58 protein-coding genes are annotated in these 55,811 nt (G+C 73.9%); 30 read left to right on the plus strand and 28 right to left on the minus strand.

What is annotated here, in order from left to right; translation table 11 throughout:
- Positions 1-33 precede the first annotated feature (33 nt).
- Positions 34-912: a lysophospholipid acyltransferase family protein gene (locus OG767_RS26995; protein WP_405091045.1), complete on the minus strand. Its 879-nt coding sequence runs from the start codon at positions 910-912 to the stop codon at positions 34-36.
- Complete coding sequence (locus OG767_RS27000) at positions 909-1,688, minus strand: GNAT family N-acetyltransferase (protein WP_405091046.1); 780 nt, start codon at positions 1,686-1,688, stop codon at positions 909-911. Before OG767_RS27000 ends, OG767_RS26995 begins: the two co-directional genes overlap by 4 nt.
- 160 nt (positions 1,689-1,848) lie before the next feature.
- Between OG767_RS27000 and OG767_RS27005 the strand changes: the two genes are divergently transcribed.
- From OG767_RS27005 to OG767_RS27030, 6 genes are all read left to right on the plus strand, one after another.
- On the plus strand, positions 1,849-2,505 hold the full coding sequence (locus tag OG767_RS27005; protein ID WP_405094323.1) for a hypothetical protein: 657 nt from the start codon (positions 1,849-1,851) through the stop codon (positions 2,503-2,505).
- A gap of 136 nt (positions 2,506-2,641) precedes the next feature.
- Positions 2,642-3,586, plus strand: a complete 945-nt coding sequence (locus OG767_RS27010; RefSeq protein ID WP_405091047.1) for an ABC transporter ATP-binding protein — start codon at positions 2,642-2,644, stop codon at positions 3,584-3,586.
- Positions 3,583-4,410, plus strand: coding sequence for an ABC transporter permease (locus tag OG767_RS27015; RefSeq protein ID WP_405091048.1), 828 nt, complete (start codon positions 3,583-3,585; stop codon positions 4,408-4,410). The genes OG767_RS27010 and OG767_RS27015 overlap by 4 nt, the downstream gene beginning before the upstream one ends.
- Before the next feature lie 258 nt (positions 4,411-4,668).
- A complete protein-coding gene (locus OG767_RS27020; RefSeq protein ID WP_405091049.1) occupies positions 4,669-8,421 on the plus strand; it encodes a multifunctional oxoglutarate decarboxylase/oxoglutarate dehydrogenase thiamine pyrophosphate-binding subunit/dihydrolipoyllysine-residue succinyltransferase subunit in 3,753 nt (1,250 codons plus the stop codon).
- 66 nt (positions 8,422-8,487) lie between these two features.
- Complete coding sequence (locus OG767_RS27025; protein ID WP_089009804.1) at positions 8,488-8,667, plus strand: DUF6104 family protein; 180 nt, start codon at positions 8,488-8,490, stop codon at positions 8,665-8,667.
- A gap of 47 nt (positions 8,668-8,714) precedes the next feature.
- Positions 8,715-9,419: a DUF998 domain-containing protein gene (locus OG767_RS27030; protein WP_405091050.1), complete on the plus strand. Its 705-nt coding sequence runs from the start codon at positions 8,715-8,717 to the stop codon at positions 9,417-9,419.
- A 7-nt stretch (positions 9,420-9,426) separates the two neighbouring features.
- On the opposite strand, the gene OG767_RS27035 is transcribed toward OG767_RS27030, so the two are convergent.
- A complete protein-coding gene (locus OG767_RS27035) occupies positions 9,427-10,101 on the minus strand; it encodes a polysaccharide deacetylase family protein (RefSeq protein WP_405091051.1) in 675 nt (224 codons plus the stop codon).
- Positions 10,102-10,236: 135 nt separating this feature from the next.
- Between OG767_RS27035 and pta the strand changes: the two genes are divergently transcribed.
- Both pta and OG767_RS27045 read left to right on the plus strand, forming a co-directional pair.
- The gene (pta, locus tag OG767_RS27040) at positions 10,237-12,306 is read left to right on the plus strand and encodes a phosphate acetyltransferase (RefSeq protein WP_405091052.1); all 2,070 of its coding nucleotides are present in this window, start codon (positions 10,237-10,239) and stop codon (positions 12,304-12,306) included.
- Positions 12,303-13,415, plus strand: coding sequence for an acetate/propionate family kinase (locus tag OG767_RS27045; RefSeq protein WP_405091053.1), 1,113 nt, complete (start codon positions 12,303-12,305; stop codon positions 13,413-13,415). Before pta ends, OG767_RS27045 begins: the two co-directional genes overlap by 4 nt.
- Before the next feature lie 190 nt (positions 13,416-13,605).
- On the opposite strand, the gene OG767_RS27050 is transcribed toward OG767_RS27045, so the two are convergent.
- A complete protein-coding gene (locus OG767_RS27050) occupies positions 13,606-13,779 on the minus strand; it encodes a hypothetical protein (protein ID WP_357302680.1) in 174 nt (57 codons plus the stop codon).
- A 181-nt stretch (positions 13,780-13,960) separates the two neighbouring features.
- Between OG767_RS27050 and OG767_RS27055 the strand changes: the two genes are divergently transcribed.
- The 3 genes from OG767_RS27055 to OG767_RS27065 all read left to right on the plus strand — a co-directional run bounded on the left by OG767_RS27055 (position 13,961) and on the right by OG767_RS27065 (position 17,060).
- Complete coding sequence (locus OG767_RS27055) at positions 13,961-15,283, plus strand: chlorophyllase/cutinase-like alpha/beta fold protein (RefSeq protein WP_405091054.1); 1,323 nt, start codon at positions 13,961-13,963, stop codon at positions 15,281-15,283.
- A 154-nt stretch (positions 15,284-15,437) separates the two neighbouring features.
- On the plus strand, positions 15,438-15,971 hold the full coding sequence (locus OG767_RS27060) for a nucleotidyltransferase domain-containing protein (RefSeq protein ID WP_405091055.1): 534 nt from the start codon (positions 15,438-15,440) through the stop codon (positions 15,969-15,971).
- A gap of 123 nt (positions 15,972-16,094) precedes the next feature.
- Positions 16,095-17,060, plus strand: coding sequence for an alpha/beta hydrolase family protein (locus OG767_RS27065; RefSeq protein ID WP_405091056.1), 966 nt, complete (start codon positions 16,095-16,097; stop codon positions 17,058-17,060).
- Between the two features lie 59 nt (positions 17,061-17,119).
- Here the strand turns inward: OG767_RS27065 and OG767_RS27070 are convergent, their stop codons facing one another.
- The 3 genes from OG767_RS27070 to OG767_RS27080 form a co-directional block, all read right to left on the minus strand.
- On the minus strand, positions 17,120-18,082 hold the full coding sequence (locus OG767_RS27070) for a zinc-binding dehydrogenase (RefSeq protein WP_405091057.1): 963 nt from the start codon (positions 18,080-18,082) through the stop codon (positions 17,120-17,122).
- Between the two features lie 76 nt (positions 18,083-18,158).
- Positions 18,159-19,334, minus strand: coding sequence for an NADP-dependent malic enzyme (locus OG767_RS27075; RefSeq protein WP_405091058.1), 1,176 nt, complete (start codon positions 19,332-19,334; stop codon positions 18,159-18,161).
- Positions 19,335-19,485: 151 nt separating this feature from the next.
- On the minus strand, positions 19,486-19,821 hold the full coding sequence (locus tag OG767_RS27080; protein ID WP_107160970.1) for a S24 family peptidase: 336 nt from the start codon (positions 19,819-19,821) through the stop codon (positions 19,486-19,488).
- 53 nt (positions 19,822-19,874) lie between these two features.
- On the opposite strand from OG767_RS27080, the gene sodN reads away from it, so the two are divergent.
- The 3 genes from sodN to OG767_RS27095 are packed head-to-tail and all read left to right on the plus strand — an operon-like array spanning position 19,875 to position 21,240.
- Positions 19,875-20,279 carry a superoxide dismutase, Ni gene (sodN, locus tag OG767_RS27085; RefSeq protein ID WP_107160972.1) on the plus strand — a complete coding sequence of 135 codons (405 nt, stop codon included), beginning with the start codon at positions 19,875-19,877 and terminating at the stop codon, positions 20,277-20,279.
- Positions 20,276-20,836 carry a GNAT family N-acetyltransferase gene (locus OG767_RS27090; RefSeq protein WP_405091059.1) on the plus strand — a complete coding sequence of 187 codons (561 nt, stop codon included), beginning with the start codon at positions 20,276-20,278 and terminating at the stop codon, positions 20,834-20,836. Before sodN ends, OG767_RS27090 begins: the two co-directional genes overlap by 4 nt.
- Positions 20,833-21,240 (plus strand): ATP-binding protein, encoded by a 408-nt coding sequence (locus OG767_RS27095; protein WP_107160976.1) that lies wholly within the window; start codon positions 20,833-20,835, stop codon positions 21,238-21,240. The genes OG767_RS27090 and OG767_RS27095 overlap by 4 nt, the downstream gene beginning before the upstream one ends.
- Here the strand turns inward: OG767_RS27095 and OG767_RS27100 are convergent.
- Positions 21,234-21,641: a hypothetical protein gene (locus OG767_RS27100; protein ID WP_405091060.1), complete on the minus strand. Its 408-nt coding sequence runs from the start codon at positions 21,639-21,641 to the stop codon at positions 21,234-21,236. The two genes, OG767_RS27095 and OG767_RS27100, sit on opposite strands and share 7 nt — an antisense overlap.
- Before the next feature lie 43 nt (positions 21,642-21,684).
- Between OG767_RS27100 and OG767_RS27105 the strand changes: the two genes are divergently transcribed.
- Together OG767_RS27105 and OG767_RS27110 are read left to right on the plus strand one after the other, a co-directional pair.
- On the plus strand, positions 21,685-22,635 hold the full coding sequence (locus tag OG767_RS27105) for a diacylglycerol/lipid kinase family protein (RefSeq protein WP_405091061.1): 951 nt from the start codon (positions 21,685-21,687) through the stop codon (positions 22,633-22,635).
- Between the two features lie 442 nt (positions 22,636-23,077).
- Positions 23,078-23,335, plus strand: coding sequence for a WhiB family transcriptional regulator (locus OG767_RS27110; RefSeq protein WP_013288358.1), 258 nt, complete (start codon positions 23,078-23,080; stop codon positions 23,333-23,335).
- 124 nt (positions 23,336-23,459) lie between these two features.
- Here OG767_RS27110 and OG767_RS27115 read toward each other — a convergent pair whose 3' ends face one another.
- Genes OG767_RS27115 through OG767_RS27130 form a run of 4 tightly spaced genes read right to left on the minus strand, consistent with a single transcriptional unit; the run spans position 23,460 to position 26,798 of the window.
- On the minus strand, positions 23,460-24,197 hold the full coding sequence (locus OG767_RS27115; RefSeq protein WP_405091062.1) for a sirohydrochlorin chelatase: 738 nt from the start codon (positions 24,195-24,197) through the stop codon (positions 23,460-23,462).
- Positions 24,179-24,937 (minus strand): phosphoadenylyl-sulfate reductase, encoded by a 759-nt coding sequence (locus OG767_RS27120; RefSeq protein ID WP_281937753.1) that lies wholly within the window; start codon positions 24,935-24,937, stop codon positions 24,179-24,181. Before OG767_RS27120 ends, OG767_RS27115 begins: the two co-directional genes overlap by 19 nt.
- Positions 24,934-25,092, minus strand: a complete 159-nt coding sequence (locus tag OG767_RS27125; protein WP_174530537.1) for an IS1 family transposase — start codon at positions 25,090-25,092, stop codon at positions 24,934-24,936. Before OG767_RS27125 ends, OG767_RS27120 begins: the two co-directional genes overlap by 4 nt.
- The gene (locus OG767_RS27130; protein ID WP_405091063.1) at positions 25,089-26,798 is read right to left on the minus strand and encodes a nitrite/sulfite reductase; all 1,710 of its coding nucleotides are present in this window, start codon (positions 26,796-26,798) and stop codon (positions 25,089-25,091) included. Before OG767_RS27130 ends, OG767_RS27125 begins: the two co-directional genes overlap by 4 nt.
- A gap of 542 nt (positions 26,799-27,340) precedes the next feature.
- Here OG767_RS27130 and OG767_RS27135 point away from each other — a divergent pair.
- Positions 27,341-29,086, plus strand: a complete 1,746-nt coding sequence (locus OG767_RS27135; RefSeq protein ID WP_405091064.1) for a glycosyltransferase family 39 protein — start codon at positions 27,341-27,343, stop codon at positions 29,084-29,086.
- 16 nt (positions 29,087-29,102) lie between these two features.
- Here the strand turns inward: OG767_RS27135 and OG767_RS27140 are convergent, their stop codons facing one another.
- Together OG767_RS27140 and OG767_RS27145 are read right to left on the minus strand one after the other, a co-directional pair.
- Complete coding sequence (locus tag OG767_RS27140) at positions 29,103-30,665, minus strand: histidine kinase N-terminal domain-containing protein (RefSeq protein ID WP_405091065.1); 1,563 nt, start codon at positions 30,663-30,665, stop codon at positions 29,103-29,105.
- Positions 30,666-30,689: 24 nt separating this feature from the next.
- Complete coding sequence (locus OG767_RS27145; protein ID WP_405094324.1) at positions 30,690-31,718, minus strand: SIS domain-containing protein; 1,029 nt, start codon at positions 31,716-31,718, stop codon at positions 30,690-30,692.
- Positions 31,719-31,901: 183 nt separating this feature from the next.
- Here OG767_RS27145 and OG767_RS27150 point away from each other — a divergent pair, with 183 nt between their 5' ends.
- Positions 31,902-33,515 carry a tetratricopeptide repeat protein gene (locus tag OG767_RS27150; protein WP_405091066.1) on the plus strand — a complete coding sequence of 538 codons (1,614 nt, stop codon included), beginning with the start codon at positions 31,902-31,904 and terminating at the stop codon, positions 33,513-33,515.
- Between the two features lie 44 nt (positions 33,516-33,559).
- Here the strand turns inward: OG767_RS27150 and OG767_RS27155 are convergent, their stop codons facing one another.
- Positions 33,560-35,149, minus strand: coding sequence for an MDR family MFS transporter (locus tag OG767_RS27155; protein WP_405091067.1), 1,590 nt, complete (start codon positions 35,147-35,149; stop codon positions 33,560-33,562).
- Between the two features lie 119 nt (positions 35,150-35,268).
- Between OG767_RS27155 and OG767_RS27160 the strand changes: the two genes are divergently transcribed.
- Entirely contained in the window at positions 35,269-35,838 is a 570-nt protein-coding gene (locus tag OG767_RS27160; protein ID WP_405091068.1) for a TetR/AcrR family transcriptional regulator, read from the plus strand.
- A 16-nt stretch (positions 35,839-35,854) separates the two neighbouring features.
- On the opposite strand, the gene OG767_RS27165 is transcribed toward OG767_RS27160, so the two are convergent.
- The gene (locus tag OG767_RS27165) at positions 35,855-36,394 is read right to left on the minus strand and encodes a GNAT family N-acetyltransferase (RefSeq protein ID WP_405091069.1); all 540 of its coding nucleotides are present in this window, start codon (positions 36,392-36,394) and stop codon (positions 35,855-35,857) included.
- The gene (locus OG767_RS27170; protein WP_091068708.1) at positions 36,391-36,606 is read right to left on the minus strand and encodes a biotin/lipoyl-binding carrier protein; all 216 of its coding nucleotides are present in this window, start codon (positions 36,604-36,606) and stop codon (positions 36,391-36,393) included. The genes OG767_RS27165 and OG767_RS27170 overlap by 4 nt, the downstream gene beginning before the upstream one ends.
- A 227-nt stretch (positions 36,607-36,833) precedes the next feature.
- Between OG767_RS27170 and OG767_RS27175 the strand changes: the two genes are divergently transcribed.
- Entirely contained in the window at positions 36,834-36,908 is a 75-nt protein-coding gene (locus OG767_RS27175) for a 50S ribosomal protein bL37 (RefSeq protein ID WP_369752275.1), read from the plus strand.
- A gap of 113 nt (positions 36,909-37,021) precedes the next feature.
- Here OG767_RS27175 and rsrA read toward each other — a convergent pair whose 3' ends face one another.
- The 5 genes from rsrA to OG767_RS27200 all read right to left on the minus strand — a co-directional run bounded on the left by rsrA (position 37,022) and on the right by OG767_RS27200 (position 40,554).
- Entirely contained in the window at positions 37,022-37,309 is a 288-nt protein-coding gene (rsrA, locus tag OG767_RS27180) for a mycothiol system anti-sigma-R factor (RefSeq protein ID WP_107161067.1), read from the minus strand.
- A 2-nt stretch (positions 37,310-37,311) separates the two neighbouring features.
- Positions 37,312-38,118 (minus strand): sigma-70 family RNA polymerase sigma factor, encoded by an 807-nt coding sequence (locus OG767_RS27185; RefSeq protein WP_405091070.1) that lies wholly within the window; start codon positions 38,116-38,118, stop codon positions 37,312-37,314.
- Positions 38,119-38,448: 330 nt separating this feature from the next.
- Positions 38,449-39,063, minus strand: coding sequence for an alpha/beta family hydrolase (locus tag OG767_RS27190; RefSeq protein WP_405091071.1), 615 nt, complete (start codon positions 39,061-39,063; stop codon positions 38,449-38,451).
- A gap of 179 nt (positions 39,064-39,242) precedes the next feature.
- The gene (locus OG767_RS27195; protein WP_107161005.1) at positions 39,243-39,635 is read right to left on the minus strand and encodes a WhiB family transcriptional regulator; all 393 of its coding nucleotides are present in this window, start codon (positions 39,633-39,635) and stop codon (positions 39,243-39,245) included.
- A 211-nt stretch (positions 39,636-39,846) separates the two neighbouring features.
- The gene (locus OG767_RS27200) at positions 39,847-40,554 is read right to left on the minus strand and encodes an SOS response-associated peptidase (RefSeq protein WP_405091072.1); all 708 of its coding nucleotides are present in this window, start codon (positions 40,552-40,554) and stop codon (positions 39,847-39,849) included.
- A gap of 103 nt (positions 40,555-40,657) precedes the next feature.
- Here OG767_RS27200 and aroA point away from each other — a divergent pair, with 103 nt between their 5' ends.
- The 4 genes from aroA (at position 40,658) to OG767_RS27220 (ending at position 44,944) form a co-directional block, all read left to right on the plus strand.
- Positions 40,658-41,959, plus strand: a complete 1,302-nt coding sequence (aroA, locus tag OG767_RS27205; RefSeq protein WP_405091073.1) for a 3-phosphoshikimate 1-carboxyvinyltransferase — start codon at positions 40,658-40,660, stop codon at positions 41,957-41,959.
- A 204-nt stretch (positions 41,960-42,163) separates the two neighbouring features.
- On the plus strand, positions 42,164-43,051 hold the full coding sequence (gene rsgA, locus OG767_RS27210) for a ribosome small subunit-dependent GTPase A (protein WP_405094325.1): 888 nt from the start codon (positions 42,164-42,166) through the stop codon (positions 43,049-43,051).
- A gap of 60 nt (positions 43,052-43,111) precedes the next feature.
- Positions 43,112-43,930, plus strand: coding sequence for a histidinol-phosphatase (hisN, locus tag OG767_RS27215; RefSeq protein ID WP_405091074.1), 819 nt, complete (start codon positions 43,112-43,114; stop codon positions 43,928-43,930).
- 60 nt (positions 43,931-43,990) lie between these two features.
- A complete protein-coding gene (locus OG767_RS27220) occupies positions 43,991-44,944 on the plus strand; it encodes a hypothetical protein (protein WP_405094326.1) in 954 nt (317 codons plus the stop codon).
- On the opposite strand, the gene OG767_RS27225 is transcribed toward OG767_RS27220, so the two are convergent.
- Complete coding sequence (locus OG767_RS27225) at positions 44,845-46,095, minus strand: glycosyltransferase (RefSeq protein ID WP_107161016.1); 1,251 nt, start codon at positions 46,093-46,095, stop codon at positions 44,845-44,847. The two genes, OG767_RS27220 and OG767_RS27225, sit on opposite strands and share 100 nt — an antisense overlap.
- Positions 46,096-46,287: 192 nt before the next feature.
- Here OG767_RS27225 and OG767_RS27230 point away from each other — a divergent pair, with 192 nt between their 5' ends.
- The 3 genes from OG767_RS27230 (at position 46,288) to OG767_RS27240 (ending at position 48,670) form a co-directional block, all read left to right on the plus strand.
- A complete protein-coding gene (locus tag OG767_RS27230) occupies positions 46,288-47,289 on the plus strand; it encodes an SDR family oxidoreductase (protein WP_405091075.1) in 1,002 nt (333 codons plus the stop codon).
- Positions 47,286-48,017 (plus strand): ATP-binding protein, encoded by a 732-nt coding sequence (locus tag OG767_RS27235; protein ID WP_405091076.1) that lies wholly within the window; start codon positions 47,286-47,288, stop codon positions 48,015-48,017. The genes OG767_RS27230 and OG767_RS27235 overlap by 4 nt, the downstream gene beginning before the upstream one ends.
- An 80-nt stretch (positions 48,018-48,097) precedes the next feature.
- Entirely contained in the window at positions 48,098-48,670 is a 573-nt protein-coding gene (locus tag OG767_RS27240; RefSeq protein ID WP_281937787.1) for a DUF5709 domain-containing protein, read from the plus strand.
- A gap of 1 nt (position 48,671) precedes the next feature.
- Here OG767_RS27240 and OG767_RS27245 read toward each other — a convergent pair whose 3' ends face one another.
- Positions 48,672-49,319 carry a response regulator transcription factor gene (locus OG767_RS27245; protein ID WP_107161025.1) on the minus strand — a complete coding sequence of 216 codons (648 nt, stop codon included), beginning with the start codon at positions 49,317-49,319 and terminating at the stop codon, positions 48,672-48,674.
- Positions 49,316-50,440, minus strand: a complete 1,125-nt coding sequence (gene macS, locus OG767_RS27250; RefSeq protein ID WP_405091077.1) for a MacS family sensor histidine kinase — start codon at positions 50,438-50,440, stop codon at positions 49,316-49,318. The genes OG767_RS27245 and macS overlap by 4 nt, the downstream gene beginning before the upstream one ends.
- Positions 50,441-50,555: 115 nt before the next feature.
- Between macS and OG767_RS27255 the strand changes: the two genes are divergently transcribed.
- Positions 50,556-51,023 carry an ATP-binding protein gene (locus OG767_RS27255; RefSeq protein ID WP_405091078.1) on the plus strand — a complete coding sequence of 156 codons (468 nt, stop codon included), beginning with the start codon at positions 50,556-50,558 and terminating at the stop codon, positions 51,021-51,023.
- 63 nt (positions 51,024-51,086) lie between these two features.
- Here the strand turns inward: OG767_RS27255 and OG767_RS27260 are convergent, their stop codons facing one another.
- On the minus strand, positions 51,087-52,025 hold the full coding sequence (locus tag OG767_RS27260) for a ribose-phosphate diphosphokinase (protein ID WP_405091079.1): 939 nt from the start codon (positions 52,023-52,025) through the stop codon (positions 51,087-51,089).
- 65 nt (positions 52,026-52,090) lie between these two features.
- Here OG767_RS27260 and glpK point away from each other — a divergent pair, with 65 nt between their 5' ends.
- On the plus strand, positions 52,091-53,575 hold the full coding sequence (glpK, locus tag OG767_RS27265; RefSeq protein WP_405091080.1) for a glycerol kinase GlpK: 1,485 nt from the start codon (positions 52,091-52,093) through the stop codon (positions 53,573-53,575).
- A complete protein-coding gene (locus tag OG767_RS27270; protein ID WP_405091081.1) occupies positions 53,576-54,085 on the plus strand; it encodes a GNAT family N-acetyltransferase in 510 nt (169 codons plus the stop codon).
- A 106-nt stretch (positions 54,086-54,191) separates the two neighbouring features.
- Here OG767_RS27270 and OG767_RS27275 read toward each other — a convergent pair whose 3' ends face one another.
- Entirely contained in the window at positions 54,192-54,929 is a 738-nt protein-coding gene (locus OG767_RS27275) for a VOC family protein (protein ID WP_405091082.1), read from the minus strand.
- Between the two features lie 23 nt (positions 54,930-54,952).
- Positions 54,953-55,786: a phosphoribosylaminoimidazolesuccinocarboxamide synthase gene (locus OG767_RS27280; RefSeq protein WP_405091083.1), complete on the minus strand. Its 834-nt coding sequence runs from the start codon at positions 55,784-55,786 to the stop codon at positions 54,953-54,955.
- Positions 55,787-55,811 lie beyond the last annotated feature (25 nt).

Raw genomic sequence — 55,811 nt, forward strand, 5'->3', positions numbered from 1 at the left:
CCCGCCCCCAGTCCGCCTGGCGGTGCGGGACGTTCAGGCGGCCAGATCGACCAGGGCCGGGACCGGGGACACCAACGGGACCGGGGAGCGTCGGGGCGGGGCCGGGTGGATCGCGGCCTCGGCGGCGCGGGCCAGCAGCCGCCGGTCCGCCCCGTCGGCCGGGTGCAGCGCGGCGGCCACGGTCACCGACACGTTCAGGTCCCGGGCCGCCAGCACCCGCCGCAGCGACGCCCAGAGCGTCTCCGCGCCGAGGAAGGCGGGCAGCGTGCTCGCGTCACCGGCGTGCCGGTAGCCGATGCCCAGTGGCACCACCGGCGCCCCGGCCACCACCGCGGCCTCGAACATCGCCGGCCGGAAACCGCGCGTCGGGCGGCAGCCGGACCCCGCGCCGCACCAGGTGGTGCCCTCCGGGAACACCACCACCGGATGCCCGGCGCGCAGCGCGTCGGCCACCCCGGCGACGGTGACCGGCAACGCGCGCGGCCGGGACCGGTCCACGAAGATCGTGCCGGCCGCCGCGGCCAGCGCGCCCAGCACCGGCCAGCGTCGCACCTCCCGCTTGGCCAGCATCCGGGCCGGCGACACCGCGAGCACGGCGAGGATGTCCAACCAGGAGACGTGGTTGGCGACCAGCAGGGCGCGGCGGCGCGGCGGCCGGCCCCGGACCACCAGCCGCACCCCGAGGGCGCGCAGCGTCGTCCGGGCCCAGGCGCGCAGCGCGGCCCGCCGGTCGGCCGCCGGCAGCAGCGGCAGCAGCGCGGCGAGGCCGGCCCCGACCACGAGCATGCCGAGTACGCCGAACAGCCGGCCGACCCGCCGCGGCGCGGAGACGTCCGGGGCGGTGGCGTGGGGCAGGCACCGCGGTCCGCAGCCGGACGTGGGGCGCCACAGGTCCTCGCCGAGCGGGGTCACGACGCCACCTCGCCGAGGAAGTGCCGCAGGTGACGCGGGTTCATCCGGTCCAGCGAGAAGAGCACGTAGAAGTCGGCGCAGCCGAAGTCCGGGTCGTACGCCGGCTCGCCGCCGACCCACGCGCCGAGCCGCAGGTAGCCGCGGAGCAGCGGCGGGACCAGCGCCCGGCGCTCGGCCGGGGTGAGCGCCGCCGGTGCGGGTGCGGCCGGCGACTCGGCGAACCAGGGCCGGCGCGGGGTCACCCGCAGCGGCGGCGGGGCGAGGTGCCGCTCGGTGACCTGCGCCCACACCTCGGCGGCGGCGGTCCCACCGTCGGCGACCGGCACCGAGGCGCAGCCGCCCAGCCAGCGGGAGCCGCGCAGGTGCAGGTAGCGGCAGATGCCGGCCCACATCAGGTTGATCACGGCGCCGGTGCGGTGGTCGGGATGCACGCAGGAGCGGCCCGCCTCGACCAGGTCGTCGCGCAGCGGGGCCAGTGGGGTCAGGTCGAACTCGCCGTCGGCGTACCGGCGGTCGGTGCGGCCGGGCGGCAGCAGGCGGTAGGTGCCGACCACCTCGCCGGTGTCCTCGCGCAGCACCACCAGGTGGTCGCAGTGGGCGTCGAACCCGTCGGTGTCGAGCCCGGCCGCGTCGGGCGGCAGGGTGGCGCCGAGTTCGCCGGCGAACACCTCGTGGCGCAGCCGTTGCGCGGCTGCGACCACTGTCGGGTCGTCGGCGATCAGCAGGGTGTAACCGCTGGTCGTGATGGGTGCGCCAGCGGCGTGCAGAACAGCCATGGGTCCTGTGTAGGGGCCGCGGGTTGCCGGACCCGGGGGGACGGATGTCGATCCGGTGAACGCCGGTCGGCGGCGGCGTGCGGACCCGGGCCGGCGGGTGTGCGAGGCTGCCGGGCGACCACCGGCGACGACGCCGGCGGACCATCATCCGGAGGTGCACGTGCTGGTCGAGGCCCGCTTCCACGGCCCGGACGGTTCCGGCAACGGCGGCTGGAGCGCCGGGATCTTCGCCGCGCTGATCGACGACCGGGGGCCGGTGCAGGTCACCCTGCGCCGGCCGCCGCCGCTGGACACGCCGCTGACCGCCGCCGACGGCGGCATCCACGACCCGGCGGGCCGGCTGGTCGCCGAGGTACGCCGGGTCGAGCCGGTGGACGCGGTGGTGCCGCCGGTGGACCCGGCCACCGCCGAGGCCGCCGCGCGGGCGTACCCCGGTCTGGTGGACCACCCGTTTCCCCGCTGCTACGTCTGCGGCCCGGACCACCCGGACGGCCTGCGGATCTTTCCCGGCCGGCTGCCGGACGGGCGGACCGCCGCGCCGTTCCGCGCACCGGCCGACGTGGTGCCCGCGACGGTCTGGGCGGCGCTTGACTGCCCGGGCGGCTGGGCGGTGCTCTCCGCCGGCCGCCCGTACGTGCTGGGCCGGATCGCCGCGCAGGTCACCGCGCTGCCCCGGCCCGGCGACGCGTGCGTGGTGACCGGGCTCGCGGTCGGCGGCGAGGGGCGGAAGGCCGAGGTGCACTCCAGCCTGTACGGTCCGGACGGCGCGCTGCTCGGCCGGGCGCGTGCCACCTGGATCGCGCTCCCGGCCGGCTGATCTCCTCCCTGAGGAGGACGGCGCGTACACATCCCGCCTGATTGACCCGGTTGCACCGGGTTGGAAGGCTGAGCGGGGCGCCTCCGCAACGGCGTCCCACCGGCGTGCGTCCAGCGCGCCGGGGCAGGAGAGGAGAATGATGTCCGACGGGCAGCCACGCCCCAGTGCCGCGACCGGCCAGATCATCGTGTCCGGCTTGACCAAGCAATACAAGAACGTCCGCGCGGTCGACAATCTGTCGTTCACGGTCGAGCCGGGTCGGGTCACCGGCTTCCTCGGCCCGAACGGCGCCGGTAAGACGACCACGCTGCGCATGTTGCTCAACCTGGTCACGCCGACCGCCGGCACGGCCACCATCGGCGGCCACCGGTACGCCGACCTGACCGACCCGCTGCGTACGGTCGGCGCGGTGCTGGAGGCGTCCAGCGCGCACAAGGGCCGCACCGGCATCAACCACCTGCGGGTGATCTGCGCGGCGGCCGGCCTGCCGAAGTCGCGGGCGGACGAGGCGTTGGCCCTGGTCGGGCTCTCTCCGGCGGCGAAGCGCAAGTTCAAGGGCTACTCGCTGGGCATGAAGCAGCGGCTCGGGATCGCCGCCGCGATGCTCGGCAACCCGCAGGTGCTGATCCTGGACGAGCCGGCCAACGGCCTGGACCCGGAGGGCATCCGCTGGATGCGGGGCTTCCTCAAGGGCCTGGCCGCCGAGGGCCGGACGGTGCTGGTCTCCAGCCACCTGCTCTCCGAGATGCAGCTCCTCGCCGACGACGTGGTGATCATCGCGGCCGGCAAGCTGGTCCGGCAGGGCCCGGTCGAGCAGGTGATGGGCTCGATGACGCACGGCGCTGCCCGGGTGCGGGTGCGCACCCCGCAGGCGGACGAGCTGACCGCCGCGCTGCGCGAGCAGTCCGCCACGGTCGAGGCCGACCCGCACGGCGCGCTGCTGGTCAGCGGCGTGGACGCGCCGACCGTGGGCCGGATCGCGCTGGCCGCGAAGGTGGAGCTGCACGAGCTGACCACCGAACGTCCCGACCTCGAAGGGGTCTTCCTGGAGCTGACGGCCGGAAAGGCGGAGATCCGATGACGCTGGTCCGATCCGAACTGCTCAAGATCCGTACCACCAGCACCTGGTGGATCTTCGGGCTGATCACCCTCCCGCTGTGGGGGCTCGCGCTGTTCTTCAACTATCTCCAGACCGACGCCTTGACCAGCGGAAACTTTGGCGAGACCGCCGGTGAGCAGGCCGACCAGCTCCAGGCCGCCGGGGCGGCGGACAACCTGGCCGCCAACCTCTACACGAACGGCCAGTTCTTCGGGCTGCTCATCGTGATGCTGCTCGGCATCGTGGTGGTGACCAGCGAGTTCTTCCACCAGACGGTGACCACCACGTTCCTCACCGCGCCGCACCGCACTGCGGTGATGCTGGCGAAGCTGGCCGCCGCCGGCGTGCTGGCACTGCTGTTCTGGGTCGTCACCACGGCGCTCAACCTGATCTTCGCGCCGTTGATCCTGAACGCGGTGGACGTCGACTCGCAGCTCGGCAGCGGCGTGGTCTGGCGCGCGATCGCGCTCAACGGGCTGGCCTACCTGCTCTGGTCCGTGCTCGGCGTCGGGCTCGGCGTGCTGATCCGCAGCCAGATCGGCGCGACAGTGACCGGCATCCTGCTCTACCTGGGCGGCACCATCGGCGCGGCGATCGCGATCGGTCTGCTGGCGGAACGGTTCGGCGACTGGATCAGCAAGCTCCAGCTTCTGGTGCCGTCGCTGGCGTCCAGCCTGATGGTGGGCGGCGACACGGACATCCCGGGCAACCCGCCGCAGTGGGCGGGCGCGGCGGTGCTGATCGGGTACGCGGTGGTGACCGGCGTGATCGGCGTGCTGACCATCCGGCGGCGCGACATCTCCTGACCCGTCGTTCGGATTCGGCCTCGGCCGGTGACCCCGTGTCACCGGCCGGGGCCGTCGTCGTCTAGCAGGAGTCGGGACGACACGCAGCGTTTGCCGAACTTCTGGCATCTTCTGTGAAACGGGCCACCAGCCGGAGGCGAGAATGCCGGTGGCAATCGCACGGCGTAGCCTGGGATCCGTCCCCTGTGCGCCGGAGTGCCGGGCACGGGGCCCCACCGCGTGACATTCACAACCGCGTGAAAGAGGCGATTAGCGGCCGTGTCGACCCAGCAGACATCGCAGGAGAACCCACTGGCGGGTTTCGGCCCGAACGAGTGGATCGTCGAGGAGATGTACCAGCGCTACCTCGCCGACCCGTCGAGCGTCGACTCGGCCTGGCACGACTTCTTCGCCGACTACCGGCCGGCGCCGGGCGCGGCGACCCCGCGCCCGGACGGCCAGGCCAAGCCCGCGGCCAAGCCGGCCGCCCGGCCGGAGCCCGCCGAGCAGCAGGAGGCCGTCGCCACGGTCACCGAGCAGCCGGCCCCCGCCAAGGCCGCGCCCGCCAAGCCGGCCGAGAAGCCCGCCGCCAAGCCGGCGGCGAAGACGCCCGAGCCGGCCCCGGCGAAGAAGGCCGCCCCGGCGAAGCCGGCCGCCGCCAAGGCGCCGGCCGCGAGCACCGCCGGCACCACCCCGTTGCGGGGCGTCGCCGCCAAGATCGTCCAGAACATGGACGCGTCGCTCGCCGTCCCGACCGCCACCAGCGTGCGCGCGGTCCCGGCGAAGCTGGTCGTCGACAACCGCATCGTGATCAACAACCACCTGGCCCGTGGCCGCGGTGGCAAGGTCAGCTTCACCCACCTCATCGGGTACGCGATGGTCCGGGCGCTGATCGAGCACCCGGAGATGAACAACTCCTTCGTCGAGGTCGACGGCAAGCCGGCGATGCTCCGGCCGGAGCACGTCAACCTGGGCATCGCCATCGACCTGGCCAAGCCGGACGGCTCCCGCAACCTGGTGGTGCCGTCCATCAAGGGCTGCGAGCAGATGGACTTCCGGCAGTTCTGGCAGGCGTACGAGGACGTGGTCCGGCGCGCCCGCCGCAACGAGCTGACCATGGAGGACTACTCCGGCACCACCATCTCGCTGACCAACCCGGGCGGCATCGGCACGGTGCACTCGATCCCGCGCCTGATGCAGGGGCAGAGCGCCATCATCGGCGTCGGCGCGATGGAGTACCCGGCCCCGTACCAGGGCATGAGCGAGGCCACCCTGGCCGACCTGGCGGTCAGCAAGGTCATCACGCTGACCAGCACGTACGACCACCGGATCATCCAGGGCGCGCAGTCCGGCGAGTTCCTCAAGGTGATGCACGAGCTGCTGCTCGGCGAGCGCGGCTTCTACGACGAGATCTTCACCTCGCTGCGCATCCCGTACGAGCCGGTGCGCTGGATGCGCGACGTGGCCGTCGACAGCGAAGGCCAGATCAACAAGACCGCGCGGGTGCACGAGCTGATCCACGCGTACCGGGTGCGCGGTCACCTGATGGCCGACACCGACCCGCTCGAGTTCAAGATCCGCAAGCACCCGGACCTGGACGTGCTCCAGCACGGGCTCACGCTGTGGGACCTGGACCGCGTCTTCCCGGTCAACGGCTTCGCCGGCAAGCAGCGGATGAAGCTGCGGTCGATCCTCGGCGTGCTGCGGGACTCCTACTGCCGCCGGGTCGGCATCGAGTACATGCACATCCAGGACCCGGAGGAGCGGCGCTGGATCCAGGAGCGGGTCGAGCGCAAGTACGAGAAGCCCAGCTCCGACGAGCAGAAACACGTGCTCAACCGGCTCAACGCGGCCGAGGCGTTCGAGACGTTCCTCCAGACGAAGTACGTCGGCCAGAAGCGCTTCTCGCTGGAGGGCGGCGAGTCGCTGATCCCGCTGCTCGGTGAGGTGCTGGAGTCCTCCGCCGAGGCCGGGCTGGACGAGGTCGTCATCGGCATGGCCCACCGCGGCCGGCTCAACGTGCTGGCCAACATCGTCGGCAAGCCGTACGAGAAGATCTTCTCCGAGTTCGAGGGGCACCTCGACCCGCGGTCCACGCAGGGCTCCGGCGACGTGAAGTACCACCTCGGCCAGAACGGCAAGTTCACCACCCCGGACGGCGACCACGCGGTCAAGGTGTCGGTGGTGGCGAACCCGTCGCACCTGGAGGCCGTCGACCCGGTGCTGGAGGGCATCGTCCGGGCCAAGCAGGACCGGATCGACCTCAAGCTGGAGGGGTACACCGTGCTGCCGCTGGCGGTGCACGGTGACGCCGCCTTCGCCGGCCAGGGCGTGGTCGCCGAGACGCTCAACCTGTCCCAGCTGCGCGGCTACCGCACCGGCGGCACCGTGCACGTGGTGGTCAACAACCAGGTCGGCTTCACCACCGCCCCGGAGTACAGCCGGTCCAGCCTCTACAGCACCGACGTGGCCCGGATGATCCAGGCGCCGATCTTCCACGTCAACGGCGACGACCCCGAGGCCGTGGTCCGGGTCGCCCGGCTGGCCTTCGAGTACCGGCAGGCGTTCAACAAGGACGTCGTGATCGACCTGGTCTGCTACCGCCGGCGCGGGCACAACGAGGGCGACGACCCGTCAATGTCCAACCCGCAGATGTACAAGATCATTGACTCGAAGCGGTCGGTCCGGAAGCTCTACACCGAGGAGCTGATCGGGCGCGGTGACATCACCGTGGAGGACGCCGAGGAGCTGCTGCGGGACTACCAGGCGCAGCTCGAACGCGTCTTCAAGGCCACCCGGGACGCGGCCACCACGCCGCGCCAGCTCAGCCGCCCGAAGCGGGAGGAGGAGCCGGAGCCGCAGGTCGACACCGCGACCGACGCCTCCGTGGTCAAGGCGATCGGCGAGGCGCACGTCAACCTGCCGGAGGGCTTCACCCCGCACAAGCGCATCCAGCAGCTCCTGGAGCGGCGCCGGAAGATGTCCGTCGAGGGCAACATCGACTGGGGCTTCGGCGAGATCATCGCGTTCGGCGCGCTGCTGCACGACGGCGTCACCGTCCGGCTCGCGGGGCAGGACTCGCGTCGCGGCACGTTCGTCCAGCGGCACGCCTCGGTGGTCGACGCCCGCACCGGCGACGACTACCTGCCGCTGAAGACGTTCACCGCCGACGGCGAGCGGTCCCGCTTCTTCGTGCACGACTCGCTGCTCTCCGAGTACGCCGCGATGGGCTTCGAGTACGGCTACTCGGTGGAGAACGTCAACGCGCTGGTGGCCTGGGAGGCCCAGTTCGGTGACTTCGTCAACGGCGCCCAGTCGGTGATCGACGAGTTCATCTCCTCCGGCGAGGTGAAGTGGGGCCAGCGCTCCGCGGTCACCCTGCTGCTGCCGCACGGCCACGAGGGCCAGGGGCCGGACCACACCTCCGGCCGCCCGGAGCGCTTCCTCCAGCTCTGCGCCGAGGACAACATGCGGGTGGCCATCCCGACCACCCCGGCGAGCTACTTCCACCTGCTGCGCCGGCAGGCGCTGTCGCCCAAGCGCAAGCCGCTTGTGGTGTTCACGCCGAAGTCGCTGCTGCGGCACAAGCTCTGCGTGTCGCCGGTGGAGGACTTCACCACCGGCACGTTCCAGCCCGTGCTGGCCGACACCGCCGCCCCGGCGCCGGAGCAGGTCAAGCGCGTGCTGCTCTGCTCGGGCAAGGTCTACTACGACCTGTTCCAGGCCCGGCAGGAGCGCGGCGTCACCGACACCGTGATCCTCCGGATGGAGCAGCTCTACCCGCTGCCGGTCGAGGAGGTCCGGGCCGCGCTGGCGCAGTACCCGAACGCGGAGGACTTCGCCTGGGTCCAGGAGGAGCCGGCCAACCAGGGCGCCTGGTCGTTCGTGGCGCTCAACCTGCTGGAGCACCTGCCCGAGGTCCGGCTGCGCCGCATCTCCCGGCCGTCCGCCGCCGCCCCGGCGGTCGGCTCGGCGAAGATGCACGAGGTCGAGCAGAACGCGCTGATCGAGGCGGCCCTGCCCCGCCCGTGACACCCCACCGCACGCGGCCCGTCCCTCCACCGGGGCGGGCCGCTGCCGTACGACGAGAGGACGACCGTGTACTTCACCGACCGTGGCATCGAGGAGCTGGTCGAGCGTCGGGGCGACGAGCAGGTCAGCCTGGAGTGGCTGGGCGAGCGCCTGCGCGACTTCGTCGACCTGAACCCGGAGTTCGAGACGCCGATCGAGCGGTTCGCCACCTGGCTGGCCCGCCTGGACGACGAGGATGACGAGTGACTGTTCGCATTTGACTAGTTCCGCTGCGTGACGTCCACTGTTGAGGTATGGACCCCGGGAACCGCAAGCCACCGCAGGACGCGGTGACCGTACGCCACCTGCGCCTCGGCATCGGATCGGTGGGCCTCGCGCTGCCGGTCGTGTTGGTGGTCGGCCACGTCGCCGTCACCCGACGCCTCACCCTGCTGGACTCGCTCAGCGGGTACTACCACTCCGAGATGCGGGACGTCTTCGTCGGCGCGATGTGCGCCGTCGGCGTCTTCCTGATCAGCTACCGGTACCGCCGGCCGGAGGACCTACTGGGCACCGGGGCCGGCGTACTGGCGATCGTGGTGGCCCTCTTCCCCACCGCGACGGGCGTGCCGGCCGCCACTGTCGACGGCGTCGACCGGACGGCCGGCGTGGTGCACCAGGTAGCCGCCGCCGGGCTCTTCGCCCTGCTCGCGGTCTTCTGCCTGGTCCTCTTCGTCCGCCCGGACCGGGCCGGGGTGCCGCCCCGGCGTGCGGCGCAGGTCTTCTACCGGGCCTGCGGCGGGCTCATCCTGCTCGCCATCGCGCTCGCGCTGGCCAGCACGCGCCTCCCGGCCGACGTCCGGCACACGCTCAAGCCGGTGCTGTGGTGCGAGACGCTCGCCGTCTTCGCCTTCGGCGCGGCCTGGGTGGCGAAGAGCGACGCGCTGCTGCTCGCCGCCGAGCCGGCCGGCGGGCCCGACGTCCCCGAGCCCGAGCCCCGGACGACCACGCCGGCGTGACCGACGGTCAGGCGGCGGTCCGTCGCGCCGTCGCGTCGAGATTTCCGGTACGCCGCAGCTTCTGCCAGCCCAGCCGGCCACCGGTCAACGCGGTGACCACGGACTGGATCAGCACCAGGTACATCAACTGCCGGTAGACGAACTGCTGCAACGGCAGCACCCACAGCACGCCGAGCTTCTCCCGGTCCAGCCGGAACGCCACCACCGCGGTCACGAACTGCACCGCGAGCATCGCCAGCCAGGCCGCCACGGTCTCGGTCCGGTCCAGGAAGACCAAACCGTTGGCCAGCATCGCGTCGACGGCGGGCTTCTCCCAGTCCCGGCTGTCGACGTCGTTCACCACGGTCAGGTAGCCCAGTTCGCCGGCCTGCCGCAGCATCGGCCAGTCGCGGTCGGTGTAGGCGTCCGCGCTCGACGAGTACGGGAAACGCAGCAGCGAGGTCCGGACGCCTGTGGTGCTGGCGATGGCGAGCTGGGCCTGCGCGTACTCCAGCTCGCGCCGCCAGCCGGGCAGGACGGCCAGGTCGGGATGGGTGAACGTGTGCACGCCCAGTTCGTGCCCCTCGGCCACCATCCGGCGAGCCAGCGCGGGGTTCCGGACGACCTGCGTGCCGATGACGAAGAAGGTGGCCTTCACCTGGTACTTGTCCAGGACGCGCAGCACCTCCGGCGTCCACCCCACGCGATCTTGCAGTTGCCGCCCCGGCAAAAGCCGCTTTCCGGTCGCACGAGGGGCCGCAACCGCAAGATCGGCGGGAGGAGAAGACGGGGGACAAGGACCCGGGCGGGGGGATGGGCGATCTTGTAGCGTGAGGTCGTGGCGCGCAGCGTGTACCTGACCGGCGTGGGGTCCGGCGGAGGAAAGTCGACGGTGGCGCTCGGCCTGGCCGAGCTGCTGTCCCGGCAGGTCGAGCGGATCGGCGCGTTCCGGCCGCTGGTCGCCGGCGGTGACACCCCGGACCCGATCCTGGCCCTGCTCACCGAGCGCTACCGGGTGGAACTGCCCGTCGACAAGCTGCACGGCGCGACGTACGCCGAAGCCACCGCGCTGGTCACGAACGGCCGGCGGGAGGAGCTGATCGCGGCGATCGTGGCCCGCTACCGGGAGGTGGAGCGGCGCTGCCCCGCCGTCGTGGTGGTCGGCAGCGACTTCGCCGACGGGGACGGCGCCGGCCCCCGTGAGCTGGCCTTCAACGCCCGCCTGGCGATCGAGTTCGGCAGCGTCGTGGTGCCCGTGGTGGACGGGTTCGACCAGCCGCCCGAGGCCATCGCGGCGGCGATGCGCGGCGCGTACCACGATCTGGCCGACCTCGGCGCGACAGTGGTGGCGGTGGTCGCCAACCGGGTACCCGGCCCGATGACGCTGCCCGAGCTGCCGGTCCCCGCGTACGCGATCCCGGAGGTGCCGACCGTGTCCGCGCCGACGGTGGCCGAGGTGGCGACCGCGCTCGACGCCACCCGGCTCGCCGGCGACCGGGCCGCGCTGGACCGCGACGTGCTCGACTACGTGGTCGGCGCGGCGCACGTGCCGACGCTGCTGGACCACCTCACCGACGGCGCGCTGGTGATCACCCCGGGCGACCGGGCCGACCTGCTGGTCGCCGCCGGCGCCGCCCACGTGGCCGGGCAGGTGTCGCTGGCCGGGCTGGTGCTCACGCTCGGCGAGCAGCCCGACCCGCGCGCCATGCGGCTGGTCGAGCGGATGAACACCGGGCTGGCGGTGCTGTCGGTGACCAGCGACAGCTACGACACGGTCGAGGCGTCCAGCCGGATCGAGGGCCGCCCCAGCACCGCCAACCCGCGCAAGGTCGAGGCGGCCCTGGGCGCGTTCGAGCGCTGCGTGGACACCGACGACCTGGCCGCCCGGCTCCGGGTCACCCGCTCCGCGCGGGTCACCCCGCTGATGTTCGAGAACGACCTCATCGACCGGGCGCGGGCCCGACGCCGCCGGCTGGTGCTGCCCGAGGGCGCCGAGGAGCGCATCCTGCGCGCGGCGGAGGTGCTGCTGCGCCGCGGCGTCGCCGAGCTGACGCTGCTCGGGCGGCCGGACGAGATCGCCCGGCGAACCCGCGAGCTGGGCGTCGACGTCGGCGACGCGCAGCTCGTCGACCCGGCGACCAGCGAGTGGCGCGACGAGTTCGCCGCCGCGTACGCGAAGCTGCGCGCCCACCGGGGCATGACGCCGGAGCTGGCGCACGACATCGTGGCGCAGCCCAACTACTTCGGCACCATGATGGTGCAGGCCGGCCGCGCCGACGGGATGGTCTCCGGCGCCACCCACACCACGGCCGCCACCATCCGGCCGGCCTTCGAGATCATCCGGACCGTGCCCGGCGTCTCGGTCGCGTCGAGCGTCTTCTTCATGCTGCTCGCCGACCGGGTGCTGGTCTACGGCGACTGCGCGGTCAACCCCGACCCGGACGCCGCCCAGCTCGCCGACATCGCCCTCTCCTCGGCCGACACCGCGGCCCGGTTCGGCATCGAGCCGCGGGTGGCGATGCTGTCGTACTCCACCGGCAGCTCCGGCGCCGGCGCCGACGTGGAGAAGGTCGCGGCGGCCACCGAACTGGTCCGGAAACGCCGGCCGGAACTGCTGGTCGAGGGGCCGATCCAGTACGACGCGGCGATCGACCCGCAGGTGGCCGCCACCAAGCTGCCGGACAGCCCGGTGGCGGGCCGGGCCACCGTGTTCATCTTCCCGGACCTGAACACCGGCAACAACACGTACAAGGCGGTGCAGCGCTCGGCCGGCGCGGTGGCGGTCGGCCCGGTCATGCAGGGCCTACGCCGACCGGTCAACGACCTGTCCCGGGGCGCGACCGTGCCGGACATCGTCAACACGGTGGCGATCACCGCCATCCAGGCCGCCACGGAGGCGTCGCAATGAGCCGCATCCTGGTCCTCAACAGCGGATCCTCATCGGTCAAGTACCGGCTGTACGACGGCGACGAAGTGCTCGACAAGGGCACCGTGGAGCGGGTCGGCGAGCCGGGCGGCGGGCCGGCCGACCACGAGAGCGCGGTCCGGGAGATCATCGAGCGGCTCGACCTCGACGGGCTGGCCGGCGTCGGGCACCGGGTGGTGCACGGCGGACGGCGGTTCAGCGCCCCGGTGCTGATCGACGACGCGGTCGTCGCCGGGATCGAGGACCTCGTCCCGCTGGCCCCGCTGCACAACCCGGCCAACCTGGCCGGCATCCGGGTCGCCCGGGAGGCGCTGCCGGACACCCCGCAGGTGGCCGTCTTCGACACCGCGTTCCACCACACGCTCCCCGAGGCCGCCGCCACGTACGCGATCGACCGGGCCACCGCCGAGCGGTACGACGTGCGCCGCTACGGTTTCCACGGCACCTCGCACGCGTACGTGTCGCGGCGGACCGCCGAACTGCTCGACCGGCCGTACGCCGAGCTGAACACCATCACGCTGCACCTGGGCAACGGGGCGAGCGCGTGCGCGGTGCGGGGCGGTCGCAGCGTGGCCACCTCGATGGGCATGTCCCCGCTGGAGGGCCTGGTGATGGGCACCCGCAGCGGCGACCTCGACCCGACAGTCATCTTCCACCTGCGCCGCGAGGCGGGGATGGGCGTGGACGAGATCGACGACCTGCTCAACCACCGCAGCGGCCTGCTCGGGCTGACCGGTGTCAACGACATGCGGGAGGTGCTGGCCCGCCGGGACGCCGACGACCCGGCCGCGGCGCTGGCGTTCGACGTCTACTGCCGGCGGATCACCGGCTACGTGGGCGCGTACTACGCGCTGCTCGGGCGCGTCGACGCGATCGCTTTCACCGCCGGGGTCGGCGAGCACGCCGCCGGAGTGCGGGCCGCGTCGCTGGCCGGCCTGGAGCGGCTCGGCATCGCCGTCGACCCGGCCCGCAACGACGGCACCGGTGACCGGCTGATCTCGCCGACCGGTGCCGAGGTCGCGGTGCTCGTGGTCGGCACCGACGAGGAGCGGGAGATCGCCCGGGAGACCCGCGAGGTGCTCGCCGCCTGATCACGGTCGACGCCACCGCGCCGAGGTGCCGACATCCCGGCGCGTCCGACGCCACGCAGACATCCCGGCGCGTCCGACGCCATGCCGACATCCCGGCACGTCAGACGTCACGCACAGGCATCCTGGCGTGGACAGCGTCACGGCGTGCCGGCGTGGACCAGCGCCACGGCGTGCCGGCCGTGGGGCCGGGTCAGCCCAGGGCGACCCAGGCGACCAGGGCGACGACCACCACGGCGGCGACGGCGAGGCCGGCGATCAACGGCAACCGGGACGGCGCGGGCGCCGCCGCAGCCGGCTCGGGCGTGTCCACGAAGGCGCGGAACTGCGCGGTGTTACCGCTGGGGTCGGTGTAGTTCTCAGCCATGCGGGTGACCCTAGCGAAGCCCACCGCCCGCCAGTGTCCCGCCGGGCCGGAGTCGGCCTGCCCGGGCGGCCGGGGCGGGCAAACCCCGGCCGGGTGGCGGAGGCGTGGCCCGGCCGGGTGGCGGGGGCACCCGCCCGGACGGCGGGCGCGGTCGGCCCGCTCGGCTGCCTACCGTGCAGGCATGACGGGGCGGCGGCTGGTGGCCGTGTTGACGACGGCGCTACTGGCCGGCTGCGGGTCGGCGGTCGCCACCACCGGCCCGGTCCCGGCCGGCGTCCGGACCGCGCCGCAGCACCCGTACGCGGTGGGGATGCGGCAGTTCACCATCGACCCGGACGGTCCTCGTCCCCTGCCGGTCACCGTCTGGTACCCGGTGGACCCGGCCGCCGTCCCCGACCCGGTCACCGCCCTCCCCGCCACGCCGCACCCCGCCGACATCCCGGGGCCGCACTCCGCCAGACCGCGCTCCGCCGACCCCTCCGGACCGCGCTCCGCCGACCCCTCCGGGGCACGCTCCCCGGACCCCTCCGGACCGCACTCCCCCGCCCCCTCCGGAGCACGCTCCCCGGACCCCTCCGGACCGCACTCCCCCGCCCCCTCCGGAGCACGCTCCCCGGACCCCTCCGGACCGCACTCCCCCGCCCCCTCCGGAGCACGCTCCCCGGACCCCTCCGGACCGCACTCCCCCGCCCCCTCCGGAGCACGCTCCCCGGACCGCTCCGGACCTCGCTCCCCCGACCCCTCCGGACGGGACCGGGGGGCCGTTCCACCGAGCCCCGGCACGGAGGCCGGGCCGATGGTCCGGACGCGGGCGCCGGTGGCCGCCGGGCGGTTCCCGGTGGTCGTCTTCAGCCACGGACTGCGCAGCCTGCCCGCGCTGCACGCACAGCTGACCACCCGCTGGGCCGCCGCCGGTTTCGTGGTGGCGGCACCCACCTACCCCCGTACCAACCTGCGCGCCCGCGCCTTCACCCGCGACGACGTCCGCAACCAGCCGGCCGACGCCCGGCGACTGGTCCGTCACCTGGTTCGCCTGGGCGCACGCCCCGGTGACGCGCTCGGCGCGCACCTGGCCGTGGACCGGTTCGCCGCGGCCGGGCACTCGGCCGGTGGCCACACCACGCTCGGCATGTTCGTCGCCGGGCGATGGTCCCCGCTGCGGGCCGGGATCGTGATCGCCGGTGGCCGGCCGGTCGCCGGCCTCGCGCGACCGTCGACGCCGATGCTGTTCGTGCACGGCGCCGCCGACCGGATCGTGCCGGAGTCGATCGGCCGGGCCGCGTACGCCCGCTGTCTCGGGCCGGCCGCCTTCCTCAGCCTGCCCGGTCAGGGCCACGGCGAGTACCTGAACCCGGGCCGCCCCGGCTTCACCGAGGTGCTCGCGACCACCACGGACTTCCTCCGCTGGACGCTCTACGCCGACCGGACGGCCCTGGGCCGCCTCCCCACCGACGCCACCACCCCCGGCGTCACCACGTTCACCACCCGCGCCCTCCCCACCTGACCTCCCCTCCCCGCCCCAGCCCGTCCCTCCCCGCCCCTCCCCGCCGATCATGAAGTTGACGGTGCTCGTCGTCCGATTTGTCACCGCCAACTTCATGATCACCTGATGGGGCGGCGGGGCGCGGCGGGGCAGGGGGCGGGGGTAGGTTCGGGCGGTGGACGGGCTGGTGGAGCGGCAACTGGGCGCGATCGGCGAGGTGGTCGAGCTGGCCGGCGCGGACGGCATCGAGGTGTGGCTGCGCGGCGGCTGGGCGATGGACTTCCACCTCGGGGCCGTGAGCCGACCGCACGTCGACGTCGACTGGTACTGCTGGCGGCGCGACGCCGAGCGGTTGGCCGTCCGGCTCGGCGGGCAGGGCTGGCGACCCGATCCGCGCATGCCGGCCGCGCAGCAGCTCGACCTGCTGCGGGGCGATGTCGAGCTGAGCTTCGCCTACCTGGAACGGGTCGCGGCGGGCCGGGTGGTGGTCGGCGCCGGTCCATGGGCGGGCACGCCCCTGCCGGCGGGGATGCTCGACGCGCCGGCCGGCCGGATCGGGTCGCTCACCGCACCGGTGATCAGTGTCACCGCGCAGATCGAGTTCAAGGAGATGTTCCCGGTCTGGATGCCGGAGCGGCCCCGCCGTGCGAAGGACGCCGCCGACCTGGCCCGCCTCCGGGCCTCGGTCGGCGACCGTCCGGCGGGCTGACCCAGCCGCCGCTCGCCGCCCGCCCAAGGTGTTAAGCGGGGGCCCCTCCTCTACCGCAGGCGTTAACAGGGGGCCCCTCCTTACCCGCCCGGCCAGCGGGGGACGCGAGGCACAATCGAGGGCATGCGCTGTCGTTCCGTCGTTCTGGCCACCGCCGTTGCCCTGCTGGGCGTCGGTCTGGCCGGCTGCTCGGAGCCGACCGCCCCGACCGGGCGGCCCGCCCCCGACACGTCCCCGAAGAGTGCCACCCCGACGCCCCGCGTACCGGCCGGCAAGGCGCCCGCGACGAGCTTCGCGGTCGGCGTACGCCAACTGAAGCTGAACCGCGACGGTGATCGACCGTTGCCGGTGTCGCTCTGGTATCCGGCGGTGGGACCGGCCGGCGGCGCGGCGAAGCGGTCCGTCCCGGCGGCGGCCGGGCGGTTCCCGGTGGTGGTGTTCAGCCACGGGCTGGGTGCCCGGCCGGAGGACTACCAGGTGTTGCTGACGCGCTGGGCGGCGGCCGGATTCGTGGTGGCCGCGCCGCGCTTCCCGCACACCGGGCGGGGCGGCGACGGCAACCCGCTCGACGTGCTCAACCAGCCGGCCGACGTGTCGTACGTGCTGAGCCGGGTGCTCGCGCTCGACGCGACGGCGGGCGATCCGCTGCGCGGCCGGCTGGACCCGGACCGGGTGGCCGCGACCGGGCACAGCGCCGGCGGGGTGACCACCATCGGGCTGTTCACCACCGGCCGGGACGAGCGTCTGGACGCGGGCATCGTCTTCGCCGGTACGGCGCTCGGCGTGGGCACCGCGTTCGCCGGCGCCGCCGCACCGCAGTTGTTCGTGCACGGCGAGGCGGACGAGGTGGTGTCGTACGCGGCGGGCAAGGCCGTCTTCGACGCGGTGCCGTGGCCGAAGGCGATGCTCAGCCTACCGAAGGGTGACCACGGCCGGGCGCTGCTCGGCGACGGGAGGACGCTGCGGGTGGTCGCCGACACCACAGTCGAATTCCTGCGCTGGACGCTCTACGGCGACCCCACCGCAAAGACCCGCCTCCCCGCCGACGCCACCCGAGGCAACATAGCCACCCTCAACGACCGGCTGTAAGGAGGGGCCCCTTCTTAACGTCTCCGGTAGAGAAGGGGCCCCTTCTCACCACGCCGGCCTCACGCCGTGTGGTCGACGACCACCTTGCCGAAGACCTCGCCGGAGTGCAGCCTGGCGAACGCGTCGGAGATGTCGCTGAACGGCACCACCCGGTCCACCACCGGCCGGACCCCGTGCTCGGCGCAGAACGCGAGCAGTTCGGTCAGCTCGTCCGGGGTGCCCATGGACGTGCCGAGGATCTCCAACTGCATGGCGAAGACGCGGCGCAGGTTGACAGTGGGCTCGTGCCCGGCGGTCGCGCCGGAGACCACGATCCGGGCCATCGGCGCGGCCGACTTCAGCGAGTGGTCGAACGTGGCCGCGCCGACCGTCTCGATCACCACGTCGACCCGCTCCGGCAGGCGCGCGCCGGGCTCCAGCGCGGTGGCGCCCAGCTCGGTGATCCGCTCCCGCTTGGCGGCGTCGCGGCTGGTCGCGTACACCCGCTTGCCGAGCGCGACGGCGAGCGCGACCGCCGCGGTGGCCACGCCCCCGCCGGCGCCCTGGACCAGCACCGACTCGCCGTCGGCGACGCGGCCCTTGGTGGTGAGCATCCGCCACGCGGTGAGCCAGGCCGTGGGCAGGCACGCCGCGTCGGTCGCCGCCAGGCCGTCGGGCAGCGGCAGCAGGTTCATCCGGGGTACGGCGACCAGCTCGGCGAACGTGCCGGGGAAGTGCTCGGAGAGGATGGAGACGCCGCGCGGGTCGCCCGGGGTGGGCACCACCGGGTAGATGACCACCTCGTTGCCGTCCGGGTCGGTGCCGACCGCGTCGCAGCCGAGGATCATCGGGAGCTGGTCCGCGGTCAGGCCCACGCCACGCAGCGACCAGAGGTCGTGGTGGTTGAGCGAGCTGGCCCGCACCCGCACGGTGACCCAGTCGTCCTGCGGGTGGACCGGCTCGGGACGGTCGCCGACGGCGAGCGCGGCGAGCGGGTTGTCGGCGTCGAAGGCCGAGGCATAGGCGGCACGCATGATCGGCACGGTAACAAGCTGAGCGGGCGTTAAGAAGGGGCCCTTCCTATGCGAAATGCGATAAGAAGGGGCCCCTCCTTACACCTCAGCGGCGGGCGACGCCGTCGCGGCGCGCGGCTTCGGCGACCGCGTCGGCGACCGCCGGGGCGACGCGCGGGTCCAGCGGGGACGGCACGATCGCGTCCGCGGTCAGCGACCCGGCCACCACGCCCGCGATGGCGTCGGCGGCGGCCACCTTCATCCCGTCGGTGACCCGGGTGGCCCCGGCGTCCAGCGCGCCCCGGAACACGCCCGGGAAGGCGAGCACGTTGTTGATCTGGTTGGGATAGTCGCTGCGCCCGGTGGCCACCACCGCGACGTGCCGGGCGGCCACCTCGGGGTGCACCTCCGGCGTGGGGTTGGCCAGCGCGAAGACGATGCCGCCGGGGGCCATGCCGGCCACCGCCGCCTCCGGGATCTGCCCGCCGGAGACGCCTACCAGCACGTCCGCGCCGCGCAGCGCCTCGGTGACGTCGCCCCGGCGGCCCTCGGCGTTGGTCAGCTCGGCCAGCTCGGCCTTGGTGCCGGTCAGCTCGCGGTGCCGGCCGATGATGCCGCGCGAGTCGCAGACCACCACCCGGGCCGGGTCGACGCCGCCGGCGATCAGCATCTTCGTCACCGCCACGCCGGCCGCGCCGGCGCCGCTGACCGCGACCCGCAGGTCACCGAGCTTGCGGTTGAGCAGCGTCGCCGCGTTGCGCAGCGCGGCCAGCACCACGATCGCGGTGCCGTGCTGGTCGTCGTGGAAGACCGGGATGTCGAGCGCCTCGTCCAGCCGGCGCTCCACCTCGAAGCAGCGCGGTGCGCTGATGTCCTCCAGGTTGATGCCGCCGAACGAGGGCGCGAGCGCCTTGACCGTCGCCACGATCTCGTCGACGTCCTGGGTGTCCAGGCAGACCGGTACCGCGTCCACGCCCCCGAACTGCTTGAACAGCACCGCCTTGCCCTCCATCACGGGCAGCGCGGCGCGTGGGCCGATGTTGCCCAGGCCGAGGACGGCGGAACCGTCGGTGACCACGGCGACGGTGTGCGACACCCAGGTGTAGGTGTCGGCGAGCGCGGGGTCGGCGGCGATCGCCTCGCAGACCCGGGCGACCCCCGGGGTGTACGCGAGGGAGAGGTCCTCCCGGCTGGTCAGCGGCACGGTGGAGGCGACGGCCATCTTGCCGCCGAGGTGGAGCCGGAAGACGGGATCAGCGGGGTCCGGGGTGGACGCAGACATGGTGACTCCAGGATCTGTCGAGCAGACGGACCGGCCGGCGCGGTCAGCGGTGGTCAGCGACCGGCGGGGCGGCGGTGCGGGGGTCACCCGGGCACGTTCCGAGCATAACCACGCACCGGCTCCCAGGATGTGAGCGGGGTCATATCCATGACTACCCCTGCCGGCCCCTGATCCGTCCCGGACGCGGCCACCACCGCGCCACCACCCGACCCTGGACGTCGGCCACCCCGTACGCCCGGGAGTCGTCGGTGACCAGGTCGTTGTCGCCGCGCAGCCACCAGCCACCGTCCCGTGGCTCGACCGCGCGCTTCACCACCAGCAGGTCCGGTCGGCTGCGGAAGACCGCGACCACCACGTCGCCGGCGCGGACCGGCCGGCCACCGGTGCGGACCAGCACCGCGTCGCCGTGACGCAGCGTCGGGGACATGGACGGGCCGGTGATCAGCACGGGCAGCACGGGTTTCACCTCCCGCCCGCTGGAAAGCATCTCCAGGAGTAATGTCGTCTTGGATCATCGCAAACATCCCATGGAGGACCCTGATGCGCCTTCCTCGCATCCTCACGCCCCGGGTGACCGCCAGTGCCCACTGTGACCTGCCCTGCGGCGTCTACGACCCGGCCCAGGCCCGGATCGAGGCCGAATCGGTCAAAATGATCTGCGAGAAGTACCAGGCGAACACCGACCCGGAGTTCCGGACCCGCGCCATCCTGATCAAGGAGCAGCGGGCCGACCTGGTCAAGCACCACCTGTGGGTGCTCTGGACCGACTACTTCAAGCCGGCGCACTTCGAGAAGTACCCGCACCTGCACCAGCTCTTCAACGAGGCCACCAAGCTGGCCGGCGCGGCCGGCGCCAAGGGCGGCACCGACCCGGCCAAGGCCGACGAGCTGCTCTCGAAGATCGACGAGATCTCCAAGATCTTCTGGGAGACCAAGCAGGCGTGACCTCGCCTGGCACGGCACCGACGATCCGGCCGGTACGTCCCGAGGACGTACCGGCCGTCGTCGCGATGGTGCACGAACTCGCCGCGTACGAGCGCGCCCCGGAGCAGTGCCACCTCACCGTCGAGCAGCTCCACGCGGCGCTCTTCCCGAACGCTCCGGCGTTGTTCGGGCATGTCGCGGTGGACGCGGCGGACGAACCGGTGGGCTTCGCGCTCTGGTTCCTCAACTTCTCCACCTGGGCCGGCGTGCACGGCATCTACCTGGAGGACCTCTACGTCCGCCCGGACGCCCGGGGCACCGGCGCCGGCCGGCAACTGCTGGCCACGCTGGCGGCGATCTGTGTGGAGCGCGGCTACCAGCGGCTCGACTGGTGGATGATCAACTGGAATCCGGCGGCCCGCTTCTACTCGTCCATCGGGGCCACCCCGATGGACGAGTGGACGCCGTACCGGCTGGCCGGGGCCGCGTTGCGCGAGCTCGCCACGCGGGCGACGCCCGCGCCCACGCACCCGGCCGCCCGACCGGGTAGAGTCCCGCACCGGGGGGATGAGGCGTGACTCAACTGACCGGGCAGCCGACGACGGACGACGACGTCGTGCACCTCACCGTGCCCGCCGACGGTGGCTACCTCGGCGTGCTCCGCACCGCCACGGCCGGGCTCGCGGCCCGGCTCCAGTTCGCCCTCGACGAGATCGAGGATCTGCGCATCGCGGTGGACGAGGCGTGCGCCATGCTGCTCGCCATCGCCACCCGTGACGCCGAGCTGGAGTGCCGCTTCGCGGTCACCGAGGACGCGCTCACCGTCGAGGTGACCGTGCCGACCGTGCGGGGCGCCACGCTGCCGTCCGAGTCGTCCTTCGCGTGGAAGGTGCTCACGGCGCTGACCACCGGGGCCGGTGCCAAGGCGGTCGACGGGCGCGCCACCATCTCGCTGCTGACCCGTCGCGCCGGCGGCTACTGAGCGCCCGGCCGCGCGCCGAAGCCGAGCGCCCGGTTGGTGGGACCGCTCACCAGCAGCGCGACCATGCCGATCCCGAGCGCCATCAGCGGCAGTCCGAGCCAGCCCAGCCCGCCGGAGATCATGTACCACCCGATCGGCAGCAGCATGAGCTGGAGCACGATGGCCGGTGCGCGGGCGCCGGACCGACGCCGGGACAACGCGCCGCCGAGCGCCCAGAGCACGACGGCCCCGGCCACCGCGAACGCCGTGATCAGCAGCGCGGAGGTGAGGTCCGTGGTGCGGGCGGTGAGGTCGGACCAGATCAGCCACACCGCGATCAGCCCGAGCGCCACCGCCTCGACGCGCAGCAGGAGCACCGCCGCGCGGAGCGGGCCGGGGACCGGGTCCGAGTCGATCGTCACGGCCGCCACGATACCGGTGGGTAGGCGCGGTAATGTGCCGCCCATGCGGGCCGTCCTGGTGGTCAATCCGAAGGCCACCACCACGAGTGAGCGCAGCCGGGACGTACTGGTCCGGGCGTTGCGCAGTGAAGTCGACCTGTCGGTGCGCTACACCCGCCGGCGGGGCCACGCCATGGATCTGGCCCGGGAGGCCGCTCAGGAGGGCGTCGACCTGGTGGTCACGCTTGGCGGTGACGGCACCGTCAACGAGGTGGTCAACGGGTTGATGGCGGCGGAGCCGCCGACGTTCCGCACCGGGCCGACCTCGGCCGAGCGGCTGCCGGCGCTGGCCACCGTGCCGGGTGGTTCGACGAACGTCTTCGCCCGCGCGCTCGGGCTGCCGCGGGAGTGGCCGGACGGCACCAGCATGATCCTGGAGGGGTTGCGCCTGGGTCGGTCCCGCACGATCGGGCTGGGCCGGGCGGACGACCGCTACTTCACGTTCTGCGCGGGCTTCGGGTTGGACGCGGCGGTCATCCGCCGGGTGGAGCAGGCCCGCAAACGGGGTCGGGTGTCCACCCCGGCGCTCTACTTCCGGTCCACGGCGAGCCAGTACTTCGTCGGCTCGGACCGCCGCCACCCGTCGATCACGTTGGAGCGTCCGGGTGAGGCGCCGGCGACGGGGCTGTCCACCGCCATCATCCAGAACACCGCGCCGTGGACGTACCTCGGCGACCGGGAGATCAACCCGAACCCGGAGGCGTCGTTCGACCTCGGGTTGGATGTGCTCGCGCTGCGACAGCTCAAGGTGGCCAGTACGGCACGGACAGTGACGCAGTTCTTCTCCCGGCAACCCGATCCGCACGGCAAGCAGGTGCTCCGCCTGCACGACTTGTCGGAGTTCACACTGCTCACGGCGCGTCCGCTGCCGTTCCAGCTGGACGGTGACTACCTCGGCGAGCGGGAAAAAGTCAGATTCACCTCCGTTCCCGCCGCACTGAGAGTAATCTGCTAGGCCTCGGGTATCCCCGTCGGTTGACGCGGACCCCACCGCGAGGGTGAGGGCCGCCACGCCGAGGAAGGATGCCGGAAATGTCAGCAACGTCACGCAGACCGTACTATATTGATCCTCGACTGTGGCACGCCGGGTAACGAGAGCCCTCGCAAACCCGGACAAACGGGTGGTGAGGCCGCTCACTGTTCGGAGTTTTTCCGAGCGTCACCCTTGACATCGCTGTAGTTCGTGAAAGTATTCACAAGCGAACTCGTGTTACCGGGACATTGCCTGGATATGCTCGTCAGGTTGAGCTGTTCCAGCAGGTCCAGGGGCCCGCAGCCTGCTCACGCAGAGCCGAATTGACGGATGCTGACCGTCACCGATCGGCAATGCGGATGCATATAGGAATAGCAACGAAGCGTTATCTGGCCACCCACTAAGAATGAGGAGTGTTGCCGCCATGGACTGGCGCCACGATTCGGTCTGCCGCGACGAGGACCCGGAGCTGTTCTTCCCGATCGGGACGTCCGGCCCGGCTCTCCTGCAGGTGGAGCAGGCCAAGGCCGTCTGCCGGCGCTGCCCCGTGACCGACCAGTGCCTGCAGTGGGCGCTGGAGTCCGGTCAGGACGCCGGCGTCTGGGGCGGGATGAGCGAGGAGGAGCGCCGCGCGGTCAAGCGCCGCGGCGGTCTCCGGGTGCTGCGCGCTCACTCCGCCTGACCCACTCACGCCGCACGCCCCGGCCGGGATTCCCGGCCGGGGCGTTCTGCTGTTCCGGAAGCCGGTCAGGCCGGGGCGGCTGCTCTCCGGGCTGCTCGACGAGTGCGCCGACGACGAGCGCCGGTCAGGCCGCCGCCGTCACCCGCCGCCACACCAGTTCGGCAAGCTCCGGGAGGTCGGTGAGCGGGTCGGCGACCGCCACCGCGCCGGCCGAGCGGGCCGCCGCGCGTACCCCGTCGTGGAACCGGCCCGGCGCCAGGAAGTAGGCGGCCACCGCGACCCGGCGGGCGCCCGCCGCGCGCAACCGCCGCACCGCGCCCCCCACCTCCGGAGGCGCCGCCGAGGCGTACGACACGCGGCAGGGCACGCCCAGCCCGGTGCCGAGCGCCGCGGCGACCCGGCCCACCGAGGCCCGCGCGGCGGGATCCCGGGTGCCGGCCGCGGCCAGCACCACCGCGTCCGCGTCCGCCCCGGCGGCCTCGCCCAGCCGGCGCCGCAGGCCGGCCAGCAGCCGACCGTCGACCACGCCGCCGGTCGGCCCCAGCACCTCGGTCACCCGCACGTCGAGGCCCGCGCCGGCCGCCGCGATCGCCGCCGGGATGTCCACCTTCCGGTGGTACGCGGCGGTCAGCAGCAACGGCACCAGGACCACCCGGGAGTGCCCGTCGGCGGCCAGTCGCCGCAGCACGTCGGCCGGCCCGGGATCGGTGTGGTCGAGCCAGGCCGGCAGCACCGGCCGGCCGGGACAGCCGGCGCCCACCGCCCGGGCCAGCGCCCGCGTCGCCTCCGCCGCGCGCGGGTCACGGCTGCCGTGCGCCACCAGCACCAACGGTGACGCGTCGGTCAGGTGTGCAGGCCGCACTCGGTCTTCTCGAACATCGCCCAGCGCCCGGCCCGCGGGTCCTCCCCCGCCTTCAGGCGACGGGTGCACGGCCAGCAGCCGATCGAGCCGTAGCCCTTGGCGAACAGCTCGTTCACCGGGATGTCGTGGCGGGCCACGTACGCGTCCACCTCACGCTGCGTCCAGGCGGCGATCGGGTTCACCTTGACCTTGCCGCGACGCGGGTCGAACCCCACCACCGGCGTGTTCGCGCGGGTCGGCGACTCGTCCCGGCGCAGCCCGGCGGCCCAGGCGTCGTACCCGGCCAGCGCCCGTTCCAACGGCTCCACCTTGCGCAACTGGCAGCAGTCGTCCGGGGACCTGTTGAACAGGCGGGGCCCGTACTGGCCGTCCTGCTGGCCGACGGTCATCCGGGGGCGGATCGAGCGGACCCGCACCGGCATCCGCCGGGCCACCTCGTCACGCACCCGGAGCGTCTCCGGGAAGTGCAGCCCGGTGTCGAGGAACACCACGTCGACGCCGGGTGCGACCCGGGAGACCAGGTGCGCCAGCACCCCGTCGGCCATCGAGCTGGTCACGCAGAACCGCTCGCCGAACGTCTGCACCGCCCAGCGGGCGATCTCCAGCGCGGGCGCGTCCGCCAGCTCCCGCCCGGCCTCCTCGGCCAGCGCGCGCAGCTCCGCCGGGTCCCGCCGGGCCGGGTCGGCCGGAGCGGCGCCGCCGACCAGACCCAGCCCGGCGGCGGAGACCAGGCCGGTCACCGGGCCACCGCCCGGCCCAGCAGCCCGGTGAACTTCACCGAGAAGACCCGCGCGCAGGCGTGGCACTCCCAGGCGCCGTGCCCGGCCTCGTGCGGTCGCAGGTCCTCCTCCCCGCAGTACGGGCAGTAGAGAGGCGCAGATCGAGCGTCACTCACCGAAGCTCCTCCTCGTCGACTCTGATGACCCAGTTGGCGAAGCTCTCGCCGTCGGTCCGGCCGGCCAGGTAGCGGCGGGCCAGCCGTTCCACGTACTCCGGAAGCTCGTCGGCCGTGGTCTTCAGGCCGCGCAGCTTGCGGCCGAAGCCGGCGGTCTGCCCGGCGGCCATGCCGAGGCCGCCGCCCAGGTGCACCTGGAAGCCCTCGACCTGCCGCCCGTCCGGACCGACCACGAGCTGGCCCTTGAGCCCGATGTCCGCGACCTGGGTGCGGGCGCAGGCGTTCGGGCAGCCGTTCAGGTGGATGGAGATGTCCGCGTCGAAGTCCCGCAGCCGCTCCTCCAGCCGGGCCACCAGCTCCTCACCGCGCCGCTTGGTCTCCACGATGGCCAACTTGCAGAACTCGATGCCGGTGCAGGCCATGGTGCCGCGCCGCCAGGCCGACGGCCGGGCCTCCAGACCGATTCCGCGCAGCGCCGTCACCAGCTCCTCGGTCCGCTCCGGCGCGACGTCCAGCACCAGCAGCTTCTGGTACGGGGTGAGCCGCACCCGGTCGCTGCCGTGCGCCTCGACCACGTCGGCCAGCGCGGCGAGCTGGGTGCCGGACACCCGGCCCACCACCGGGGCCGCGCCGACGTAGTTCGCGCCGTCGCGCTGCGGGTGCACGCCGATGTGGTCGACCGGCTTCGCCGGCAGCTCCGCGGCCGGGCCGTCCAGCAGCGCCCGGCCCAGGTACTCCTTCTCCAGCACCTCGCGGAAGTGCTCCACGCCCCAGTCCGCGACCAGGAACTTCAACCGGGCGCGGTTGCGCAGCCGGCGGTAGCCGTAGTCACGGAAGATGCCGACCACGCCGGCCCACACGTCCGGCACCTCGTCCAGCGGCACCCAGACGCCGAGCCGCTTGGCCAGCATCGGGTTGGTGGAGAGCCCGCCGCCGACCCAGACGTCGAAGCCGGGGCCGTGCTCCGGGTGCTCGACCCCGAGGAGCGCGATGTCGTTCGCCTCGTACGGCGTGTCGACCAGCCAGGAGATCGACGTCTTGAACTTGCGGGGCAGGTTGGAGAACTGCTTGTCGCCGACGTACCGGCGGACGATCTCGTCGATGGCCGGGGTCGGGTCGAGCACCTCGTCCCGGGCCACGCCGGCGACCGGGCTGCCGAGCACGATCCGGGGGCAGTCGCCGCACGCCTCGGTGGTCTGCAGGCCGACCGCCTCCAGCCGGCGCCAGATCTCCGGCATGTCCTCGACCCGGATCCAGTGGTACTGGATGTTCTGCCGGTCGGTGATGTCGGCGGTGTCCCGGGCGAACTCGCGGGAGATCTCCGCGATCACCCGGAGCTGGGCCAGGCTGAGCTGACCGCCGTCCACCCGCACCCGGAGCATGAAGAACTCGTCCTCCAGCTCGTGCGGCTCCAGCACGGCGGTGCGCCCGCCGTCGATGCCGGCCTTGCGCTGGGTGTAGAGCCCCCACCAGCGGAACCGGCCGCGCAGGTCCTGCGGGTCGATCGAGGCGAAGCCCCGATGGGCGTAGATGTTCTCGATCCGGTCCCGCACGTTCAGCGGGTCGTCGTCCTTCTTGATCCGCTCGTTGGGGTTGAGCGGCTCACGGTGCCCGAGCGCCCACTGGCCCTCGCCGCGCGGCCGGCGGGGCGCCCGGGCGACGGGAGCCGAAGCGTCCGAGCGGGTGGGGGTGCTGCTGACCGCCATCGCGGCGTCCTCCGTTGTCTGCTGCGGTGCCTGGGAGCGCGGACGCGGCGGCCGGCCCTGGGGAGGGCCGTGGACGGCGGTGTCGCTGACGGCCGGCGCGGAGCGCCCGAGACAAATGGGTCGGGCGTCGTCAGTGGGCCGGACAGATCGCGCTGCGCACGCGGCCGTAGTCAACGTGGCGACGGGCCACGAAGCGGCGGACGACAGCGGCGGTCATGTGCATCATGCTGCCACACCGCCGGACCACCGGCTAGCGGCCGACCCGCTGATCCCACATCACGGGCGTCCCATCTCAATCGACACCCGTCCACCCCTCACCCCCCGTGACCAGCATCACTTCCCCCGCCCACCCTTCACCCCCCAACCCACCCCCGCCCCGCCCACCCCGCCCCGTCGATCATGAAGTTGGCGGCGACAAAAGGGACGCCGGACGCGGTCAACCTCATGATCGACGAGCCCGGGGGGCCTCGGTGCGGGCCCGGGCCGGGTGGAATTGGTGGAGCGGGCCGGCGAGGGTGGGCCGGCGTGTGACGCTGCGGGGTGTGAGCGCGTTCACCCAACCTGCGCCGGGCCGGGCCTGGGCCGGTTGGCCGGTGTGGGCGGTCCCCGGGTTGGTCACCCTGGCGATCACGCTGGTCGGGCTCGGGCATGCGCAGCCCTGGCGGGACGAGTTGGCCACCTGGAGCGCCGCCACCCGCCCGCTGCCGGACCTGGTCCGGCTGACCCGCACCATCGACGCCGCCACCGGGCCGTACTACCTGTTCATGCACGGGTGGACCGCGGTGGCCGGCACCTCCCCCACGGCGCTGCGGCTGCCCTCCGCGCTCGCCATGGCGGCCGCCGCCGCGCTGACCGCCCGGCTCGGCGCGCGCCTCGCCGGCGACCGGGCCGGGCTCCTGGCCGGGCTGCTGTTCGCCGTCCTGCCGGCCACCTCGCGCTACGGCCAGGAGGCCCGCCCGTACGCGCTCGCCACGCTGCTCGCCGTGCTCGCCACGCTGCTGCTGGTCGACGCGTTGTGCCGGCCGTCCCGGCGGCGCTGGGCCGGGTACGCGGTCGCGGTCGCCGCCCTCGGCCTGCTCCACCTGATCGCGCTCACCCTGCTCGCCGCGCATGCCGTGGCGGTGCTGCTGACCGCCGCCCGCGGCCCGGCCACCGCCGGCCTCGGCCCGGCCGACCAGCCCCGACCCGACACCCTCGACGCGCCCCCGCCCGGCGACCCGGGAGCGGAGGCTGCGCACCTGGCCGGCGGGGCGGCACCGGCGCCCGGCCGGCGGGTGCTCGCGTGGTGGCTGCTGGCGCTGCTCCCGGCCGTCGCGCTCGTCACCCCGCTGGCGTCGACCGCCCGGGGCCAGCGCGGCCGGCAGCTCGACTGGGTCGATCCGGCCCGCCTGCCGGACCTGGTGTCGCTGCCGGGCGGGCTGGCGCAGAGCGGCGTGGTGGGCGGGTTCCTGCTGGGACTCGCCGCGCTCGGGGCGGTTCGGCTCGGTCGGCGGGCGCTGCTGCCCGGGGCGGCGGCGCTGCTACCGGTGCTGCTGCTCTTCACCGCCGGCACGCTGGTTCCACTCTGGGTGACCCGCTACCTGCTCTTCATCGTGCCGTTCGGCTGCCTGCTGGCCGGGGCCGCACTGACCGCGGCGACGCCGGCCGGCAGCCGACCGGCCGTGGCGGGACCACTCGGATCAGCGCCGCCCGAACCAGCGCCGCGTGAAACAGCGCCGCCGAGAGCGGCGCCGGCCGAGACGGGGCCGTCCGGCACAGGGCAGCCCGGGACAGCACCGCGCGGAACGAGGCCGGGCGGAGCAGCGCCGGGCGGGACCGGGCTCGGGGCGGCGCTGGCCGTGATCGTCCTGGCCGGGCTGCTCGGGCTGCCCGATCAGGCGGCGTTGCGGCGTACCCACGAGTGGCCCCGCAGCGCCCCGGTCGACTACGCGGGCGCGGCCGGGATCGTCGCCGCCGGTGCGCGGCCGGGCGACGCGATCGTGTACTCCCCCCGGGACGGCTGGCTGTTCCCGGATCTGGGCCTGGCGTACCACCTGGGGTCGCGGCTGCCCCGCGACGTGCTGGTGGTCCGCGACCAGCGGGCGGACGCGAGCCTCTGGGCCACCGAGTGCGGCGACCCGGCGCGCTGCCTGGCCGGCGTGGACCGGGTCTGGCTGGTGGTGACCGGGCGCCGGGCGGACCCGCTGGCGGCGGTGCCCGGCGCGAAGGGCGAGGCGTTGCGGGACGGCTTCACGGTCCGCCAGGTCTGGCCCCGTCCAGGGCTCACGGTGGCGTTGCTCGCCCGGTGAGGCGGTCGCGCGGGCGTCAGGGCGGCCCCGCCCGGCCGGTGAGACGGTCGGTGGTGCCGCGGGCCAGCGGGACGACGAGCACCGCCTCGGTGCCGCCGGTGGGGCCGTTGCGCAGCTCGATGGTGCCGCGCAGCTCGCCGGTGACGAGCGCCCGGACGATCTGGAGCCCGAGGTTGCCGCCGCGCTCGGCGTCGAACTGCTCGGGCAGGCCGCGACCGTTGTCGGTGACCGAGACGTGGAGCTGCTTACGGTGCCGGTGCACCGAGACCACCACCTCGGGTCGCGGCGCGTCCGCCGGGGCGGGGGCGGCCTCCTCGTCGGCCGGCGGGAAGCCGTGTTCCACGGCGTTGAGGAGCAGCTCGTTGAGCACCATCACCAGCGACGTGGCGATCTCGGCGGGCAGGACGCCGAAGCTGCCCTTGCGACGCATGCCCACGGTCACCTCGGTGGCGGCCACCTCGGTCGCGGCGCTGGCCACCCGGTCCACGATGCCGTCGAACTCGACCGCCTCGTCGCTGGACATGGAGAGCGTCTCGTGCACCAGCGCGATCGAGGCGACCCGGCGTACCGATTCCTCCAGCGCGACGCGGGCCTCCGGCATGGCGACCCGGCGGGCCTGGAGACGCAGCAGCGCGGCGACGGTCTGGAGGTTGTTCTTCACCCGGTGGTGGATCTCCCGGATGGTGGCGTCCTTGGTGATCAGGGCGCGGTCGCGGCGGCGTACCTCGGTGATGTCGCGGACCAGGACCAGCGCGCCGATCGGCACACCGGCGGGCATCAGCGGCAGCGCCCGGGTGAGCATGGTGGCGCCCCGGGCGTCGATCTCGCGGCGCGGCGGGGCCTCGCCGCGCAGCGCGGCGAGCACCGCGTTGCCGGCGTCGGTGCCCTCCAGGGGGTCGCCGGCCAGGCGGCGGTGCAGCTTGGCCAGGTCCTCCCCGACCAGGTGGGAGGCGAAGCCCAGCCGGCGGTACGCGGACTGCGCGTTCGGGCTGGCGTAGGTGACCTTGCCGTTGGCGTCGAGCCGCACCAGCCCGTCGCCGACCCGGGGCGCCGAGGTGGTCTCGCCCGGGTGCCGGGGCGGCGGGAACGTGCCGTCGGCGATCATCTGGGCCAGGTCGTCGGCGGTGGTCAGGTAGTTGAGTTCGAGCTGGCTCGGGGTACGCGCGGTGGAGAGGTTGGTGTCCCGCCCGACCACGGCGACCACCTCGCCGCTCTCCCCGTCGCCGGTGCGCAGCCGCACCGGGATGGCCTCGTGCCGGGCCGGCACGTCGCCGTACCAGACCGGGTCGCCCTCCCGCCAGATCCGGCCCTGCCGGTGGGCCACCTCCAGGTGCGCCACCTCGGGCCCGCCGACGATGCGGCCGACCTGGTCGTCGAGGTAGGCGGTCGGGGCGGTGGTGGGGCGGACCTGGGCCACGCAGAGGAAGGTGCCGTCGCCGTCCACCGGCACCCAGAGCAGCAGGTCGGCGAAGGAGAGGTCGGACAGCAACTGCCAGTCGCCGGCGATCCGGTGGAGGTGGTCGATGTCGGCCGGCCGGAGCGTGGTGTGCTCCTCGGCGAGCTCACGGAGGGTGGACACGCCCCACAGCGTGCCACGCCCGGCTCACATCGTGGTCGTGACCTTCTTCAACCCGCGCGGCGCGTCCGGGTCCTCGCCGCGGGTCAGCGCCAGCGCCAGCGCGAGCCGTTGCAGCGGCAGGATGTCGAGCAGCGGCGCGTACCGCTCGTCGACCTCCGGGACCGCCATCCGGGTCTCCCCGACGTCGGCGGAGCCGACCACCACCACGTCGGCCCGGCGTTCGCCGAGCCGGGGCAGCACCTCCCGCATCGACGTGCCGCCGGGGCCGGAGCCGACCACGGCGAGCACCGGCACGTCCGGGTCGGTCATGGCGAGCGGGCCGTGCAGCAGGTCGGCCCCGGAGAAGGCGAGCGCCGGCAGATACGACGTCTCCATCAGTTTGAGCGCCGCCTCCCGGGCGGTCGGGTACGCGTAGCCCCGGCCGGTGGTGACGAGCTGGGCGGCGAACCGGTAGCGCGGGGCGAGCCGGGCCGGGGTGTCGTCGGCGAGCGTGCGGGCGGCCAGCTCGGGCAGGCGGGCCAGCGCGGCCCGCTCGTCGGCGGGCAGCACGCCGTTGCCGGCGCGTACGCCCTCGATGAGCATGAGCAGCGCGAGCAGCTCGGCGGTGTAGGTCTTGGTGGCGGCGACCGCCCGCTCGTGGCCGGCGGCCACGTCGACGCTCAGCTCGGCGGTCTCCACCAGCGGCGAGTCGGGGTTGTTGGTGACGGCCAGGGTGAGCGCGCCGGAGGCGCGGGCCACCCGCAGCACCTCGGCGAGGTCGGGCGAGCCGCCGCTCTGGCTGACGCCGACGACGAGCGCGTCGGACAGGTCGGGGCGGGCGCCGAAGACGGTGATCGCGCTGGGCGAGGCGAGCCCGGCGGGCAGGCCGAGGCGGATCTCGGTGAGGTACGCCGCGTAGAGCGCCGCGTGGTCGGAGGTGCCCCGGGCGGTGAAGACCACGTGCCGGGGTCGTCGCTGCGCGACGGCCGCCGCGACCCGGGCGATGGCGTCCGCGTGCTCGGCGGTGAGCAGACGCTCGTAGCCGGCCGGCTGCTCGTCGATGTCGGCGGCCATGCCGGCCCCTGGACGTGTCACCCCGCACCCCCTTCTGCGCGATTGCCGCGCGTTCGGTGCTCAGTCTTGCACGTTTGCGCCGCAGCCAGCAAAGCAACGAGCAGTAGTGCGCAGTGGATCACCACTCGTCGACAAGATCCCCTAGGCTTGCCCGGCTGACCGACCCGCCGGCGAGAGGACGACGTGCCCGAGGACGACGCCGCGCTCTCCGCGGAGGAGGAACTCGCGCTGGCCCGGCTGGCGCTGGGCGAGGGCGACCTCCGGCACGCCGCCGACCACGTGGCCGCCGCGCTGGTGCGCTCCCCCACGCTGCCCGAGGCGCACGAGACGCTCGCCCGGCTCGCCGCGGCCAGCGGCGGCGACCTGGATCTCTTCCCGCTCGGCCAGCACGCCTTCGTCGGCGCCGTGGTGGCCCGGGCGCACCTGCTCGCCGCCGCCGGCCGCCCCGCCGAAGGGCTCGACCTGCTGGCCGCCGCCACCGGCTACGCGCCCGGCGCGCCGTGGGCCGCCGTGCCCTGGGTGACCGCCGCCGACCTGCCGGAACGGCTCGACCCGGAGCGCGCCGCCCGGATCCTCATGCAGGTCTGCGCCGCCGCGCCCGACCCGGTCCCGCGCCGGCTGCGCGAGCCGCTCCAGCCGTACCTCACGCTGGCCCGCAACGCGATCACCGTGCATCCGGACCACCCGCTGCTGCTGGGCGCGGCGTCCGCGCTGGCCCGGCGGCTCGGCGAGGTCGCCCTCGCGGTCACCTGGGCCACCCGGGGGGTACGCGCGGAGCCCACCAAACTCGGCGAGGTGTGGCTCGGGTACGCGTACCGCAGCGCCGGCCGGACCGCCGACGCGCTGGCCGCGCTGGAACGTGCGGTCGCGCTCGACCCGGACGACCTGGCGGTCTACGCCGACATCGCCGGCACGTTGGCCGACCACGGCCGGCTCGACGCGGCGCTGGGCTGGGTCGACCGGGCGCTGGCCAAGGACCCGACGTTCGACTGCGCCGTGCACACCGCGTACCGGCTGCGTTTCCTGCGCGACGGGAACGTGGACCACCTGGTGGCGCTCGCCGACTTCGTCCGCGACCACCCGGACGACACGCACGAGCACGGCGACCTCGCCGAGTGCTGCCGTGGACGGCCCTGGCTCGGCCAGGTGACCCCGGCCGCCGCCGACCGGCCGCCCGCGCCGGACGACGCCACGCGCCCGTCGGCCGACGCGGTGCTGCGGCTCCAGCAGGTGGCGCACCCGGCGTGGCCGCATCCCCCGGCCGCGTACGACGCCGCGGTCGGACTGGCCACGCTGGACCTGACCGACCTGCTCGGCCTGCTGGCGTACCCGCCGGACGCGCCGCCGACCGCGCTGGGCCGGGTGCTCGGCGGTCAGGACCCGGCGCTCTGGGCCCGGTGCGCGCAGGTCTGGGCGTGTCTCGGCCTGCTGCACCACCGCACCGACGAGCCGTGGGCGGGGTCGACCCGCCGCCGGGTGCTGCGGGACCTGGCCGGGGGCGAGCCGGGCGCGGTGGCCGAGGCGGCACTGTTCGCCCTGATCACCGCCGCCTGGGTGGACCCCGCCGTACGCGCCGACGTGGCCGCGCTGGTGACCGGGCGGCTCGCCGGGGTGGCGGCCGGTCGGGTCCGTCACACCCCGGCGGCGGTGTCGCTGGCGCATCTGGCGCGGGCCACCCCGGCCCTCGACGCGCCCGCCCGCGCGACGGCCGACGCGCTGGTCGCCGCCGCCGACGCCGGCCCGCTGCGCCGGCTGTGGCGACGCCTCACCGGCCTGTTCCGCCGCGGGCGGCGTTAGGAGGGGCCCCTTCACATCGCCAGGCGTTAACCGGGGCCCCCTCCTTACACCGGGGCCTTGCCGAGTGCGATCTCGGCCTCGTCCTCGGGGGTGGCGCTGGGGGGCGGGGTGTCGTTCGTCGCGCGCAGCGGCACCTCCTTGATGAACCAGGCGAGCACCGGGACCGCCACGGTGATGAAGACGGCCCAGAGGAACACGTGCGAGATGGCGTCGGAGAGCGCGCCGAGCACCAGTTCCCGGGCCGGGCCGGTGAGCTTCTTCAGCGCCTCCAGGTTCATCGCGCCGCCCTCACCGCCGCCGCCACCGGCGAAGGCCGGACCGGCGGCCGAGTCGGCGAGCTGGTTGGCGAAGACGGCGCCGAAGAGCGAGACGCCGAACGAGCCGCCGATGGACCGGAAGAACGTGGCGGCGCCGCTCGCCGCGCCCAGGTCCTTCTGCTCGACGCTGTTCTGGGCGATCAGCATCGACGTCTGCATCAGGAAACCCATGCCGACGCCGAGCACGACCATGTAGAGCGAGGACTGGGCCTTGCTGGTGTCGAGGTCGAGCAGGCTGAGCAGCCCCATGCCGAGGGCCATCACCACGCCGCCGACGATCGGGAAGGCCCGGTAGCGGCCGGTCTTCGTGATCGTGCGGCCGACCACCAGCGACACCACCAGCATGCCGAACATCAGCGGGAGCAGCAGCAGGCCGCTGTTGGTGGCCGAGGCGCCCTGCACGGTCTGCTGGTAGAGCGGCAGGAAGTTCATCGCGCCGAACATGGCGAAGCCGAGCAGGAAGCCGATCACCGAGATGAGCGCGAAGTTGCGGTTGGCGAACAGGCCCAGCGGCAGGATCGGCTCGGGCACCCGCCGTTCCACGAGCGCGAACGCGACAAGCGCGACCACCGCCAGCGCGGCCAGCCCGAGGATCTGCGGCGAGGCCCAGTCGTACTCGTTGCCGCCCCAGGTGGTGACCAGCACGATCGCGGTGATGCCGACGGAGAGCAGCGCCGCGCCCAGCCAGTCGATCTTGTGCTCGGTGCGGTACTTCGGCAGGTGCATGGTGGTCGCGAGCAGCAGCAGCGCCACGCCGCCCAGCGGCAGGTTGACGTAGAACGCCCAGCGCCAGGAGAGGTGGTCGGTGATGAAGCCGCCGACCAGCGGGCCGGCCACCATGGCGATGGCCATGATGCCGGCGATCATGCCCTGGTAGCGACCCCGCTCACGCGGCGGGACCAGGTCCCCGATGATCGCCATGACGCCGACCATCAGGCCGCCCGCGCCGAGGCCCTGGACCGCCCGGAACGCGATCAGCTCCATCATCCCGCTGTCGGTGCCGCCGAAGACGCCGGAGCCGGACATGCCGCACAGCGCGGAGCCGATCAGGAAGACGACCACCGCGGTGAGGAAGACCGCCTTGCGGCCGTAGAGGTCACCGAGCTTGCCCCAGATCGGGGTGGAGACCGTGGTGCCCAGCACGTACGCGGTGACCACCCAGGTGAAGTGGTCGGCGCCGCCGAACTCGAACACGATGCGCGGCAGCGCGGTGCTGACGATCATGTTGTCGAGCATCGCGAGCATCATCGCGATCATCAGGCCGAACAGGACGACGCGGACATTGGGTCTCGCGATGTCCGGTGCTGGTTGACTCATCGGTAGGCTCCCCCGCAGATCCGTGATCGACTTACTTGCCGCCCGGCTAGTTAACTTACTAGCCGCACGGTAAGCTGACTACGGGACGAACGTCAAGCGGATGGGAAGGTGTCGGTCGGGTGAGCGAGAGCACAGGCGGCACGCGGCAACGGATCCAGGCCGTCGCGCTGGAGCTCTTCACCGAGCAGGGTTACGAGAAGACCTCGCTGCGGGAGATCGCCGAGCGGCTCAACGTGACCAAGGCCGCGCTCTATTACCACTTCAAGAGCAAGGACGAGATCGTCACCAGCTTCGTCGACGACCGGCTGCGCCGGATGGACGAGCTGATCGCCTGGGCCGCGGAACAGCCCGCCACGCTGGCGACCCGACGCGCGCTCATCGCCCAGTACGCCGACGCCATGTTCGCCGGCGAACTGCCCAAGGTGATGCGGTTCTTCGAACAGAACCAGACCGTGCTCAAGAGCCTCGCCGCCGGTCAGCAGATGCGTGACCGGATGATGCGGCTGGCCGGCGAGCTGAGCCGCGGCGACGACTCGCCGGCCGCCCAGCTACGCGCCGCGCTCACCCTGTTCGCGGTGCACAGCAGCTGGTTCGCGGTGCGCGCACCGGGCGTCACCGACGAGGAACGCAAGAAGATCGCCCTCGAGGTGGCCGACGAACTGCTCGCGAAGATCGGCGACGAGGGCTGACGCTCCGCCGCAGGGGTCAGGGCGCGTCGGTGAGGGCGCGGCGGTCGGCGGCGGTGGTCAGCACTCGACGCAGGCCGAGCAGCTCGATCCCGGGCTGCGGGGCCCAGTCCTTCTCCGGCGCGCGGACGAACCCGAACCGGTCGTAGAGGCGCCACGCGGTCGCCGCCATGCCGGCGCGTACGCAGATCACCACCGCCGAGCAGCCCAGCTCGGCGGCGCGCGCCACGCACGCCTCGACCAGCGCCACGCCGGCGCCCCGGCCCTGCGCGGCCGGATCCACCGCGAGCATCCGGAACTCCGCCTCACCGGGCCCGGCGAGTTCGGCGTACGGGGTGCCCGGCAGCACGAACGTCACCGCGCCGAGCACCGCGCCGGTGCCGCCGTCCACGGCCACCAGCACCTCACCGGTCGCCGCCCGGCCGGCCACGTCGGCGAGCACCGGCGCGTACCCGGTCTCGCCCTTGAGCTGGCCGTCCGCCTCGTACGCGGCCACCGTCAGGCGGGCCACCGCCGGGAAGTCCGCCGGCTCGGCGCGGCGGACGAGCGGGCGGGTCAACCGATCACCGCGATCAGGTCGCCGTCCTGCACCACGTCGCCCTCGTTGACCGCCAACTGCTGCACCACGCCGTCGGACTCGGCCACCACCGGGATCTCCATCTTCATCGACTCCAGGATCACCAGCGTGTCGCCCTCGGACACGGTGTCCCCGGCCGACGCGACGACCTTCCAGACGTTCGCCACCATCTCGGCGCGGATCTCCTCGGCCATCTCCCGGCCCTCCCTCTCCCCGACAGTCCTGCGAACGGTCATCCAATCATGACGCCGGTCACGTCGAATCTCTGACCACCGGCGCTCCGACTCGCCCCACCCCGTCCCGGGCGCGGTCGGCGGCACTAGCATCGTCCGGGTCGGCACCCGGGGTGACCCGGGGACCGTACGCGACCTCCGCCGCGCTCGCCCGCGGCCGGACCGTGACCAGCACTAGGAGGCAGAGCATGGCGAAGAAGGCCCGGAAGAAGAAGGCCCGGAAGAAGAGCAGCGCCAACCACGGCAAGCGTCCCAACTCCTGATCACCCGATCAGCGCGAGGGCCGCATCGGCCCTGAACCGGCCCGTGGGCCGGACACACCGGTGGCCCGGGTCCGTGCGGACCCGGGCCACCGGCGTGTGGTCGGTCGTGCTCGTCAGTCGGCCAGCTCGCGGGACTCCGTGGTCTCGAAGACCACCAGCTCGGTCAGCCGCAGCCGCAGCCGCTCGCGCAGCTTCTCCGGCGCGGCCTCGTTGCCGCAGCAGCGGGCGACAAGCGCCTTGACCTCCTGCTCGATGCCGTACTCGCGCAGGCACGGCCCGCACTCCTCGAGGTGGTGCCGGATCAGCGTCCGGCGCTCCTCGGCGCACTCCAGGTCAAGGTAGAGGTAGACCTCGGCGAGCACCTCGTGGCAGTCCGTCTCGTGCGGTTGTCCACAGCTCACGGTCACACCTCCCGGCTGGCGGCAGCGGTCGAACCCTTCGACGGCGACGCACTGAATCCGCGCTCCGCCGCGTATCGCTCGAGCAGCTTCCGCAAATTGCGTCGGCCACGGTGCAGGCGGGACATCACGGTGCCGATCGGCGTGCCCATGATGTCGGCGACCTCCTTGTAGGAGAAGCCCTCGACGTCGGTCAGGTAGACCGCCAGGCGGAACTCCTCCGGCAACTGCTGGAGGGCCTCCTTGACGTCGCTGTCCGGCAGCCGGTCGAGCGCCTCGGTCTCGGCCGAGCGCAGACCGCTGGACGTGTGCGACTCCGCCTCGGCGAGCTGCCAGTCCGTGATCTCGTCGGTCGGCGCCTGCACGGGCTGGCGCTGCCGCTTCCGGTAGGAGTTGATGTAGGTGTTGGTCAGGATCCGGTACAACCAGGCCTTCAGGTTCGTGCCCTGCTCGAACTGGTGGAAGGCGGCGTACGCCTTCAGGTACGTCTCCTGGACCAGGTCCTCGGCATCCGCCGGGTTGCGGGTCATCCGCAGCCCGGCAGCGTAGAGCTGGTCGACGAAGGGCATCGCGTCCCGCTCGAAGCGGGCCCTCCGCTCGTCCGTCTTCTCGGTGGTCAACCGCACATCCCCTCGCGTCGGATGCTTTCCCGCCGAGGATACGCGTACCCGCCTGGCGGCAGATTCACTTCCCGAGGGTGTGCCGGTGCTCACGGCCGACACCGACGCGGGCCACTCCGGCGCGTCGAGCAGCCGCCTGAGCTGCCGTTCGTCCCGTTCGTCCCGCTTCCGGCTCCGTGTCTCGATCGGCACCGGTCTCCCCCCTCACGCTGGCGATGTCTTCCAAAGGGCTCAACGCGACCCACCGCCCCCGACATTCCGCCGCCGCCCCAACGCTCCGGCGATCATGGAGTTGACCTGGCGATTCGTCCGTTGCGCGCACGCCAACTCCATGATCGACGCGACGGGACAGGGGGCGGGACAGGGATGCGGGTCGCCGTTCCTGGTCCCAGCTTCGGCCGCGACCGGGAGCTGGGACCAGGAAGGGCCTGGGAGGTGGCCCCGGGGCCACCCGAGTCGGGCGGCCGGCGCCACCCGGTGCAACGATCACCGCCGAGCCGGGTCACGCGCCACGGCCGGCGCTCAGGACAGCCAACCCCGGGCGGTGAGCCAGTCCCGGACCACGGCAGCCGTGCCGGCCGGGTCGATCCGCAGGTCGTGCCGCTCCCCCGGCCGGATCACCACCTCGACCCCGGGCCCCGGACCGGGTACGCCGAACGGATCCCGGTCGCCGTTGACCACAAGCGTCGGCAGGCCGGTGCCCAGCTCGGCGGCCCGCGACCGGTCCGGCCGGCCGGGCGGGTGCAACGGGAACGCCAACGCCACCACGCCCACCGCTCCGACGGCGCGGGCGGTCCGGCAGGCCACCCGGGCGCCGCTGGACCGACCACCCACCGCCCAGCGGTCGGCTTCCGGCAGTCGCCGGCGCAGCTCGGTCAGCACGGCGGTCCAGGCCTCGTCGAGGTGCCCGGCCGGCGCCGGCGCGCGCCGGCCGGCGACCCGGTACGGCTGGGTGACCAGGACCACGCCCGCTCCGGCGGCACGGACCGCGTCGCGGACCGCCACCAGATCGGGCGCGTCGACGTCGCCGCCGGCGCCGTGCCCCAGCACCAGCACGGTGCCGCCGGCCGCGACCGGCGGGTCGAGCCGGATCCGGGCCGGCCCTCGGGGCGTGTCGATCTCGTCGTCGTGCGGCACCGGCCCATTCTGCGCACACCGGTCCGGCCGGCGAGAGCCGGACGGGCGAGAGGGGCGAGAGGGGCGTGAGGGGCGAGACGGGCGCGCGCGCTCGCACCAGCTTCAGGCGCTCGCGCCGGGCGCCGCACACGTGCCGTCGCCCGCGCTCCGGAGGACCGGACCGCGGGCGACGGTCGGCATCAGCTCAACGGCACCAGCGTGAGCAGGCGGTCCCGGACCGGCGGCCCGGGTTCGTCGGCCGCGTCCGGATCCGGCTGCACCTCGCTGCGCCAGGCGACCAGCATGGCTCGTCGCTCACGCGGCGTGGTGCCGCCCCAGACGCCGTGGCAGTCGCCCACCTCCAACGCCCAGGCCAGGCAGGAGCCCTGGACGTCGCAGGTGCGGCAGAGCGCGACTGCCGCATCGGCTGGTTCGTTCGGCGCCGGAAAGAACGTCTCCGGATCGACGCTCTGGCAGGTGCCCCTGGTGCGCCACGCCTCGTCCTGTCGTCGCTCGCGCAAGGCCCGCAGCAGTCGCGGGTCACGCCGCGCGGCGGCCACCTCGTGCGGGCGGGGCATGCGTGCCCGTGTCAATACACCCACCTCCCCCGTGGGACCGGCGAAGATCTTTCAGAGATCGATGGTTGCCATTCGCCCCGTGCGAACAGACACCCATCACCGGCGCTGTGTTCTATCGCATTCGTACACGCGGGGACAAGGGTCTTCGGTAAACATGACTAAACGGCCGGGCGACGTTTCAGGCGCAACCCCGGCAAATCAGCACTCGACAATGTGCTTGACGCGGTCAGAACAGCGTCGGCTCGGCGCCCGCCTCCGCACCCTCCGGAACGACCCGGGCGATCAGCTCGGGACCGTCGTTGCGGACGTTGCCGACCGCCGGGGAGACCGGACGGATCTCCAACCCGGCGAGCTGCCCGGCGTCGGGCGGGACGAGCAACGCGGCCGGCTCGTCGGTCGGGCCGAGCCAGGCCGCCCAGCGCTCCCGGGGCAGCAGCAGCGGCATCCGGTCGTGCACCTCGGCCAGCTCACCGAGCGCCGCGGTGGTCAGCACGCTGAACGTGAGCCGGGTCGCACCGGCCGACTCCCACACCGACCAGATGCCGGCGAGGGCCAGCACCGAGCCGTCCCGCGGGGTCATGAAATAGGGCTGCCGGCCGCCGTCGGGACGGCGGACCCACTCGTACCACCCGTCGGCCGGCACCAGGCAGCGGCGGCGGGCGAAGGACGGCGCGTACGCCCGGCTGGTGGCGATCGTCTCGGCCCGCGCGTTGATCATGCGGGCGGCGCCGGACGCGCTGCGGGACCAGGACGGGAGCAGACCCCACCGGCCCAGCGAGAGCAGCCGGTGCCCCTCCGGCGCGAGCCGGACCAGCGGCGCGGAATCGGTCGGGGCGACGTTGTAGTCGGGCCCGACCTCGCCGGTCGAGTCGACGGACTCGAACAGCGCGCTCAGGTCGCCCGCGCTCCGGGTCGTCGCGTACCTCCCGCACATGGCGCCCACGCTAGCCCCACCCGGCCGTTCCGGCTGTCCCGCCCAACGGGAGCAGGCCCGCGGGCCGATCCCCACCGGGCCGCCGGCTTGGCAGAATGTGAGCGTGGGGAATCTGACCGCTACGCGTCCGCCGCAGCCGTGGACCGCGCCGACCGCGAGTGACCCGGTCGCCGCGACGCTGCGCCTGCCCGGCTCCAAGTCGATGACCGCCCGGGCGTTGGTGCTCGCGGCGCTGGCCAGCGGGCCGTCGACGCTCGACCGGCCGCTGCGCGCCCGGGACACCGAACTGATGGCCGGCGGCCTGCGCGCGCTGGGCGCCCACATGTCGGTCTCCGACGACGACCGCTGGCTGGTCCGGCCGCACCAGCCGGTCGGTCCGGCGCACGTCGACGTCGGCCTGGCCGGCACCGTGATGCGCTTCCTGCCCCCGGTGGCCGGGCTGGCCGCCGGGCGGGTCACGTTCGACGGCGACCCGCACGCCCGCACCCGCCCGCTCGGGCCGCTGATCGGCGCGCTGCGCGCGCTCGGCGTCCGCGTCGACACCCCGCCGACCGGCAGCCTGCCGCTCGTCGTCCTGGGCGCCGGCCGGGTGACCGGTGGCGAGGTGGTCATCGACGCCTCCGCGTCCAGTCAGCTGGTCTCCGGGCTGCTGCTGGCCGCGCCCCGCTTCGACCGGGGCGTGGTGGTCCGGCACCAGGGCCCGCCGGTGCCGTCCGCGCCACACGTGCGGATGACCGTGCAGATGCTGCGTGCCGCCGGGGCCGCCGTGGACGACACCACCCCCGACGTCTGGGTGGTCGAGCCGGGCCCGCTCACCGGGCGCGGCTGGGAGATCGAGCCGGACCTCTCCGGCGCCGCGCCGTTCTTCGCCGCCGCGCTGGTCACCGGCGGCGAGGTCACCCTCCAGGGCTGGCCGCGCAGCAGCCTCCAACCGGTCGAGCGGCTGCGCGCGCTGCTGCAGCGGATGGGCGCCGAGGTGACGCTGGGCACCGGCGGGCTGACCGTGCGGGGCACCGGCGAGGTGCGCGGGCTGGACGCCGACCTCTCCGACGTCGGCGAGCTGACCCCGGTGCTGACCGCGCTCACCCTGCTGGCCGACAGCCCGTCCCGACTGACCGGGATCAGCCACATCCGGGGCCACGAGACCGACCGGGTCACCGCCCTGGCGACGGAGTTCACCGCACTCGGCGCCGACATCACCGAGACCCGCGACGGGCTGGAGATCCGGCCCCGCCCGCTGCGTGGCGGGACCTTCCGGACGTACGCCGACCACCGGATGGCGCACGCCGCGGCGGTGGCCGGGCTGGCCGTCCCCGGCATCGAGGTCGACGACGTGACGTGCACCTCGAAGACCATGCCGGAGTTCCCGGCACTATGGTCGGGGATGGTGACCGGCAAGAACTGACAGTGGGGGGACGCCCTGGCGACCAAGCGGCGGGAGTACGACGAGGACGACGTGCGGGTGCGCCCCGGCCGGTCGTCCCGCCCGCGCACCCGCACCCGGCCCCGGCACGCCGACGCGGTCGACGGGTTCGTGATCGCGGTCGACCGGGGGCGCTACACCTGCGTCCGGCCGGACGCCGGCCCGGACGACCCGGTCGTCACCGCCATGCGCGCCCGCGAGCTGGGCCGCAAGTCGGTGGTGGTGGGCGACCGGGTGTGGCTGGTCGGTGACGTCACCGGCGCGCCCGGCGCGCTGGCCCGCATCGTGCGCATCGCCGAACGCACCTCGGTGCTGCGGCGTACCGCCGACGACGACGAGTCCACCGCCGAGGGGCGGCTGGAGCGGGTGGTGGTGGCGAACGCCGACCAGCTCGTGATCGTCAGCGCGCTGGCCGACCCGCCGCCGCGCACCGGGTTCATCGACCGCTGCCTGGTCGCCGCGTACGACGCCGGCATCGAGCCGTTGCTCTGCCTCACCAAGGCCGACCTGGCCGGCCCGGAGGCGGTGCTCGGCTACTACACCGAGCTGGAGCTGCCGTACGTGCTGATCCGCCCGGGCGCCGACCTGGCCGACCTGCGCGCGCTGCTGGCCGGCCGGGTCTCGGTGCTGGTGGGGCACTCCGGGGTGGGCAAGTCGACGCTGGTCAACCGCCTGGTCCCGGCGGCGGAACGGGCGGTCGGCACGGTCAGCGCGATCGGCCGGGGCCGGCACACCTCGACCAGCGCGGTGGCGCTGCGCCTGCCCGCGGGCCCCGACACGGGCCCGGGCTGGATCGTCGACACCCCCGGCGTCCGCAGCTTCGGGCTGGCACACGTGTCCGCGGAGAGCCTGCTGCACGGCTTCGCCGACCTGGTCGAGGCGACCGTGGACTGCCCGGCCAACTGCCCGCACGGCGCCGACGAGGCGGACTGCGCGCTGGACGCCTGGGTGGCCGCCGGCAAGGCGGACCCGCGCCGGCTCGCGTCGTACCGGCGGCTGCTGGCCTCGCGGCTCGGCGAGGGCGACGTGCGGGAGCCCGAGCGCAACCCGGGTGATCCCCTCGCCGGGTCCTGACCGGCGGGCCGGCGGCCACCCGCCGGCACCGGCCGCGCGCGCCGCACTACCGTGTCGACCATGACCGGGTACGCCGACGACCTCGCCCTCGCCCACCTGCTCGCGGACGCCGCGGACGCCGTCTCGGCGGCCCGGTTCCGCGCGCTCGACCTGCGGGTGGAGTCGAAGCCGGACCTGACCCCGGTCTCCGACGCGGACACCGCCGTGGAGCGGGAGATCCGGGCCCTGCTGGCCGCCCACCGACCCGCCGACGGCCTGCTCGGCGAGGAGTACGGCGAGCAGCCCGCCGCCGGCCCGGGCGGGCGGCGTTGGGTGGTCGACCCGATCGACGGGACGAAGAACTTCGTCCGGGGGGTGCCGGTCTGGGCCACGCTCATCGCGCTGCTGGAGCACGACCGGCCGGTGCTCGGTCTGGTCTCCGCGCCGGCGCTGGGCCGGCGGTGGTGGGGCGCGCTCGGCGCCGGCGCGTTCGCCGGTACCGGCCCGGCGGAGGCCACCCCGATCCGGGTCTCCGGCGTCACGGCGCTGGCCGACGCGAGCGTCTGCTACTCGTCGCTGACCGGTTGGGAACAGGCCGGGCGGCTGGACGCGATGCTGCAACTCATGCGCGACACCTGGCGTAGCCGGGCGTACGGCGACTTCTACGGCTACATGCTGTTGGCCGAGGGGGCACTGGACGTGATGGTGGAGCCGGAGCTGTCGCTGTGGGACGTCGCCGCGTTGGTGCCGATCGTCACCGAGGCCGGCGGCCGGTTCACCGACCTGGCCGGGCGCCCCGCGCCGGCCGGCGCGGACTCGGCCGACATCAGCGCCGTGGCCAGCAACGGCCCGCTGCACGACGACATCCTGGACCGGCTCGGCCGGCCAGCCGAGCGCTGACCGGGCCTGAGCCTCTATCCTCGCCAGGTGGTCTCCTCCGGTTGGTGCTTCCTCGCGGCGATGATCGTCGCGTACGGCTTCGCCAACCTGCTCCAGTCGGTGGCCGCCGCGCGGACCACCGTGCACCACACCTTCGACCCGGGGCTGCTGCTGCGGCTGGCCAGCCACCGGACGTACCTGATCGGGTTGGCCTGCCAGATCATCGGCTTCGTGCTGGCCTTCCTGGCCCGCCGGGACCTGCCGCTGTTCCTGGTCCAGGCCAGTGTGGCGGCCGGGCTGGGGGTGACCGCGGTGCTCGGCGTGCTGGTGCTCAAGTGGCGGCTGCCGGCCGCCGAGGTCGGGCTGCTGGTGCTGCTGTTCGGCGGGATCACCGCGCTGGTGCTGTCGGCCGAGCCGGCGCCGTCCCGGCAGCTCGGCACCGCCGGGCTGGTCGGCCTGGTGGCGGCGCTCGGCGCGATCGCCGCGTCCGGTTTCTTCGCCGCCCGGCTGCACGGCGCGCCCGGTTCGGTGGTGCTCGGGTCACTGGCCGGGATGGCGTTCTCCGCCGCCGCGGTGGCGGCCCGCCCGCTGGCTTCCGCCGAGTCGACCGAGGCGTTCGTCCGTGATCCGCTGCTCTACCTGCTGATCGCCCACTCGCTGGTCGGGCAGCTCCTGCTCGGTCTGGCCATGCAGCGCGGTTCGACCACCGCGGCGGTGGCCGCGATGGACGCGGCCGGCGCGGTGCCCGCGGCGATCATCGGGGTGCTGCTGCTCGGCGACAAGATCTGGCCCGGCCGGGAGTGGCTGGCCGGGCTCGGCTTCCTGGTCACGTTGGCGGCCGTGGTCGGCCTGACCCGGTACGCCCAGCCGCAGCACCACCACCCGGCCGTCCGGGACCGGGGTCCGGCGATGATCGGTGTCGGGGTGGTGCCGGCTCAGGCCGCCTCGACCGGCCCGCGTTCGGCGACCACCTCGACCGGCGGCGTCGGCTCCACCGGGGTGGCCGGCCGGCGACGCCCGATCACCCGTTCGTAGAGCCGCTCCAGCGCCGCCGCCGTCCGCTCCCAGGTGTAGCTGCACCGCACCCGGTCCACCGCGGCGTGCCCGTACGCGAACCGCCCGGCGTTGTCGGTGAGCACCCGACGCAGGGTGACCCCGAGCGTGCGGATGTCGCCCGGCGGCACCAGCTTGCCGGTCACCTCGTCGACCACCGCGTCGGCGATGCCGCCCATGGCGTAGCCGACCACCGGCACGCCGCAGGCCATCGCCTCCAGCGACACCCGCCCGGCGGACGAGTAGTGCGGCGTGCAGGCCACCACGTCCGCGGAGCGGTACCAGGTGGCCATCTGGTCGTGCGGGACGGCGCCGACCAGGTGGATCCGCTCCGCCACGCCGGCCCGCTCGGCCAGTTGGCGCAGCCGGCGCGCCTCCGCGTGCCCGGCCAGCCGCTCGGCCGGCGGCCCACCGGCGATCACCAGCTCCGCGTCGCCGACCAGCCGCATCGCCCGGATCAGGTCGTCCTGGCCGTGGCCCGGGGTGAGCCCGCCGACGGAGAGGATCCGGGGCCGCTGGTCCCGGGGCGCGGCCTCACCGTCCGGGTGGAAGTACCCGGTGTCCACGCCGGTCGGCACCATCGCCACCGAGGTGCGTTGCAGGCCCATCCGGGTCAGCTCGTCGACCTCGTCGTTGCACTGGGCGACCGCCACGTCCACGGCCCGGGTCAGGGCCCGTTCCAGCGGGATCCGCTGGCCCGGCCCGGCGTAGCCCCGGCCGAGGTGGCGGAGCTGCTCGACGCCGAGCGAGTGGAAGGTCTGCACGACCGGGATGTCGGTCGCGCGGACCGCGTGGGCGGCGGCCAGGCCACCCACCCAGTAGTGCCCGTGCACCACCTCGGGCGTCCAGTCGCCGGACCACTCGCCGGCCAGCCAGCGGCCGAACTCGGCCACGTACGGCACCAACTCGACGGTGGGCAGCGGATCGGGCGGGCCGACCGGGACGCGTTCCAGGCGGTAGCCGTCCAGCTCGGCCAGGGCCGGTTGGGCGGCGGCGTCGCGGCGTTCGTACACGCGGACCTCGTGGCCTCGGGCGGCGAGTTCCGCCGCCACGCGCGCAATGTGCTCCTGAGTCCCGACGGTGGGACCGTCGGTGGACGAGCCGGCGTGCGCACAGACAAGGCCGACGCGCATGGTGCACCTCCATGCGTTCTAGCTGGCGGGATCTCCCGTTCAGAGCGTCCCATTAACCCGGGCCCGGTGCCCGCAAACCTGGCAGATCGGCACCGCGAGCCGGCGTCGCGTGGACGGGACACCGGTTCCGACCGAACCTGATCAGCGCGTTCCGGTCGGCATGACCGGCCGGCTGCGGGGTACCGCTCGGGAATGCCGCTGACCCGCAGTCTCGCCGAAGCCACCGTCGTCCTCACCGGTGCCTCCAGCGGGATCGGCGCGGCCACCGCCTACGCGCTGGCCGGGCGGGGCGCCGCCGTGGTGCTGGCGGCCCGCTCCGAGGACGCGTTGCGGCGCGTCGCCGCGCACTGCCGGGAGCTGGGCGGGCGGGCGCTCGTGGTGCCCACCGACGTGACGGACGCGGAGGCGGTGGAACGGCTGGCCGCCCGCGCGGTGGCCGAGTTCGGCCGGATCGACGCCTGGATCAACAACGCGGCCGTCGGCACGGTGGGGCTGTTCGACGAGATCCCGGTGGCCGAGTTCCGCCGGGTGGTCGACGTGAACCTGCTCGGCACCGTGCACGGCACGCGCGCCGCGCTGCCCCACCTCGCCGCGGCCGGCGGCGGGGTGCTGGTGAACAACGCGTCGGTGCTGGCCGAGGTGGCCATGCCGTACCAGTCCGCGTACAACGCCACCAAGCACGCGATCCGGGGGCTGACCGACACGGTGCGGCAGGAGCTGCGGGTGACCGGACGCGGGCACATCTCGCTCTGCACGGTGCTGCCGGCCACCATCGACACGCCGTTCTTCCGGCACGCGGCCAACCACACCGGGCGGGAGCTGACGCCGCCGCCGCCGGTCTACCCGCCGGAGCTGGTGGCCGAGACCGTGGTCCGGTTGCTGCGGCGGCCACGACGCGAGGCGTACGCGGGCGGCGCGGCGCGGTTGATGGGCCTCCAGTGGCGGCTCGCCCCGGCGTTGGCCGAGCGCGCGCTCGGCTGGTACACCGCGCGCACCCAGTTCGGCCCCGGCGTACGCCGGGACGCCGACGGCAACGTCTTCACGCCCGACGCGACGGGGGCCCGGACCGACGGCTGGTCCGGCCGGCGCGGCCAACTGCTGCGGCTGACGGCAGCCTTCGGGCTGGCCGCCGCCGGCACCGCGGTCGGCACCGTCGCGGCGATCAGTCGCCGGTCCCGGACGGAACGATCATGAGTCCCGTCGACCGGACCGATGCGCGTACGGCGACCGGCGTGCACAATGGGACGATCATGCCGACGGACGCGCGTTGCCTGGTGGAGCCCGACGAGTCCTCCGCGACGGTCAGGCTGACCGGCGTGCTCGACCGGGCCGGCGTGGAGGCCGTGCGCGGCGCGCTGCTCGCCCGGTGCTGGCAGCGACCGGGCCGGGTGCGCGTCGACCTGTCCGGGGTCCGCATGCCCGACCCGGGGGTCCGCGACGTGCTCGACGGGGTCCGCGCCGAGGTCGCCGACTGGCCGGCCGCCGAGCTGCTGCTCGATCCGGCCGGGCCGCCGAGCCCCGAGCCCCCCGAGCTGCTCGACGCCGATCTGCCGCCGGTGGCGGAGTCCGCCCGCCAGGCCCGGGCGCTGGTCACCGACGGGTGTGGCCGGTGGGGCCTGCCGGAGCTGGCGGAGCCCGCCTGCATCGCGGTCACCGAGATGGTCAACAACGTGGTCGCGCACGCCGCGACGCCGATGACGCTCCGGCTGGCCCCGCGCGGCGGCGCGCTGCACGTGGCCGTCCGCGACCACTCCGCCGGGCGTCCCGCGTTCGCCGGGTCGGCCCCGGTCGACTCCGTCGGCGGCCGGGGGCTGCTGCTCATCGACACGGTGGCCCGCCGTTGGGGCAGCACCGCGCTGCCCGACGGCAAGGTGGTGTGGTGCGTGCTGTACGCCGAGGACGAGGCCGCCTTCCGCAACTGAGGCACGGTTTCGCCCTGTTGCTCCCGATCCACCCGCCTGGTCGCGGTTAATACGGCAAGGGCAGTGGGTAGTTCACCCGCATGCGCGACGACGAGTACCCCACCCCCGTTTCCGATCCCGAGGCGGAGGGCCTGCCCGACACCGCCGACGACGACTCGACCGCCAACGACGACGTGCTGACCGGGCGCGAGGCGGACGGCCCGGAGCCGGCCCAGATCCCCGGCGACCGCACGCCGGTCGCCGTGGACCGGTTCGGCACCACGGCCGAGGAGCAGCTCGACGGCGAGTCGCTGGACTACAAGCTCGACCGCGAGCAGTACGAGCGTCCCGCCGACGACCCGCTCGCCGGCCCGGTCGACCCGGCCATCGCGGCCGAGGCGGACAGCGAGGAGGCCGCCGCGCAGGCCCAGCTCGACGCGGACGTGATCGACCCGGGCCCGGTCTCCGACCCGCACTCCCCGGTCTCGGTCTACGACCACGGCCAGCTCGGCACCGTGGCCGACCACGAGGTGGGCCGGCTGGTCGAGCCGGACGAGGGCGCGCACACCGACCAGGAGACCGACAACGTCGCCTACGACGCCGGCGCGGCCGGCGGCGGGGCGAGCGCGGAGGAGTTGGCGGTGCACGAGACGCAGCCGCCGCCCGCGCACTGAGTCACTCGTCCAGGCCCCGCTCGATGGCGTACCGGGTCAGCTCGACCCGGTTGTGCAGTTGGAGCTTGCCGAGGGTGTTCTGCACGTGGTTCTGCACGGTCCGGTGGGACAGCCGGAGCCGCTCGGCGATCTGCTTGTAGGACAACCCCTTGGCGACCAGCCGCAGCACCTCGGTCTCCCGATCGGTGAGCCGGGGTGCGTCGTCGTGCGGGGCCGGCGGCGCGGCGGCCAGCCGGCGGTACTCGCCCAGCACCAGCCCGGCCAGACCCGGCGTGAACACCGGCTCGCCGGCCGCGGTGCGGCGCACCGCGTCGAGGAACTCGGCCGGGGCGGCGGACTTGACCAGGTAGCCGGTCGCGCCGGCCTTGACCGCGTCCAGCACGCTCTGCGGCTCGCCGCTTGCCGACAGCATGAGCACCCGCACCTCGGGCAGCGCGGCGCGCAGCCCCCGGACCACCTCCACCCCGGAGACGTCCGGCAGTTGCAGGTCGAGCACGACCAGGTCGGGACGGGCCGCCGCGGCCACCCGGACCGCCTGCCGCCCCTCGCCGCTGGTCGCCACCACGTCCAGGCCGGCCTCGGTGAGATCGCGGGCCACCCCTTCGCGCCACATCGGATGGTCGTCCACCACCATCACCCGGATGCTCATCGGCGACGGCTCCTCGGCACGGTCAGCTCGATCTCGGTCCCGGCGCCCGGGGCGGAGACGATCCGCACCTCGCCGCCCAGGTCCGCCACCCGGCCCCGGATGGACTGGGCCACCCCGAGCCGGCCCTGCGCGGCGGCCTCCGCCAGCCGCCCTTCCGGGATCCCCGGCCCCTCGTCGCGTACCGAGACGGTCACCGTCTCCTCCTCGTCCTCGATCAGCACCCAGGCCCGCCCGCCGGCGTGCCGCGTCACGTTGTCCAACGCCGCCCCGACGGCCGCGGCCAGTTCCCCGGCCGCCTGGGCCGGCAGCGGCACCGGCGTCGCCGGCGCGGCCACCTGGACCTCGGTCGAGGCGTACCGGTCGAGCAGGTCACGCAGGTCACGGTCGGCGCCGGCCTGCTCCGGCACCGCGTCCACCCGGCCGATCAGCGCCCGCAGCGCGGCCTCCTGCTCGCCGGCCAGCCGGGCCAGCTCGGCCGCCTCACCGTCCAGGTCGGCGCCGCGTCGCCGCACCAGCGCCAGCACCTGGAGCACCGAGTCGTGGATGTCGCGGGCCAGCCGTTCCCGCTCGCGGGTGGCCGCCTCCAGCTCCACCGCCCGCTGCAACCGGGCCTCCGCCTGGACCGCCAGCCGGGCCACGTGCCCGACCACCACGCCGGCCAGCAGCAGCAGGATCGCCCCGGTGAACGCGGACGGGTTGATCGGGTCCCGGGTGGCCAGGTCCGCGCCGCCGAGCACCAGCGCGGCCACCGTGCCCCGCCGCCGCCCGCCGGCGACCGCCCAGGCCAGCACCGGCCCGGCCAGCCAGGCGGAGGTCAGGACCGGCACGCCGGCGGCGAGCGCCGGCCGGCCGACCACCCACGGCGTGGCCAGGATGATCCCCAGCACCACGCCGAGGTCGGCCAGGAGCAGCGGCCAGCGCCGCCCGGCCGGACGCCGGTAGCCGGCCGCGGTCACGCCGCTCCAGGCCAGCATGCCCAGCAGGACACCGCCGGCGGCCACCGGGTGCGCGTACTGGCTGCCGTCGCGCAGCACCAGCACGCCGACGTACGCCAGCGAGGCGAAGCGGAACACCGCGATGGACCGCCAGAGCGGGCCGACCAGGCCGGGGGACGACGGCATGGCCGTCACCCTGCCACAGCCGGTCACGCGCGGACCGGTGGGTGCGGGCCGAGAAACCCTGACGTACGGTGGAAAAGCCGCGAAAGTTGTCGAGGAGCACTGCCGGGACGGGGTCATGACAAACGCAGAACTCCCCGCACCGCGTACGGTTGTGCCCATCGAACCTTCCCTTCTGATCGCCGAAGCCTTCGACCAGGCTCAGGTGACCGAGCTGCGGCACTCGGTCACCTCCTGCGCGCACGCCGCCGGGCTCGCCGGCCAGCGGCTGGACGACTTCGTGCTGGCGGTCAACGAGCTGATCACCAACGCGGTCCGGCACGGCGGCGGGCGGGGCCGGCTACGGCTGTGGCGTCGCGGCGGCGACCTGGTCTGCGAGGTCGCCGACCACGGCCACGGGATCAGTGAACGACGGTTGCACGACCGCGACCGGCCGGCCCCGGAGACCGCCGGCGGCTGGGGCCTCTGGCTGGCCCGGGAGCTGAGCGACACCATGGAGGTCGAGACCGGCGACGCCGGCACGGTCGTCCGGATCACCGCCGCGTTGACCACCCGGCAGCCCGTCACCCGCCCGCTGGACGGCTGACCGGCCGGCTGATCTTCCCGGCCCGCCGCAGCGGTGGTGGACGACCGTCCGGCCGTCGCGCGGTCAGCCGAAGAGCGCGCTCACCGACTCGCCGTTGTGGATCCGCCGCATCGCCTCGGCCAGCGCCGGCGCCACCGAGAGCACCTCCAGCTTCGGCACCCGCTTCTCGGCCGGGATCGGCACCGTGTTGGTGCAGACGATCTCCAGCACGCCGTCCTGCGCGCTCAGCCGCTCCAACGCGCCACTGGAGAAGAGCCCGTGCGTGCAGGCCAGGCGGATCGAGCGGACCTGCCGCTCGCGCAGGTGCGAGATCAGCTCGATCACGGTGCTGCCCTTGGCGATCTCGTCGTCCAGCACGATCACGTCCCGGTCCGCCACGTCCCCGATGATGGTGCTGATCTGCACGCGGTCGTCGCTGAACCGCTGCTTCGCGCCGGCCGCCACCGGGGTGCCCAGCATCCGGGCGAACGCCGCCGCCTCCTTGGCGTTGCCCAGGTCCGGCGAGACCACCACCGTGTTGCTCAGGTCGTAACCCTTGAAGTGGGCGGCCAGCTCGCGCAGCGCGTGCAGGTGATCCACCGGGACGCTGAAGAAGCCGTGCACCTGCGGCGAGTGCAGCGTCAGTGCCAGCACCCGGTGCGCGCCGGCCGAGGTGAGCAGGTCGGCGACCAGCCGCCCGCCGATGGAGATGCGCGGCGCGTCCTTCTTGTCCGACCGGGCGTACGCGTAGTGCGGCAGCACCACGGTGATCCGGCCGGCCGACGCGCCGCGCGCCGCGTCGATCATGAGCAGCAGCTCGACCAGGTGCTCCTGCACCGGCGGCACCAGCGGCTGGATGAGGAAGACGTCCCGCTCCCGGCAGTTCGCCTGCAACTGCACCTCAAGGCAGTCGTTGGCGAACCGGGACACCCGCACCGGGTGCAGCGGAACGGCGAGGTGGGCGCAGATCTCGGCGGCGAGGTCCGGGTGGGCGGTCCCGCTGAACACGGCAATGTCACGCACGTCTGCTGATCGTACGGGTCGATCGGAGGCAGACGGTGGACGCTCCCGGCGGGTACGGTGCCTGCGTGACCGGAGAGTTCGTCGCCGCCATCGACCAGGGCACCACCTCCTCGCGGTGCATCGTCTTCGACGCCGACGGCGAGATCGTCGCCGTGGCCCAGCGCGAACACCGGCAGATCTTCCCGCGGCCGGGCTGGGTCGAGCACGACGCGGAGGAGATCTGGACGAACGTGGAGCACGTGGTCCGGGAGGCGCTGGCGGGCGCCGACCTCGGTCCCGAGCACCTGGCCGCGGTGGGCATCACCAACCAGCGGGAGACCACTGTGGTCTGGGACCGGGCCACCGGCCGGCCGGTGGCCAACGCCATCGTCTGGCAGGACACCCGCACCGGCCCGCTGCTGCGCGAGCTGGCCGAGGCGTACGACGAGGACCGACTGCGCGCCCGCACCGGCCTGACGCTGGCCACGTACTTCGCCGGCCCGAAGCTGCGGTGGCTGCTCGACCACGTCGACGGGCTGCGCGAGCGCGCCGAACGCGGCGAGGTGCTGTTCGGCACCATGGACAGTTGGCTCATCTGGAAGCTGACCGGGCGGCACGTCACCGACGTGACGAACGCCAGCCGCACCCTGCTGATGGACCTGGAAACGCTCGACTGGGCCCCGGAGCTGCTCGACGCGCTCCGCGTCCCGGCCGCGATGCTGCCCGAGATCCGCTGCTCGGCCGAGGTCTACGGCACCGCCGAGGGGGTGCTCGCCGGGGTGCCGGTGGCCAGCGCGCTCGGCGACCAGCAGGCCGCGTTGTTCGGGCAGACCTGTTTCCGCCCCGGCGAGGCCAAGTGCACCTACGGCACCGGCAGTTTCCTGCTGCTCAACACCGGCGCCAGCCCGGTGCCGTCGCGGCACGGCCTGCTCACCACGGTGGCCTACCGGATCGAGGGCCAGCCGGCCGCGTACGCGTTGGAGGGCGCCATCGCGGTCACCGGCTCGCTGGTGCAGTGGCTGCGCGACAACCTCGGCCTGATCTCCACCGCGCCCGAGGTCGAGGAGCTGGCCCGCACCGTCGACGACAACGGCGGCTGTTACGTGGTGCCGGCCTTCTCCGGCCTGTTCGCGCCGCACTGGCGCAGTGACGCGCGGGGCGTGATCGCGGGCCTGACCGGCTACATCACCAAGGGGCACCTGGCCCGGGCGGTGCTGGAGGCGTCCGCCTTCCAGACCCGCGAGGTGGTGGACGCCATGAACGCCGACTCCGACGTGGCGCTGCGCCGGCTGCGGGTGGACGGCGGGATGACCGGCAACGAGCTGCTGATGCAGTTCCTCGCCGACGTGCTCGACGTGCCGGTGGTGCGCTCCCGGATCACGGAGACCACCTGCCTCGGCGCCGCGTACGCGGCCGGTCTGGCGGTCGGCTTCTGGCCCGACCTGGACACGCTGCGGGACAAGTGGCGCTCCGACGCCCAGTGGGAGCCCGCCATGGACCCGGCCCACCGCCGCCACGAGCTGCGCCAGTGGCACAAGGCCGTCCAACGCACCCTGGACTGGGAAGACTAGGTGTCCGGCCCGGAGCGGTCGGAGACCCGGCTGACGGTTCGGCCGGCGAGCGTGGCGGATGTCGCGTCCCTGGTGGAGTTGCGCCTGGCGAACGCTCGGGCGCATCGTGCTCTCGACGCCGGCGCCTACCGCGTTCCCCCGCGTGACGCCGTGGTGCGCCACTTCGCGGCCGTGCTGGCCGACGCGGCCGGACGGGACGCCGTCCTCGTCGCCGAGACCCACGACCGCCGGGTGGTCGGAATGGTCGAGGTGCTGCGGTGCGCCGATCCGCCGGACCACCAGATCCTGCGTCCGGAACCTTCGGCGCAGATCCACACCGTCGTGCTGCCCGACGCCAGAGGGCTCGGGGTGGGAACGGCGTTGGTGGCGGCGGCCGAACGGTGGGCACGCAGCCGGGGGATCACGTACCTGTCGGCCGGCATCCACCACCGCAACGCCGATGCGGTGCGCTTCTACCGCCAACACGGCTACACCGACGCCGGCCTCTCCCTCGGCAGGACCGTGCCCTAGCCCCTCTCCCCCGCGATCTTGCACTTACTGCCCCGACTTTCCGGCCATTCCGGACAGGCCACGGGCCGAAAGTGCAAGATCGCGGGTGCGGCGGGGGCGGGTGGGGTCAGGCCGGGGTGAGGAGGCAGAACTCGTTGCCCTCGGGGTCGGTCAGGACCGTCCACGGGATGTCGGCGCGGCCGAGGTCGACGCGGGTCGCGCCGAGCGTCTCCAGGCGGGCCGCCTCGGCCGCCAGGTCGGCGCCCGGGTAGGGGCGGACGTCGAGGTGCACCCGGTTCCACCCGGTCTTCGGGTCGGGGTTGCGGACGAACTCCAGGTAGGGGCCGACGCCTGCGGCCGAACGCAGTGAGGCGTGCCGGTCGGTCACCTCGTGCACGGTCCAGTCCGTCGCCTCGCCCCAGAAGCGGGCCATCTCCCGCGGGTCGGCGCAGTCGACCACCACCGCCGCGATCGGCCCGGTGTCCCGGTAGATCGGGCGCGGCTCCAGCACGCAGAACTCGTTGCCCTCCGGGTCGGCCAGGACCGTGAACGGGACGTCACCCTGGCCGATGTCGACAGGCGTCGCGCCCAGCTCCGTCAGGCGCGCGACCAGCTCCGCCTGATGCTCCGGCGACGTGGTGGCCAGGTCGACGTGCACCCGGTTCTTCACGGTCTTGGGCTCGGACGAGACGACGAGGTCGACGCAGACGGCGGACGGGTCGGGATAGCCGAAGCCCTCGGGTTCGAGGTTGGTCACGCCCGGCCCCTCGCTGGCGAGCCCCCAGCCGAGCGCCTTCGCCCAGAACGCGCCCAGCGCGGCGTCGTCCCGGGCCTTCATGGTGATCTGCACGAGCCTCGTCGACATGCCGACGAGACTAGACCGCGCGGTCAGTCCCAGCGGTTGCCGGTCAGCTTCTCGTACGCCTCGACGTAACGGGCGCGGGTCGCCTCCACCACATCCGCCGGCACCTCCGGCGCCGGCGGGCGCTTGTCCCAGCCGCTCTCGACGGCCCAGTCCCGCACGTACTGCTTGTCGAAGGAGAACTGGACCCGACCCGGCTGGTAGGACTCGGCCGGCCAGAACCGGGACGAGTCGGAGGTGAGCAGCTCGTCGCCGAGCATCAGCGTGCCGTCCGGCGTCCAGCCCAGCTCCAGCTTGGTGTCGGCGATCAGGATGCCCCGGTCGGCGGCGATCTCCGCACCACGTCGGTAGACGTCGATGGTGATCTCCCGCAGCCGTTCCGCGGTCTCCGGTCCCACCTTGTCGACCACCTGGTCGTAGGTGATCGGCTCGTCGTGCTCGCCCTTGGGCGCCTTCGTCGACGGGGTGAAGATCGGCTCGGGCAGGATCGACGCCTCCACCAGCCCCCGGGGCAGCGGCACGCCGGAGACCGCGCCGGTGCGCTCGTACTCGGCGAGGCCGCCACCGGTCAGGTAACCCCGGGCCACGCACTCGACCGGCACCATCTCCAGCCGCCGGCACCGGATCGCCCGGCCGGCGAACTCCGCCGGCACCTCGGTGGCGGAGACGACATGGTTCGGCACCAGGTCCGACAACTGCTCGAACCACCACAGCGAGAGCGCGGTGAGCAGGCGGCCCTTGTCCGGGATCGGGGTCGGCAGCACCACGTCGTAGATGGAGACGCGGTCGGAGGCGACCAGGATCAGGTCCGCGCCGTCGGCGTAGACGTCCCGGACCTTGCCCGAGTGCAGAAGTTCCACGGCGCTAAGTACACCATGGCGCAGT

Origin of the sequence: Micromonospora sp. NBC_01392, assembly GCF_045040125.1 — a bacterium.
GTDB lineage: Bacteria > Actinomycetota > Actinomycetes > Mycobacteriales > Micromonosporaceae > Micromonospora.

Coding starts and splice junctions, on each gene's coding strand:
- OG767_RS27000 (WP_405091046.1), bottom strand. CDS start 1,688: ATGGCTGTTCTGCACGCCGCTGGCGCACCCATCACGACCAGCGGTTAC.
- OG767_RS27010 (WP_405091047.1), top strand. CDS start 2,642: ATGATGTCCGACGGGCAGCCACGCCCCAGTGCCGCGACCGGCCAGATC.
- OG767_RS27015 (WP_405091048.1), top strand. CDS start 3,583: ATGACGCTGGTCCGATCCGAACTGCTCAAGATCCGTACCACCAGCACC.
- OG767_RS27030 (WP_405091050.1), top strand. CDS start 8,715: ATGGACCCCGGGAACCGCAAGCCACCGCAGGACGCGGTGACCGTACGC.
- OG767_RS27045 (WP_405091053.1), top strand. CDS start 12,303: ATGAGCCGCATCCTGGTCCTCAACAGCGGATCCTCATCGGTCAAGTAC.
- OG767_RS27050 (WP_357302680.1), bottom strand. CDS start 13,779: ATGGCTGAGAACTACACCGACCCCAGCGGTAACACCGCGCAGTTCCGC.
- OG767_RS27055 (WP_405091054.1), top strand. CDS start 13,961: ATGACGGGGCGGCGGCTGGTGGCCGTGTTGACGACGGCGCTACTGGCC.
- OG767_RS27065 (WP_405091056.1), top strand. CDS start 16,095: ATGCGCTGTCGTTCCGTCGTTCTGGCCACCGCCGTTGCCCTGCTGGGC.
- OG767_RS27075 (WP_405091058.1), bottom strand. CDS start 19,334: ATGTCTGCGTCCACCCCGGACCCCGCTGATCCCGTCTTCCGGCTCCAC.
- OG767_RS27080 (WP_107160970.1), bottom strand. CDS start 19,821: ATGCTTTCCAGCGGGCGGGAGGTGAAACCCGTGCTGCCCGTGCTGATC.
- sodN (WP_107160972.1), top strand. CDS start 19,875: ATGCGCCTTCCTCGCATCCTCACGCCCCGGGTGACCGCCAGTGCCCAC.
- OG767_RS27105 (WP_405091061.1), top strand. CDS start 21,685: ATGCGGGCCGTCCTGGTGGTCAATCCGAAGGCCACCACCACGAGTGAG.
- OG767_RS27110 (WP_013288358.1), top strand. CDS start 23,078: ATGGACTGGCGCCACGATTCGGTCTGCCGCGACGAGGACCCGGAGCTG.
- OG767_RS27130 (WP_405091063.1), bottom strand. CDS start 26,798: ATGGCGGTCAGCAGCACCCCCACCCGCTCGGACGCTTCGGCTCCCGTC.
- OG767_RS27145 (WP_405094324.1), bottom strand. CDS start 31,718: ATGGCCGCCGACATCGACGAGCAGCCGGCCGGCTACGAGCGTCTGCTC.
- OG767_RS27155 (WP_405091067.1), bottom strand. CDS start 35,149: ATGAGTCAACCAGCACCGGACATCGCGAGACCCAATGTCCGCGTCGTC.
- OG767_RS27170 (WP_091068708.1), bottom strand. CDS start 36,606: ATGGCCGAGGAGATCCGCGCCGAGATGGTGGCGAACGTCTGGAAGGTC.
- OG767_RS27200 (WP_405091072.1), bottom strand. CDS start 40,554: ATGTGCGGGAGGTACGCGACGACCCGGAGCGCGGGCGACCTGAGCGCG.
- rsgA (WP_405094325.1), top strand. CDS start 42,164: ATGCGCGCCCGCGAGCTGGGCCGCAAGTCGGTGGTGGTGGGCGACCGG.
- hisN (WP_405091074.1), top strand. CDS start 43,112: ATGACCGGGTACGCCGACGACCTCGCCCTCGCCCACCTGCTCGCGGAC.
- OG767_RS27220 (WP_405094326.1), top strand. CDS start 43,991: ATGATCGTCGCGTACGGCTTCGCCAACCTGCTCCAGTCGGTGGCCGCC.
- OG767_RS27225 (WP_107161016.1), bottom strand. CDS start 46,095: ATGCGCGTCGGCCTTGTCTGTGCGCACGCCGGCTCGTCCACCGACGGT.
- OG767_RS27230 (WP_405091075.1), top strand. CDS start 46,288: ATGCCGCTGACCCGCAGTCTCGCCGAAGCCACCGTCGTCCTCACCGGT.
- OG767_RS27235 (WP_405091076.1), top strand. CDS start 47,286: ATGAGTCCCGTCGACCGGACCGATGCGCGTACGGCGACCGGCGTGCAC.
- OG767_RS27240 (WP_281937787.1), top strand. CDS start 48,098: ATGCGCGACGACGAGTACCCCACCCCCGTTTCCGATCCCGAGGCGGAG.
- OG767_RS27245 (WP_107161025.1), bottom strand. CDS start 49,319: ATGAGCATCCGGGTGATGGTGGTGGACGACCATCCGATGTGGCGCGAA.
- macS (WP_405091077.1), bottom strand. CDS start 50,440: ATGCCGTCGTCCCCCGGCCTGGTCGGCCCGCTCTGGCGGTCCATCGCG.
- OG767_RS27255 (WP_405091078.1), top strand. CDS start 50,556: ATGACAAACGCAGAACTCCCCGCACCGCGTACGGTTGTGCCCATCGAA.
- OG767_RS27275 (WP_405091082.1), bottom strand. CDS start 54,929: ATGTCGACGAGGCTCGTGCAGATCACCATGAAGGCCCGGGACGACGCC.